Origin of the sequence: Streptomyces caeni, assembly GCF_042678285.1 — a bacterium.
Classification (GTDB): domain Bacteria; phylum Actinomycetota; class Actinomycetes; order Streptomycetales; family Streptomycetaceae; genus Streptomyces; species Streptomyces caeni.
Map to the genome: position 1 here is coordinate 56,909 of NZ_JBHUDX010000098.1, position 56,539 is coordinate 113,447.

A 56,539-nucleotide genomic window follows, 5' to 3' on the forward strand; every position below is an offset into this window, starting at 1 on the left:
CCGGCTTGTCAGCAATACTGTGCGAAGGTTTAGGGTTCGGCTGCCCGCCGCCCGACACCCTTGAGCGGGTACCGGACCAGAAAGCGACTGCGCGGTGTGCGACACGGCCGGGAGGGGCTCAGGCACACGACGCTTTGGGGGGCTTGGACCTATGGACCCGAACAACCCGGGACCCGTGGAGCACGGTCATGAAGGTGACGGCGGCACGCCGCGCCCGCGCCCGCCACGGGATCCCCTGACACCGGACTTCGGCCCGTCGGCACCGGCGCTCGCCCGTACCGTCCGGCTCGTGTCGGGCGACCTCCTGCTCACCGTCAACCCCGTCGACGGCAGCGAGGTGGAGCCGTGCCCGCCGGGGCAGCGGACCGAACGCCCCGTGAAGCGGACCGCCGCCGAGCGGGCCGAACGCGCCCGCGCCGTCCGGCCGCCCGTCCCGGCCGGTCCGGCACAGCCGCGGCTGCCGCTGCTGGAGCGCCAGGAGGAGCGCGAACGGCTCGTGCGCCTCCTCGCACGAGGCCGGTCCGTCCGTCTCACCGGCCCCTCCGGCTCCGGCCGCACGGCCCTCCTGGACGTCGTCGCCGAGGACTGCTCGGACCTCGCGCCCGACGGCGTCATCCGTCTCTCCGGCTACCGGCGCACCACGGGCGAACTGCTGTACGACCTCTTCGCCGCCGTCTACGACGCGCCCGGGTACCGCCCCGAACGGGACGAACTGCTGCAGCTCGCACGGGAGATCGGCGCCGTCGTCGTCCTCGACGACCTGGAGTCCGGCGGCAGCGCACTCGATGAACTGCTCGACGCGACGCCGGAGTGCGCGTTCCTGCTCTCCGCCACTCCCGAGGTGCCCGCGCCCTCCGCGGGCTCCCATGTCGAGGAGGTCTTCCTCGGCGGGCTCGACCGATCGGCCGGGCTGGACATCCTGGAGCGCTCCGTCGGCCGCGACCTCACCGAGGAGGAGGCCAACTGGGCGGGCGACCTCTGGTTCGAGTCCGAGGGACTGCCGCTGCGCTTCGTGCAGGCCGGGGCGCTGCTGCGGCAGCGCGACCGGCAGCGTGCTGACGCGGACACCTTCGACGAGTTCGGCGTCTTCCGGGAAGCGCCGGTGGACGCCCCCTTCGACACCGGGGACGGGCAGGACGTCCCGCTGCCGTCGCTCGCGGAGGCCGCCGCCGCCGCGCCGCTGCTCGCCTCCCGGCTGAGCGCGCCGGCGCGCGAGACGCTCAAGTTCGCGGTCGCGCTGGGCGGCGAGGTGCCCGACCAGACGCATCTGCCGGCCCTCGCGGACGACACCCACGCGGACGCGGCGCTTGGCGAACTCGTCGGCTGCGCGCTGGTCACCCCGGTCGGCTCCCGCTACCGGCTCGCGACCGGGGTGCAGGCCCAGCTGGAGGCCGCCGGGTACGCGACCGGCGCCGAGGAGTACGCCGTCAAGGCCGCCCGGCACTACGCATGGTGGGCCGGGCATCCCTCGGTCACCCCGGAACGGGTGTCGGCGGAGGCCGACGCCGTGCTGGCCGCGCTCACCGCCGCCGCGGCGCTGCCGCCCCCGCCCGCCGAGGACGAGGACGAGGGCGAGGACGAGGACGCGGGGAGCGTCGCCGTACGACTGGCCCGGCAGGCCGTGCCCGCGTTCGCCGCGGGACTGCACTGGGGCGCCTGGGAGCGGGCGCTGCGCTCCGGCGCCGAGGCGTCCAGGCTCGCCGGAGAGGTCGGGGAACAGGCCTACTTCCACCACGAGTTGGGCATTCTCGCGCTCTGCGGCGGGCAGTTGGAGCGGGCCCGCACCGAACTGGAGGCATCCATCGGGCTGCGCGGCGCCCTGGCCGACAAGCGCGGCACGGTCGCCGGGCGGCGCGCCCTCGCCCTGGTGGCGGACCGCTCCGGTGTGACGCCGCCCGGCGGGTACACCGCGGCGGGCGGGGAGGCACCGGACGCGCGCCCCGAGGAGCGCCCGAAGCCGGACGGCATGCCGCTCGCCGCTGTGGCAGGGGACACGGCGACGCTGGTCACCCACCAGGCCGCGGCCGACCCGGCGCCCGGCGCCGGCGGAGTCCGGACCCTGGTCAAGGGCACCCGGCGCAACCTGGTGGCCGCGGGCGCCGGAGCGGCCCTCGCGGTCGTGCTCGGCACCGTTGTGACGCTCGGCATGACCTCCGACGGCGACACCCAAACCCCCTCCGACAGCGTCCGCGTGGGCCCCTCGGCGAGCCAGGGCACGAACGACGACGGCCTCGGCGCGGACAAGGCCGACGACGGCGCCGGAGGCGGCTCGGACGCGACGACCTCCCCGACGCCCACGAACCCCGGACCGGACGGGACCTACGGCACCCTGGACGACCCCACGCCGCGCGTCACCCTCCGCCCGTCGGGCAACCCGACGGGCACCAGGGGGACGACCCCGTCGACGTCGCCGTCCGAGCCGCCGTCGAAGCCGCCCACGCCGAAGCCGTCGGCCTCGCTGCCCGACTCGCCGAGTCCGAGTGCGTCGCCGAGCGGGTCGTCCACACCCACGCCGTCGGACACGCCGACGGACACGCCGCCGACCTCCAACTCGGTCAGTGCCCCGGCGCCCGGGTCGCCGACCACCTTGAGCGGTTCGGCGAGCGCGCCGGCGAGCAGCGGGTCGGAACCGGTGCTCTGACGCGGTTGCGCGCGGCGGAGACGGNNGCACGGCCGGGGCCCGGCCCCGGCCGTGCCTCCGGCCGCCGACCGTCAGAACAGGCGCAGCTTGTCGTCCTCGATGCCCCTGAGCGCGTCGTAGTCCAGGACCGCGCAGCCGATCCCGCGGTCCGTGGCCAGGACGCGGGCCTGCGGCTTGATCTCCTGGGCGGCGAAGATGCCGCGCACCGGGGCGAGGTGCGGGTCGCGGTTCAGGAGTTCCAGGTACCGCGTGAGCTGCTCCACGCCGTCGATCTCGCCACGCCGTTTGATCTCCACGGCCACGGTCCGGCCCTCGGCGTCCCGGCACAGGATGTCCACCGGGCCGATCGCCGTCATGTACTCGCGGCGGATGAGGGTGTAGCCCTCGCCGAGCGTATCGATGCGATCGGCGAGCAGTTCCTGCAGATGCGCCTCCACGCCGTCCTTGATCAGGCCGGGGTCCACGCCCAGCTCGTGCGTGGAGTCATGGAGGATCTCCTCCATCGTGATGATCAGTTTCTCGCCTGCTTTGTTGATGACGGTCCAGACGCCCTCCTCGTCCTGCGCACCCTCCTTCAGGGTGCAGGGCGGCGACATCCAGTTGAGGGGCTTGTAGGCCCGGTCGTCCGCGTGGACCGAGACGCTGCCGTCCGCCTTCACCAGGATCAGACGGGGAGCGGAAGGAAGGTGGGCGGTGAGACGGCCCGCGTAGTCGACGGAGCACCGGGCGATGACGAGACGCATGGTCGGCAACGCTACTGGACGCCCCCGGGCCCGCGCGATTCGCCCCTGTGAGCCGACCGCTCCGGGCTCCGTCCGCGGATGCCGCCACGCCTGCTCTGTTGTCCAGAGTTGCCCCCGTTTGTCGTTGGCTTGTTGTGTGCCTCAAGGGAGTTGGCGGTGTGGGCATTCTCCTGGTGCCGCCACCGGCCGTTGCCTACCGTAGTGAACGGGAGGTTGTGCGGTGTGTACGCAGCGTGTCCGATTCCGCGGAACTCCCTTCCCTGTCCGTCAACCCCGGTTGTCCTGGGGTGCGAGAGGAGAACCCATGTCGCTCGACGTCTCACCGGCCCTACTTGAACAGGCCGAGCGAGGCGAGGTCGACGAAGCCGAATTCGTCGACTGCGTCCGGACCTCCCTGCCCTATGCATGGGAGATGATCAGCTCCCTGGTGGCCCAGCTGAAGGTGGACGGCGGTGACTTCGCCGACAACCAGACGCCCCCGCCGGACGAGCGGGCACGTGGCCAACTGCTGCGTGCGCTCGCGAGTGACGCCATACGCGGCGCCCTGCAGCGGCACTTCGGAGTGCGCCTGGCCTTCCAGAACTGCCACCGAGTGGCGGTGTTCCCGCTGGACCCCGCGGTGGGCGACACACTGGCCCGCTTCACCTCGGTCCGCAGCCAGATCCTCAACCAGTCGCCGGAACTGCGCGACTGCTGACGCACACCGAGCCGCACTGCTTGCCGCTCCGTACGGGGGGAGGTGCAACTGTACGGAGCGGCAGGCTCCCGGCGGACTCAGCGGAGGCGGGGAAGGACCTCCGCACCCAGTCTCCGTACGTTGTCCTCCGTCGCCGCGAGGTCGCCGGAGCCCTCGACGAGCAGCGCGAAACGCGCGATGCCGGTCCGCTCCGAGGCCGCCATGAGCCGGTCGGCGCACAGGCGCGGGGTGCCCACCGGGTGCAGCCCGCACAGCAACTCCGTGTACGCCAGGGGATCCCGCATCGTGCGGGCCCTGCCGTCGACCGTCATATGCGCGTCGAGCCCCTGTTTCAGCCAGCCTGGCATCGCCTTGGTCAGCGCCTCGACCGCGTCGCCGTGGCGGTCGGCGATCTGGCAGACGCCGGCCGAGACATGACCGGCGCCGGCCACCACGTCGCCGTCGACGCCCGCCGCGCGCGCGTACGTCCGCCACTGCGCCACCATGTCCGCCTTCTCCTGGTCCCCGACATGCATGCCGAGCAGCATCGGCAGGCCCCGCTCGGCCGCCATCCGTACGGTCGCCGGTGAGGTGCAGGCGACGAGGACCTCGGGGCCCTCGCTGTCGGTGAGCGACTCCGCGGGCCGTGGGACGACCGGGACCTCGCGGAAGTTGAATCGTTCCCCCGTGGCCGCGACGGAGGGGTCGCGCAGCCAGCGCACCAGCAGATCGAGTGATTCCGGGAACCCCGTCTCGTACGCCCGCAGTCCGGAGCCGAAGACCTCCAGGTCCACCCACGGCCCGCCGCGCCCCACCCCGAGCGACAGCCGCCCGCCCGAGGCGATGTGCAGCAGCGCGGCCTGCTCGCCGAGTGCCACCGGGTGGACGGTGGGCAGGACGCTGACCGCCGTGCCGACCCGGATCCGGCGGGTGCGGCCCAGCAGCAGCGCCGCCAGGGTGATTGCCGACGGGCACGTCCCGTACGGCACGAAGTGGTGCTCGGCCAGCCACACCGTGTCCAGGCCCGCTTCCTCGGCGACCTCGGCCGACCGCACCGCGCGGTGCAGCGCCTCTCCCTGGCCCTGTCCCGGGAACTGGGCGGCCAGTACAAAACTTCCTACGCGCATCGCACTTCCTGCTTTCCTGGCTCCGACGCGGAGCTCCCCCACCCGGCATAACCGTCTGACATGTGCCCAAGTAACGGCTTGACGGAGAGATTTGCGGATTGTCTGGAGAATGAGCCGGTGGGATGGGGGTTTGTCAGGGTTGGGGTGTACGCGTACCCTCCTGCGCGGCGCGTACGCTGGAGACGACTCCTGCTTTCCCTACAGCCCGTGAGGTGTTCCGTGTCCCCGCGTCGCAACCGACCCAAGGGCTCCGGCTCCGGCCGGAGCGCGGACGACGGCAACTCCCGTTACGGCGGTTGGCAGTCGACCGAGAGCTGGCGGGGCGAGGAGTGGAGCGTGCGCCATGTCGCGGGCGCCGGCGCCGTGGGCAAGACCTACCGGTGCCCCGGCTGCGACCAGGTGATCCCGTCCGGCGTCCCGCATGTGGTGGCCTGGCCCGAGCACGCGGGCGTGGAGGACCGCAGGCACTGGCACAAGGCGTGCTGGAACGCGAAGGACCGCCGCACCAAGCGGGTGCAGCGGTCCCGTAACGCGCCGAGGTACTGAGGCGGCTACACGTCGCGCTTCTCCAGCAGCAGGCAGGCGCCGCCGAAGGCGACGGCCGTCACGCCGAGGACGATCCACAGCGGGTCCCAGCCGGAGGGGCCGGACCTGCTCAGAGAGTTGGCGTAGAAGACGCTGAGCTGGTTCGGGATCGAGTACTCGAACAGGGCCTGGCGCAGGTCCGCGAGCGACTCCGAGAACATGAACAGCGCGATCACCAGCGGCGCGAGCACCGTTCCGATCATGATGGTGATGGCGCCTGCCGAGTGCCGGACCATCGAGCCGACGACGAGCGAGAGCAGCCCGAGCAGGGCGATGTAGAGGGAGACGCCGACGGTGCCCTTCAGCCAGTCGGCGCCGGAGGGGTCCTTGGCGCCGTGACCCTCCAGCAGCGCCACATCCGCGAGGGCGACGAGGGAGGCGGCCACCAGCGTGACCGTGAAGGCGACGAGGAAGAACACGATCGCCTTCGCCGTGAGCACCCGCACACGGCTCGGGCACGCGGTCATCGTGGTGCGGATCATGCCGGTGCCGTACTCCGAGGCGGTGGTCAGCACGCCGAGCGTGATGACGCACATGCTGCCGAGGAGCAGCCCGAAGAATCCGAGAGAGAGGGGGTTCTCGCCCTGGAAGTCCGCCGACGAGCCGGAGACCAGCGCGGCGGTGGCGAGGCCGATGCCGATCACCAGCACGGCGAACACCCCGAGCGTCCACATCGTGGAGCGCACCGACCTGATCTTCGTCCACTCGGAGGCGACGGCGTGCCCGAGGTGGGTGCGCACCACCGGGATCGGCGAGGTGTAGGTGGGGTGGGCGGCACCGGGCGCCGTCTGCCAGACGGGCGCGGCCTGAGGCATCGGCGGCTGGGGCGTGCTCATCGGGCGTCCTCGGACTTGGTCGTGTCGACGGGGGAGGCGGGGGCGGGGGCGGGCTGTGCGGGCGGCTGCTGGGGCGCGGGAGCGGCGGCCGGAGCGGCAGGGGCCACGGGCACGCCCGGGGAGGCCGGCTGCGCGTACGGGTTCGGCCCTCCGGCACCCGGCGCGGCGGGTGCGCCGTACGGACCTGCGGGCGGCTGCCCCGGCTGCCCGGGCATCGCGAAGGGCTGCCCGCCCTGCTGGGGCGGTGGCGGGGCGTACCAGCCCGGCTGGCCCTGGCCCGGTACCGGCATCGGAGGCTGGAAGCCGGGCGGCAGCGGCTGCATCAGCCCTTCCTTCTGGTCGATGGTCGAGCGGTAGTCGACCGCGCCCTGGGTCATCCGCATGTACGCCTCCTCCAGCGACGCCTGGTGCGGGGACAGCTCCCACAGGCGTACGCCGGTGTCGTGCGCGATGTCGCTGATGCGCGGCAGCGGCAGCCCGGTGATGCGCAGCGCGCCGTCCTGCTCGGGCAGGACGTGCCCGCCCGCCTCGGTGAGCGCGGAGGTCAGCTTCTCCCGTTGCTGCGGCTCGGTGTCGGGGGTGCGGACGCGTGCGAAGTCCGCCGAGTTGGCGGAGATGAAGTCCTTGACGCTCATGTCGGCGAGCAGCTGCCCCCGCCCGATCACGATCAGGTGGTCGGCGGTGAGCGCCATCTCGCTCATCAGATGGGAGGAGACGAAGACCGTACGGCCCTCCGCGGCGAGGGACTTCATCAGGTTGCGCACCCAGAGGATGCCCTCGGGGTCGAGCCCGTTGACCGGCTCGTCGAAGAGCAGCACCTGGGGGTCGCCGAGGAGCGCGGCGGCGATGCCGAGTCGCTGGCCCATGCCGAGGGAGAACCCCTTGGACCGCTTCCGGGCCACGTCCTGGAGGCCCACGACGCCGAGCACCTCGTCGACGCGGCGCGCCGGGATGCCGGAGAGCTGGGCGAGGCACAGCAGATGGTTGCGGGCGGCCCGGCCGCCGTGCACGGCCTTGGCGTCGAGCAGGGCGCCCACCTGGCGGGGGGCGTTCGGCAGCTTCCGGTACGGGTAGCCGCCGATCGTCACGTGCCCCGCGGTGGGGTTGTCCAGGCCGAGGATCATCCGCATGGTCGTCGACTTGCCCGAGCCGTTCGGCCCGAGGAAACCGGTGACGGCGCCCGGCCGCACCTGGAAGGAAAGGTTGTACACGGCCGTCTTGTCGCCATAGCGCTTCGTCAGGCCGACTGCCTCGATCATGCTCCGCACCCATCGAAAGGTTCAGGACGTCGGGGCGCATGCTGCCCCCGTAAGGGTTAGGAGGATATCCGGGCGCTGACGGTTCCGGCCAAGAGAATGCAGAGCCCGGGATTCAGGCGTCCCGTCGCTTCAGCACGGCGTATCCGCCGGCCACGGCCGCGATCACCCACAGCACCATGATGCCCAGGCCGCCCCAGGGACCGTACGGGGTGTCGTCGCCGGGCCTCGGCACGACCTGCATGATCCTGCTGCCCGCCTGGTCGGGCAGGAACCGGCCGATCTCCTTCGTCGCGGAGACGTTTCCCAGGACGCTGGAGATCAGGAAGAAGAACGGCATCAGGATGCCGAGCGACAGCAGCGGCGAGCGCAGCATCGCGGCGACCCCCATCGAGAACACCGCGATCAGCGTCATGTACAGCCCGCCGCCGATGACCGCGCGCAACACACCGGGGTCGCCGATCGCCGCCCGGTGCGGGCCGAGCATCGCCTGCCCGAGGAAGAAGGCGCCGAAGGCGGTGACCATGCCGACGACCAGGGCGAGCGCGGCCGCCACCGCGATCTTGCAGAACAGGAACGTGCCACGCTGGGGGACCGCGGCCAGCGAGGTGCGGATCATTCCGGAGCTGTACTCGCCCGACACGACGAGCACCCCGAACACGATCATCGCCAGCTGCCCCAGTCCCATCCCGGCGAAGCTGATGAAGGTCGGGTCGAGGGAGAGCCGGGCCCTGAGGCTCATCCGGTCGAACTCGCTCCTGGTCAGGGCGGAGATCAGCATGCCCAGTGCGACGGTGACGACCAGGGCGACCGAGAGCGTCCACGCCGTGGACGCGACCGACCGGATCTTGGTCCACTCCGACCTGATGACCTCCGGCGCCGCCATGGTTCAGGCTCCCTTCCGCCGGCCGCCACCCCACTCCTGGCGCGCCGCCCGCCGCGTCCAGGTGCCCAGGGGAGTGCCGCTGTGCGCGTGGTACTCGACCGACTCGGCCGTGAGCCGCATGAACGCCTCCTCCAGGGAGGCATGCCGGGTACTCAGCTCGTGCAGCACGACCTGGTGCCGGGCGGCCAGCTCGCCGATCAGCTCGGCCTTGCCGCCGTCCGCCTCCAGCACCCCGCCGCCCGACTCGACGACCGTGACGCCCGCCCCGTGGAGCAGGTCGAGCAGCCGCTCGCGCTGGGGGGAGCGGATGCGGACGTAGGATCGCGCGTTCCGCTCGATGAAGTCGGCCATGGAGGTGTCGGCGAGCAGCCGGCCCTGGCCGATGACCACGAGATGGTCGGCGGTGAGCGCCATCTCGCTCATGAGATGGCTCGACACGAACACGGTCCGCCCCTGCGCCGCGAGCGATTTCATCAGCGTGCGGATCCAGTGGATGCCCTCCGGATCGAGGCCGTTGGCCGGCTCGTCGAACATCAGGATCCGCGGCTCGCCGAGCAGTGCGCCCGCGATCCCCAGACGCTGGGCCATGCCGAGCGAGAAGCCCTTGGCCTTTTTGCGGGCGACGGCGGTCAGGCCCACGGTGTCGAGGACCTCGTGGACACGGGCGGAGGGGATGCCGTTGCTCTGCGCGAGACAGAGCAGATGGTGGAAGGCGCTGCGGCCGCCGTGCACGGCCTTGGCGTCGAGGAGCGCGCCGATGGAGGTGAGCGGGTTCCGCAGCCGGTCGTAGTGCCTGCCGTCGATGCGGACGTCGCCGGAGGTCGGGTGGTCGAGCCCGAGCACCAACCGCATGGTGGTGGACTTCCCGGCACCGTTCGGGCCGAGGAAGCCCGTGACGACACCCGGCTCCACGGTGAAGGTGAGGTTGTTGACCGCAAGCGTCTCGCCGTACCGCTTCGTCAGCCCCTCCAGCTCGATCATGCGGCCACGCTAAGACCGGGGACCGCGGCCTGCCACCTGACGACGAGGGCCCGCACCCCCGAAAGGGTGCGGGCCCAGGACTTCGTCAACCGGTCGGGCGGTCAGGCACTCACCGGGACTGCTGCGCCGGAACCCCGCGGGAGATCGGCTCGTCGTCGGTCGACGGCGTGCCGGCCGCGGCCACCGCCGCGCCCGTGAGCGTCGCGAGCATCTCGCGGACGTTGGTGAGCTGGGCGTTGATGGAGTCGCGACGGTTCGTCAGCGCCGCCAGCTCGCGCTCGGATTCCGAGCGGATGCGGTCGGCCTTGGCGTTCGCGTCGGCCACGATGTCCTCGGCCTGGCGCTGGGCCGTCTCCACCGTCTGGCGGGCGCGGCGCTCGGCGTCCGTGCGGAGCTTCTCGGCCTCCAGGCGCAGCTGCTCGGCACGGTGCTCGATCTCGGCGAGGCGCTTCTCGGCCTTGGCCTGACGGGAGGCCAGGTCGCGCTCGGACTGCTCACGCCGCTTGGCGAGGTTCGTCTCGAAGTCGGCGGCGGCCTGCGCGGCCTTGGCGCGGGTCTCCTCGAAGAGAGCGTCGGCCTCCTCCCGCTTGGACTGCGCGTCCTTCTGCGCCTCGGCACGCAGCTGGGAGGCGTCGCTCTTGGCCTTCTCGACGATGCGGACGCCCTCGTCCTCGGCCTTGGCCTTGCGGTCCGCTGCGAACGACTCCGCGTCGTTGCGCACCTGCTGGGCCGCCGACTCGGCGAGCTCGCGGTGCTGCTCGGCGGCGCGGCGGGCCTCCTCGCGCAGGTCCTTGGCCTCCTCCTCGGCGAGGCGGAGGATCTTCTCGACGCGCGCGCCGAGACCCGCGTACGACGGCTCCGCGTCGCTGACGGCGGCCTGGGCGTTCTGCGTCTCGAGGTGGAGTTCCTCGATGCGCTTTTCCAGGGCGGTGATGCGGGCGAGAGCACTGTCACGGTCGGAGACGAGCTTGGAGATCCGTTCGTCCACCTGAGCGCGGTCGTACCCACGCCGCACAAGCTCGAAGCCGTAGGGGGAAGTGTCGCTCATGGGGTTCCTGTCGAATGAGACCGGTGAGGTGATAGAGGGAATCCTAGGGGCCAATGCGGCGTGTCATCGAGCGGATACGTGTTTGATCTGGAGAATGACACTCCTTTTGGGTGGCTGACGGCCCCAGGTCTTGCCACAGGACGTGCGAATCGTCCCGGCAAGCACAGAATCGGCGGTTATGGCTACCCTTCTGATCCCTTGCCACCCGAACGGGTCGCACCCGCGGCGGCGCCCGCCTTGACGCCCCCGTCCTTGCCGACGGACGGGGCCTCAAAGGACTCCAACGCCTCCAGCACGTCCTGGACACGGGAGATCTCCGCGTTGATGTCCTCGCGCCGGCGCACCAGGATTTCCAGCTCCCGCCTGCCCTCCTCGACCGCCTTGCGGGCCTCGCGGATCGCCTCGGCCTTGATCTGCTCGGCCTCGGAGACGAGCGTGGCCTTCTTCTGCTCGGCCTCCTTCAGCAGCCCCTCCGCCTTCTTGACGGCGGCGATACGGACCTTGCCCGCCTCGGAGTTCGCCTCCGAGACGATCTCCTTCGCCTGCGCCTTGGCCTTCGCCAGCTGTTCCTCGGCGGCCTTGACCAGCGCGTCGCACCGCTCGCCCGCCGACTTCATCGCCTCGGCCGACTCGCGCCGCGCCCGCTCGTGCAGTTCCTCGATCTCCGCCGTGAGGCGGTCGCGCAGCTCCTCGGCGCGCTCCCGGATCGCGGTGGCGTCCCGGCGTGCGCCGATGAGCAGCTCGTCCGCGTCCGTACGGGCACGCTCCACCCGCGAGTTGCCCTCGACCGTCGCCTCGGCGACCAGCCGGTCGGCCTCCTTGCGGGCCGCGCCCACCATCGTGTCGGCCTGCGCCTCGGCGTCCGCCGTCGTCTTGCGTGCGGTCTGCTGCGCCTCCGAGAGCAGCTTGTCGGCCTCGGACGCGGTCTCCGTGATGAGCGTGTCGACCTGCTCGGCCGCCTCCGAGCGCCGCCTGTTGGCGTCCTTGCGTGCCTCGTCCAGGGTGCGCTCGGCCTCCTCGCGCGCGGCCGCGGCGACCCGCTCGGCCTCCGCCTCGGCCTCGGCCCTGATCCGCCGCGACTCGGCGCGGATCCGCTCGGCGTGCTGCCGCGCGGCCCCGACCGTCTCGGCGGCCTCGGCGCGCAGCCGCTCCGCCTCGGCGGCGGTCTCCGCCGTGAGCCGTTCGGCCTCCGACCGCGCCTCCGCGATGAGGGTGTCCGCCTGCGTGGCCGCGTCCGACCGGATCCGGTTGGCGTCCTCGCGGGCCTCCGCGCGCGTGCGCGCCGCGTCCTGGTCGGCGGAGGCGATGGCGTCCGACGCCTCCGTCCGCATGCGCTGGGCGTGCTCGGTGGCGTCCGAACGGAGCCGCTCGGCCTCGGAGATCGCCTCCGAGACCGTCCGCTCCGCGAGCGACTTGGCGGCCTCCGCCTCCTCGGCGGCCTCCCGCCGGACGCGGCCGGCGTCCTCGGCGGCCCGCTCACGCTCCGCGTAGGCGTCGGCGCGGACCCGGTCGGCCTCCTCCTGCGCCTCCGTACGCTTGCGCTCCGCCGCGTGCTCGGCGGCGGAGCGCAGGCCGGCGATCTCCTCCTGCGCCTGCTCGTGCAACCCCACCACGGAGTCCCGCACCTGCTGGGCGTGCTGCTCGGCCGCCGACACCATCTCGGTCGCGCGCCGGTCGGCCTCCTCGACCAGCCGTACGGCCTCGGCCTGGGCCTCCTCGACCCGGGCGCGCGCCACCGCGAGCAGCTCCTCGCTCTGCTCGCGGGCCCGCTCACGCTCCTGGTCGGCCTCCTGACGCGCGGCGCCGAGGAGTTCCTCGGCCTCGCGGCGGCGCCGGGCGGCCTCCTCCTGGGCTGCGGCGAGCGTCTCCGTGGCCTCGGTGCCCAGCCGCTCGGCCGCCGCCTGTGCCTCGGCCCGTACCCGGTCGGCGGTGTCCTGAGCCTCCGACTTGAGCCGCTCGGCCTCGGCCGCCGCCTCCGACCGCAGACGCACGGCGATGGCCTCGCCCTCCGCGCGGGAGGCGGACGCGTCGGAGGCGGCCTCGGTGCGCAGCCGTTCGGCCTCGGCCTCGGCCTGCGCCTGGAGCGTACGGATGCGCTCGGCGGCCTCGGTGCGCAGCCGGTCGGTCTCCTCCACGGCCTCGCGGCGGATCCGCTCGGCCTGCGCGCGGGCGTCGTCCAGCGCCTGCTCGGCGGAGGCGAGCCGCTGCTCGGCCTCGGACTGCAGCCGGGTCAGCTCCTCGCCGGCCTCCGCGCGGCGGGCCTCGACGGCCCGCTCGGTCTCCTCGCGCAGGGCGCGGGCGGCCCGCTCGGCCTCCTCCTTGATCGCCTCGGACTGCTCGGCGGCCTCGGCGCGCAGCCGCTCGGCCTCCTTGCGGGCGCGCTCCAGGGCGTCCTCGGCCTGGCGGCGCAGCATCGAGGCGCGCTCGATGGCCTCGGTGCGCACCTTCTCGCTGTCGGAGGTGGCCGCCTGGCGCAGCTCGTCGGCGTCGGCCTTCGCCTTGGCGAGCAGTTCCTCGGCGGTCTCGGCCGCCTCCTCGATCTGCTGGACGGCCTCACGCCGGGCCTCGGAGCGGATCCGCTCGCCCTCGGCGACCGCCTCGGAGCGCAACTGCTCGGCCTCGCCGCGCAGCCGGCGCGCCTCCTCCTGCAGCTCGACCGTCTTGGCGCGGTACTCCTTGGTGTCGTCCTTCGCCGCGCCCTTGAGCTGCTCGGCGATGTCGTGCGCCTCGGCACGCAGCCGGTCCGCCTCGGCCTCGGCCTCCTTGCGGATCCGCTCGGCCTCCTCGGCGGCGGCCTTCGTGGTCGTCTTGGCGTCCTGAGACGCCTTGTTGAGGACGTCCTCGGCCGTGCGGGCCGTCTTGGCCAGCTGGGAGGCGGTCTCCTCGGCCGTGATGCTGCGGGCCTTCTCCGCGGCCTCCGCGACGATCTTCTCGGCCTCGGTGCGCGCGTCGGCGACCACCTGCTCGGCCTCGGCCTTGGTGGCCTCCGCGTCCTTGGTGGCCTCGCTGACCAGCCGGGCGACCTGCTCCTTGGCGGTGCGGGTGCGCTGCTCGTTGGCCGACTCGGCGTTTGCGAGCGCCTTGGCGGCGGCCTCCTTCGCCTCGGCGACGACCTTGTCCGCCTCCGCACGCGCCTCGCGCAGCGCGGCATCCGCCTCGGCCATCCGCTGCTCGGCCGCCCGGCTCAGCTCGGTCGCCTGCCGGCGGGCGGCGTCCGACTCGGTCGCGGAGCTGGAGCGCAGCTGCTCGGCGTGGTCGGTGGCCTCCTGGGCCTGGATGGACGCGGCGTTCAGCAGCCGCTCGGCGTCCGTCCGGGCCCGGCGCAGGAGCTGCTCGGCCTCCGCGCGGGCGGCCTCCGCCTCGCTCTGCAGCCGCTGCCTGGCCTCCGCGGTGAGCCGCTCGGCCTCCGCGCGGGCGGCGACGAGCGCCTGCTCGGCCTCGGCGCGCGACTCCTCGACGAGACGGCGGGCCTGGGCCTCGGAGCGGGCGCGCAGCTGCTCGGCCCACGCCACGTTCTCGTTGACGTGCGACTCGACGGTCTGCCGGCGCTCCGCCAGCTCCTGGTCGAGCTGCTGGCGGCGGGCGACCGCCTCCGCGTGCAGCTCCGCCTGGAGGCGGGCGGCCTGCTCCGCGTGCTCCTGCAGGATGCGCTGCGTCTGCGCGCGGGCCTGGCTCAGCTCGCGCTCGGCGTCCGCGCGCAGCTGGTCCGCCTGCATCTGCGCCGTGCGGAGCATCTGCTCGGCCTGGTAGCCGATGTCGGCCCCGTCGTACGCGGGGCGGGACATGAGCGTGCGGCGCGCCTCGTGCAGCTTGGCGCGCAGTACCTCGACCTGGTAGCCGAGGTCCTCGGCGTGCTGGATCGCCTTTTCCCGCTCGGTCTTCAGCCGCTCCATCTCGGCCTCGAACCGAGAGAGGTGGTCGACGTCAGCCGCCGGCTCTCGCTCCTGGCGTTCGTAGCCCCGCACTGCGCGGTCCCATCCGTCCCCTGGTCGCAAGCTTCTCCGAACGAGCTCCGTCCATCCGCCGAACGGGGCCCCCGGGGAATGGTGTCAGATCAACGACGGAGCATGGGCTGTTGCCCCGACGCTCGTCCCCCGAAACCCGGACCCCGGACACAGGTCCCACCGGTCAGGCGGGACCCGGTCGCCCTGGTGGAGCGGCGACCGCCCCAACCCTACCGGCCCCTATGTACGGGAGTCAGTGCTCAGGTGACTCAACAGCCGCCGAAGTGACCAGTTCCGTCAGAACTCCGTGGCAGTCCTTCGGGTGCAGGAAGGTGATCCGCGACCCCATGGAGCCGCGCCGTGGCTCCTTGTACAGGACCCGGACGCCCTTGTCCTTGACGGCCGCGGCGTCCGCGTCCACGTCGGCCGTGCCGAAGGCGATGTGGTGGACGCCCTCGCCGTTCTTGGCGAGCCACTTCGCGACGGTGGAGTCCTCGCGGATGGGCTCGAGCAGCTGGAGGTAGGAGGCGCCGCCGTCGTCCGTGTTGTTGATCTTGAGCATGGCCTCGCGCACGCCCTGCTCCTCGTTGACCTCGGTGTGGAAGACGGAGAAGCCGTAGGTGGAGGTGTAGAACTCAACGGTCTTCTCGAGATCGAAACAGGCGATCCCGATGTGGTCGATTCGCGTCAGCATGAACTCAGTGCAGCGTCCCACGCCTGGTTACGCAACGTGCGCGCGATCACACCGACAGCCCGATGACGGGGTGGACCGCGCATCAGTACATTCGAGGTAAACCCTCGTTCACTCCTCAGCTGTGCAAGCTGGAAGGGGATCGCACCTCATGTCTGCAACGAACAGCACGACATCCGTCATCGTCGCGGGTGCCCGCACTCCGATGGGGCGGCTGCTCGGCTCGCTGAAATCCTTCTCCGGAGCCGACCTCGGCGGCTTCGCGATCAAGGCCGCCCTCGACCGTGCGGGAATCGGTGGCGACCAGGTGCAGTACGTCATCATGGGCCAGGTGCTGCAGGCCGGGGCGGGGCAGATCCCGGCGCGGCAGGCCGCCGTCAAGGCGGGCATCCCGATGAGCGTTCCGGCCCTGACCGTCAACAAGGTCTGCCTGTCCGGCCTCGACGCCATCGCGCTGGCCGACCAGCTGATCCGCGCGGGTGAATTCGACGTGATCGTCGCGGGTGGCCAGGAGTCCATGACCAACGCCCCCCACCTGCTGCCGAAGTCCCGCGAGGGCTTCAAGTACGGTGCGGTCCAGATGATCGACGCGATGGCGTACGACGGTCTGACCGACTCCTTCGAGGGCATCGCGATGGGCGAGTCCACCGAGAAGCACAACACACGCCTCGGCATCGGCCGCCAGGAGCAGGACGAGATCGCGGCCCTGTCCCACCAGCGCGCCGCCGCGGCGCAGAAGAACGGCGTCTTCGAGGCGGAGATCACTCCGGTCGAGGTTCCCCAGCGCAAGGGCGAGCCGGTCGTCTTCAGCCAGGACGAGGGCATCCGCGGCGAGACGACGGTGGAGTCGCTGGGCAAGCTGCGTCCTGCGTTCAGCAAGGACGGCACGATCACCGCCGGTACCTCCTCGCAGATCTCGGACGGCGCGGCGGCCGTGGTCGTGATGAGCAAGGCCAAGGCGGAGGAACTGGGCCTGGACTGGATCGCGGAGATCGGCGCCCACGGCAATGTGGCCGGTCCGGACAACTCCCTGCAGTCGCAGCCGTCGAACGCGATCCTGCACGCCCTGAAGAAGGAGGGCCTGGAGGTCTCGGACCTCGACCTGATCGAGATCAACGAGGCGTTCGCGGCGGTTGCCGTGCAGTCAATGAAGGACCTGGGCGTTTCCGCCGAAAAGGTGAACGTCAACGGCGGTGCGATCGCCCTTGGGCACCCGATCGGCATGTCCGGCGCCCGGCTCGTGCTCCACCTGGCTCTGGAGCTCAAGCGGCGCGGCGGCGGTGTCGGCGCGGCCGCGCTGTGCGGCGGCGGCGGTCAGGGCGACGCACTGATCGTGCGGGTACCCAAGGCCTGAGCATTTCTGTACGTTTCTACTCGAACGGAGCTGTGATGCAGGACGTCTCCTCGCTGGTTGCCCAGGCCAGGGAAGGCAGGCCACGTGCCGTGGCCCGGCTGATCTCCTTGGTCGAGGGGGCGTCCCCGCAGCTCAGGGAGGTCATGGCGGCGCTCGCGCCGCTGACCGGCGGAGCCTATGTGGTGGGCCTGACCGGCTCACCGGGCGTAGGCAAGTCGACGTCCACGTCGGCCCTCGTCACGGCCTACCGCAAGCAGGGCAAGCGGGTCGGCGTCCTGGCCGTCGACCCGTCCTCGCCCTTCTCCGGCGGCGCGCTGCTCGGCGACCGCGTGCGCATGTCGGAGCACGCGTCGGACCCCGGCGTGTACATCCGCTCGATGGCGACGCGCGGGCACCTGGGCGGCCTCGCCTGGGCCGCACCGCAGGCGATCCGGGTGCTGGACGCCGCGGGCTGCGACGTGATCCTGGTGGAGACGGTGGGCGTCGGCCAGTCGGAGGTCGAGATCGCCTCCCAGGCGGACACCTCGGTCGTCCTGCTGGCCCCCGGGATGGGCGACGGCATCCAGGCGGCGAAGGCGGGCATCCTGGAGATCGGCGACGTGTACGTCGTCAACAAGGCCGACCGCGACGGCGCGGACGCGACCGCGCGCGAGCTCAACCACATGCTGGGCCTGGGGGAGTCCCGCGCCCCGGGCGACTGGCGCCCGCCGATCGTGAAGACGGTCGCGGCGCGCGGCGAGGGCGTCGACGAGGTCGTCGAGGCGCTGGAGAAGCACCGGGCGTGGATGGAGGAGCGCGGGGTGCTGGCGGAGCGCCGGCTGGCCCGTGCCGCCCGCGAGGTCGAGACGATCGCGGTGACGGCCCTGCGGGAGAGGATCGGCGACCTGCACGGCGACCGCCGGCTGGGCGCGCTGGCGGAGCGGATCGTGGCGGGACGGCTGGATCCGTACCGGGCGGCCGACGAACTCGTGGCGGGGCTGACGCAGGGTTGACGTACAGGCCGGTCAGGCTGACGGGAAAACCTGTGGTCGGCGCCCGCCCGGCGTCGGTAGCCTGACCCGCATGTTCCTCCTCTTGGCATAGCGGCCGCCCAGGTCCGCGATCGACGAGCAGCGTCCGGCTGCGGTCATCGCGGAACTCAGGCGTCCCTTCCCTGCCTCTCCTTCGAGGAACTTCAGCGTGCCCACGCCTTCTTCGGTGCGGCCCTCGTACGCCGCCGTTCTCCGTGTCCCGTACGCCCGCCGTACGTTTGTCGCCGCCCTCGTCGGCCGCTTGTCGTACGGGACCCGTCTCCCTGTCCGTGATGCTGTCCGTGACCCGGGCGACCGGGTCCTACGCCGTCGCGGGGACGGCCCTGGCCCTGTTCGGGGCCGCCAGCGTGTTCCTGTCGCCCGCCAGGGCGGCGCTCGTCGACCGGTGCGGGGCGCGCAGGGCGCTCGTTCCCATGGCATGCCTCCACGCGGCGCTCCTCGCCCTGCTGGCCGCCGTCAGCTGGCGTCCCGGGGCACCGTCCGCCGCCGTGGCCGGGGTCGCCGTCGCGGCGGGCGCCTGCACGCCCCCTCTGGGGCCCACGATGCGTGCCGTGTGGAGCGAACTCCTCCAGGACGGCGAGCGGTTGCAGCGGGCCTACAGCCTGGACGCGGTTGCCGAGGAGATCCTCTTCGTCTCCGGGCCGTTGATCGTGGGCGCCGTGGTCCAGGTGGCGCCACCCGCCGCGGGGGTGGCGCTGAGCGCGCTCCTCATCGGGGCGGGCACCGCCGCCTTCGCCGCCTCCCCGGCCGTCGCCCGCGCGCGGCCGGCGTCCGCCCGGTACCGCCGTGCGGTGAGGTCGCGCGGCGGTCTGACCATCGCCCAGCCCGTGGCCGTGGCCGTGGCCGTGGCCGTGGCCGCCGGGGCCGGGCTGTCGCTCGGTGCCGTCGACCTGCTGGTCGTGGCCTTCGCCGACCTGGGGCGGCACGGCGACGTCGTGGTGGCCTGGGTCCTCGCGGCTCTGTCGGCGGGCAGCGCGGTGGGCGGACTGGTGAACGGCGCCGTCAGCTGGCGAACCCCCGCACGGATCCGGCTGCCCCTGCTGGCAGCCGCCCTGGGGCTCACCCTGGCCGCCGCGGGCCTCGCGTCCGGACCCGGCGTCCTCATCGCGGTCATGGCCTGCGCGGGCCTGTTCGTCGCCCCGATCCTGACGACGGCGTACCTGATCGCGGACAAGTCCGCTCCGCCGGGCTTTCGCACCCAGGCCGGCGCCTGGGTCAACACGGCCGTCAACGCGGGCAGTTCGGCTGGCTCGGCGACGGCGGGGACGCTGCTCGCGCATCTGCCGCTGGGGGTGTGCTTCGCGGTGTCGGGAGGCGCGGCGCTCACTGCGGGCCTGGTGTCGCTGAGGGGCGTACCCGGCGCCTGGCGGGACCGGCGGGCGGCACGGGTGGGCGAGGTGACTCGCCCGATCGAGGCCGGGTGCCCGGAGCCGGAGCCCGACGGGCGCCGGTGAGCCGGCCCCGTCCGCACCGCGGTCCCGGCGCAGGGCCCCGGGACCGCACCGGACCTTGAGAAGCGGGGCGGACGAGGACGGGCCGCGGTACCTGCGGCCTGCATCACCGGCCCGGGGGCGCGTCGCACCCCCGGGCCGACGGCCGTACGGAGCGGTCAGTTCCCCGCGGGCGCCCGAGGAACGCGGCCCACGCGGAGGGGGAGACCGCCGCGGAGGGCGGGGCGCGCCGATGTCCCGCGCCCCGCGCTGCGGGGACGCTACGGCTTGCCCCGCTGCCCCCGCAGATGCTCCGCGATCGGGCGCAGCGACTTGTGCAGCTGCTCCAGGTCGTCCGGGGACAACAGGTCGATGAAGTGGCGCCGCACGGACCCCACGTGGTGGGGCGCGACCTTCTTCATCGTCTCCATGCCGTGTTCCGTCAGGACCGCGTACAGGCCCCGGCGGTCGGACTCGCAGTTCTCGCGGCGTACCAGGTCCGCGTTCTCCATGCGCGTGATCTGGTGCGACAGCCGGCTCTTGGACTGGAGCGTGGCGGCCGCGAGGTCGCTCATGCGCATCCGTACGCCCTCCGACTCCGAGAGGTTCACCAGGATCTCGTAGTCGTTCATTGTCAGGCCGAACGGCTGCAGGTCCCTTTCGAGCTGGTACGTCAACAGCCTGTTGACCTCCAGGTGGGTGCGCCAGGCGCACTGCTCCGCATCGGTCAGCCAGCGCGTGGCCGTCTCGGTCTCCATGAATGAAGTCTACCTAAAAGGTTGAATGGCGAACTAGTACGGGTGGTGTGACTGCGCGCACGCGTTCGACGTCACACTCCGCAGACTACCGCTCACAGACCGAAGCGACGCTGGAGGTCCCCCAGCTGTCCGGGAAGGCGCGGTGTGCCCGGTGTTCCCGGATGCGATCCCTGGTGGCCCGGCGCCCCACCGCCCGGCACGCCCGGCTCCTGCGGCACCGCTCCCGTGGCCTGCTCCGCCATGAGCGCCTCCGAGGACTGGAGCAGTACCGTGCCCGCCCCGACGAACTCGAACTGGTGCTCCTCCCCGGAGGCCCCTCCGAGGCCCGTCATCGCACGCAGGCCGCCCCATACGCCGGTCAGGTACGCATGGTCGTAGTGGTGGCACGGGGAGGGGCAGTCGGCCCAGCCGACCAGGGCCTGCGGGTCCACCCGGATCGGGGGTTCCATGAACACCACCGGACCGTTGGACGCGGCCACGAACTTGCCGGTTCCGATCAGCGTCAGAAAGCCGGGAATGATCGACTGCTTGAGCGAGAGACTTGGCTGAAAAGCGAGAAGGTTGCCCGAGCGAATGGTCAGGTTGCCGTCGTCCAGGTCATAGGAATTCACATCGAAGGCCCGGTCGGCGAGGAGCATCTTGCCCGAGCCCTCCGCCACCACCCAGTCGCTCGCGTGCAGTGGCGAATGGAAGGAGGCGCGGACGAGGTGGTCGAGACGGCCGTGCCCGATGCCGTTGAACTCGATCGAGCCGTAGTAGGCGATCATCTTGCCCTTCTGCAGGAACCACTGGCTCCCCTTCAGCTCCACGCAGAAGGTGTACGCGTTCACGTTGTCGTCGGCCGGCAGGGTCATCGGGTCGTGGATGACAGGACCGGCGCCCGGGTAGGTGGTCACAGCTTCTCCTCCGACGCCTGGACGTACACCACACCACTGCCGCTCAGCTCCAGCTGGAACGCCTCGCCGGAGCCCCGGCCCACCATCTCGCGCCAGCCGAGCGCCGTGGACAACTTGTTGCGGACGTCGCCGTGGTGCGCGACGTACGCCTGCGGGTCCACGTGGACCGGGCGCTGCGGGGTGATCGGCACATCGAAGACACCGCCGTGCGCCATGACGGCGACCGCGCCGTGCCCCTTGAGGGTGGTCGTGAACAGCCCCTGGCCGGTGACCTGGCCGCGCACCATGCCCATGACGCCGCCCTGCGAGCCCATGAACATCGTTCCCTGCTGCAAGGTGCCCTCGAAGGCGAGCAGGCGGTCCGCCTCCACGTACAGCGTGTCGCCGGTGAGGCCGATCACCTGGATGTGGTGGCCGCCGTGCCCGAACAGCACCGTGCCGTTGCCCTCGACCGTCATCAGGGGCGTCGCCTCGCCCGCGACACGGCGGCCGATCATCGACATGATCCCGCCCTGGCCGCCCTGGACGTTGGGGGTGAAGGAGACCTCGCCCTTGTAGGCGAGCATCGCGCCCCGCTGGCTGTACAGCCGCTGTCCGGGCAGCACCGTCGCCTCGATCATCTTCGAGTTCACTTCGCGGAAGCCCATGTCAGAGATCCCCCGCGATCGTGTTGCGCTCGCTGGGCTGGACGTAGACCAGTCCGTCCCCCTCGAAGCGGATCTGGAACGCCTCGCCGCCGCCCTCGCCGAGCAACGTGCGGAACGTCACACCGGACTGGAACGACTGGCGCAGGTTGCCCTGGTGCGCGATGTACGCGCCCGGGTCGACGGTCAGCGGGTACTGCGCGCTCACCCGCAGTACCACCGCGGGGCCGTCCGACATGATCGCCGCCTGTCCGTGGCCCTCGACCGTCGTGGTGAACAGGCCGTTGCCCTGCGAGGCGCCGCGCAGGCCGGTGAACGTCGTGCCCGTGCGCAGGCCGGCGTCCGTCACGAGCAGGTTGCTCGACTCGACGTACAGCTTGTCCCCCCGGAGGTTCACGAGGTTGATCTCGGAGGCCCGGTCGGCGAACCAGCAGGTTCCCTGACCTTTCACCTCCATCACGGTCATCTGCTCGCCGGTGAGCCGCCGGGTCACCATTCCCCGGATCCCCTCGCCGCCGCCGCTGAGTTTCTTGAAGGCCATCTGCCCGTCGTACGCGACCATGGAGCCGTTCTTCGCCTTCACGGCGTCCCCGGTCATGTCGACGGCCAGCACCTTGCTGCCTTGGAGTCGGAACATCGCCACGGGGTGACGGTAACCGCCGGGCGGGCGGAGCGGACAGATCCCGGGCGGATCCCCGCCCCGGCGGGACCCGGAGGGCTGTCGGGGCGGTCCCCGCGGGGCACGCCGCGCCGCACCCCCCTGCCCGGTCCGGCGGGCGCCGGGTGTCACAATGGGCGGGCTCTTGTGCCTGTGTTCACAAGGCGTCGACGATCCCCCACCGAAGGTGACCCGTGGACATAAAGACCGCCACCGCCCTCCGCCGCCTCCGTCTGGTCTCGGCCCCCGAGGCCGTCTCCTTCCTGCTGCTGCTCGTCTGCTCGGTGCTCAAGCGCACGACGGACTTCGACGCGGTCCCCGTCATGGGCTCGATCCACGGAGTCCTGTTCATCCTGTATGTGATCTTCTGGGCGGACGCCTGGAACCGCGCCAAGTGGTCCGTGCGGACCGGGCTGGTCTACTTCGTCCTCTCCGTGCTGCCGACGGGCGGCTTCTTCGCCGAGCGCAGGCTGCGCCGTGAGGCCGAGGACGCCGTCATCGCCGCCCGCGCCCGCAAGGAAGGGATCGTGAACGCGTGATCGTCGCGTTTTCGGTGACACCGCTGGGCGTCGGCGAGGACGTGGGGGAGTACGTCGCCGACGCCGTCCGGGTCGTACGGGAGTCGGGCCTGCCGCACCGTACCGACGCGATGTTCACCTCGGTCGAGGGCGAGTGGGACGAGGTGATGGCCGTCGTGAAGCGGGCCGTGGCGGCGGTCGAGGCGCGCGCGCCTCGGGTCTCGCTCGTCCTGAAGGCGGACATCCGCCCCGGTGTGACGGACGGCCTCACCTCGAAGGTGGCGACGGTGGAGCGGTACCTGTCGGAGTGACACCCGTCCGGCGGCGGAGCGCCGCGGCACCCGGCCCCGGTCCTCAGGGCCGGGGTTTTCTCATGCCCAGGTGCTGTCCGGTCCTCCTGTGTTCCGGTCTTCCTGTGTTCCGGTCCTCGCGTGCCAGGTGTTTGAGCGACCGCTCAACTCTCCTGTAGGGTCGGGGCACTTGCTTGAGCGATTGCTCAAACAGGGCCGTTGAGATGGGGGATTCGCAATGGGGCTCTACATAGAGGCGCACATACGCGGCGACCTCGACGAACTGTGGGCACGGACCCAGGACCCCGCGCAGCACCGGCGCTGGGACCTCCGCTTCACCGAGATCGACCTCCTTCCGCGCTCGGAGGGGCAACCGCAGCGGTTCCGGTACGCCACGCGCGTTCTGCCCTTCCTGACGGTCTCCGGCACCGGGGTGTCGGCCGGGGAGAGAGCACGGCCGGACGGGACACGCACCTCCGCGCTGCGCTTCTCCTCGCCGCACCCGCTGTCCCTGCTCGCCGAGGGGAGCGGCTACTGGCGCTACGTCCCCGACGGCGACGGCGTCCGCTTCCTCACCGGATACGACTACCGGCCGCGCTGGGGCCGTGCGGGCGCCCTCGCGGACCGGTTCTTCTTCCGCCCGCTGATGGGCTGGGCGACCGCCTGGTCCTTCGACCGGCTGCGGCTGTGGCTGGAGCGGGGGATCACACCCGAGCGGGCACGGCGGAACTGGCTGGCCGAGCTGGCGGTGCGGGCGCTCGTCCTCGCCGTCGGCTGCACGGGCCTCGGCATGGTGGACTCCGCCGTCCGGGTGTTCGGCCCCCTGACGCCGGCCCTCGCCTACCTGTGCCCGCTGCTGCTGACCGTCGCCGTCTCGCTGGCCCTGTTCGCCGCGCCCTCGCCGCACACCCCGGCCGCGCGGCGCTGTCTGCGCACCCCGCCCACACGCGTGTGTGCGCCGCGACTCCTCGCCACCCTGGAGGGGCAGTCATGACCTCGATCTTCCGGCGGGCGATGGGCGCCGACTTCGAGCGGCTGCACCCGCAGCTACGGCGACGGTTCTCCGTGGGCCTGGCGAGCGGCGAGGCATGCACCGGGCGCGGGGTGATGGACCGCATCTGGCACGGCGGACGCTGGGTGAAACCGTTCCTGGCGCTCGGCGGCACCCGCCACATCCTCGTCCCCGAGGAGGGACGCGACGTTCCCTTCACCATCGAGAACGTGCCGTACACCGACACCTGCGGCCGGGAGACCGTGACCTTCGTGCGCACCTTCCATCTGCCCGGCCGCGCACGCCGCTTCGACGCCCAGATGGTGCTGAGCCCGAAGGGCGACCGGGTCCTGGACTACCTGGGCACACATCAGCACCTCGCGAGCGACCTGCACTTTCGGGCGGAGCGGGACGGGGCGCTGCTGATCCGTTCCGGCGAACACCGCTTCCGGGAGGGGCCGGTGGACGTGCGGGTGCCCGGCCTGATCGGCGGGGAGGCGGAGGTGAGGGAGTCGTTCGACGAGTCCACGGGGCGCTTCCGGATCCGGGTGCGGGTGGTGAACCGGTACGCCGGGCCGCTGTTCGGCTACGAGGGATCCTTCACCGCGTCGTACGCCGACGTCGGCGCGTGCGGGGTGCGTCCCGGGCTGCGGCCGGTGCGGGAGGAGGCCAGGGCGTGAGCGGGGCGACCAAGGTGAAGCTGCTGGAGGGGGCGTTGCGTACGCTCACCGAGCAGGGGATCGCCGGAGCCTCGGCCCGTACGATCGCGGCGGCCGCCGGGGTCAACCAGGCGCTGGTCTTCTACCACTTCGGCTCGGTGGACGAACTGCTGGCGGCGGCGTGCCGGTACGGGACGGAGCAGCGGGTGGAGCGCTACCGGGACCGGCTCGACCGGATCGGCTCGCTCGCCGAACTCCTCGCGTTCGGGCGGCAGATGCACGAGGAGGAGAAGGCGGCGGGGCAGGTGGCGGTCCTCGGGCAGCTGCTGGCCGGCGCCCAGACCCATCCCCGTCTGGCGTCGGCGACGGCAGCGGGTCTCGACCTGTGGATCGCTGAGATCGAGCAGGTGCTGGTGCGGGTGCTGGCGCCGACGCCGCTGGCCGGGTTCGCCGACGCGGGAGGGCTCGCACGCGCGGTGTCGGCGTCCTTCGTCGGGATCGAGCTCTACGAGGGGGTCGACGCGCGGGGGGCGCGCTCGGCGCTGGGCGCCCTGGACCAGCTCGCGTCCCTGGTGGCGGCGCTGGACGACCTGGGCCCGGTGGCCGGGCGGGCGGTCCGGCACGCGCTGCGGCGGGCGTCGCGCCCCTAGGAACCGCGGCTTCGCCCCGGCTGCGGCGCCGCGCGCGGCGCGCACGTGGTGCCGTGGTCCCCGGCCGCGGAGGCGCGGCGCACGGTGGCGGGGGAGGACCGGAGCGCGGGACGGGCCGACCGAAACGCGAGACAGGGCTGACCACCATGTGACCGGCCGGTAAGGTCGATTCCGTGCCGAAGCCCCTCAGCCTGTCCTTCGACCCCATCGCCCGCGCCGACGAGCACTGGAAGCAGCGGTGGGGAAGCGTGCCGTCCATGGCCGCGATCACCTCGATCATGCGGGCCCAGCAGATCCTGCTCGCCGAGCTGGACGCGGTCGTGAAACCGTACGGGCTGACCTTCGCGCGGTACGAGGCGCTGGTGCTGCTCACCTTCTCCAAGGCGGGCGAGCTGCCGATGTCCAAGATCGGTGAGCGGCTCATGGTGCACCCCACGTCCGTCACGAACACGGTCGACCGGCTCGTGCGGTCGGGCCTCGTCGCCAAGCGGCCCAACCCCAACGACGGCCGCGGCACCCTCGCCTCCATCACCGACAAGGGCCGCGAGGTCTGCGACGCGGCCACCCGGGACCTGATGGCGATGGACTTCGGGCTCGGCGTGTACGACGCGGAGGAGTGCGCCGAGATCTTCGCGATGCTGCGCCCGCTGCGTGTCGCCGCGGGTGACTTCGAGCCGGAGTAGGCGCGGCACGCGCCGCGCCGGGGTGCCCGAAGATCCCCCCAAAACGGCGGTTACGCTCGTAGCCATGAAAAAGAGCGTGCTGACCCGCTACCGCGTGATGGCCTACGTCACCGGTGTGCTGCTGGTCCTGCTGACCCTCGGTGTGATCGCCAAGTACGTGCTGGACGTGAACGGCGCCGCGGACTTCACCCGCGTCGTCGGTATCGCGCACGGCTGGCTCTACGTCGTCTACCTGGTCTTCGCCTTCGACCTCGGCTCCAAGGCGAAGTGGCCGGTCGGCAAGCAGCTGTGGGTGCTGCTGGCGGGGACGATTCCCACGGCGGCCTTCTTCGTGGAGCGCAAGGTCAGCCACGAGCTGGAGGCCAGGATCGCGGACGGTTCGCCCGCGGTCGCCGAGGCCTGAGGCCGGCCCGGACCGCCGTACGGTGACGCGTACGGCGGTCTGCCGTCGACATTTACTTGGACGTCCTAGTAAATTCGAGGGTATGGACGCTGAAGCCATCGAGGAGGGCCGCCGACGCTGGCAGGCCCGATATGACGCCTCCCGCAAGCGCGAGGCAGACTTCACCACGCTCTCGGGCGACCCCGTGGAGCCGGTGTACGGACCGCGGCCCGGGGATGCCTACGAGGGCTTCGAACGGATCGGCTGGCCGGGTGAGTACCCGTTCACCCGCGGTCTGTATCCGACCGGCTACCGAGGGCGGACATGGACGATCCGCCAGTTCGCCGGCTTCGGCAACGCCGAGCAGACGAACGAGCGCTACAAGATGATCCTGGAGGCCGGAGGCGGTGGTCTGAGCGTCGCCTTCGACATGCCGACCCTCATGGGCCGCGACTCCGACGACCCGCGCTCCCTCGGCGAGGTCGGGCACTGCGGTGTCGCGATCGACTCGGCGGCGGACATGGAGGTGCTGTTCAAGGACATCCCGCTGGGTGACGTCACGACCTCCATGACGATCAGCGGTCCGGCCGTCCCCGTCTTCTGCATGTACCTGGTCGCCGCCGAGCGGCAGGGCGTCGATCCGGCCGTGCTGAACGGCACGCTGCAGACCGACATCTTCAAGGAGTACATCGCCCAGAAGGAGTGGCTCTTCCAGCCCGAGCCGCACCTGCGGCTGATAGGCGACCTGATGGAGCACTGCGCGGCCCGCATCCCCGCCTACAAGCCGCTGTCCGTCTCCGGCTACCACATCCGGGAGGCGGGCGCGACGGCCGCCCAGGAGCTGGCGTACACCCTGGCGGACGGGTTCGGGTACGTGGAGCTGGGGCTCAGCCGCGGCCTCGACGTGGACGTCTTCGCCCCCGGCCTGTCCTTCTTCTTCGACGCGCACGTCGATTTCTTCGAGGAGATCGCCAAGTTCCGGGCGGCGCGCCGCATCTGGGCGCGCTGGATGCGCGACGTGTACGGGGCCAGGAGCGAGAAGGCCCAGTGGCTGCGCTTCCACACACAGACGGCCGGTGTCTCACTGACCGCGCAGCAGCCCTACAACAACGTGGTGCGCACGGCGGTGGAGGCGCTGGCGGCGGTGCTGGGCGGGACGAACTCCCTGCACACCAACGCGCTGGACGAGACGCTGGCACTGCCCAGCGAGCAGGCGGCGGAGATCGCGCTGCGGACCCAGCAGGTGCTCATGGAGGAGACCGGGGTCGCCAACGTCGCGGACCCGCTGGGCGGTTCGTGGTACGTGGAGCAGCTCACGGACCGGATCGAGGCGGACGCGGAGAAGATCTTCGACCAGATCAAGGAGCGCGGCCTGCGGGCGCATCCCGACGGTCGGCACCCGATCGGGCCGATCACCTCCGGGATCCTGCGGGGCATCGAGGACGGCTGGTTCACGGGCGAGATCGCCGAGTCCGCGTTCCGCTACCAGCAGGCGCTGGAGAAGGGCGACAAGAAGGTGGTGGGCGTGAACGTCCACACCGGGTCGGTCACCGGGGACCTGGAGATCCTGCGGGTCAGCCACGAGGTGGAGCGGGAACAGGTGCGGGTGCTGGGCGAGCGGAAGGCGGCCCGCGACGACGCGGCCGTGCGTTCGGCGCTGGACGCGATGCTCGTCGCCGCGCGCGACGGATCGAACATGATCGGGCCGATGCTGGAGGCCGTCAGGGCCGAGGCGACGCTCGGGGAGATCTGCGGGGCGCTGCGGGACGAGTGGGGCGGCTACATCGAGCCCGCGCAGTTCTGACGGCCGGACGGCGGGCGGTCGCGGCGGGGGGCGCGGGCGGTCGCCGGAGGCCGCCGCGGGGACGAAGGGGCCGGCGGGAACCCCGTCCGGCCGGCCCGTTCCGTGGTGGTGCCGTGCGCGCTCCGGTGCGCCTCGGAACTGCTGCACGAAGTAGGGCCCCGCGGTCGTCCAGCCGTTGCCGCGGGCGCCGTTCGCCGAGGGCCTGGCCGGCGCACAGGGCCAGCAGGGATGCGGCGACGGCGGTGACGGCGCGGTGCCGTCGGGTGCGGCGGGGTCTCACGTGGGTCGATCCTCCCGGAAGCGAGTGGTCCGGGACGCACTGCCGGCGGGGTGGTGCCAGGATGAACCTGCGACGGACACATCACGCGGATCCGTACGGATCTATGCGAGTAGATGCCTGTCATCGTGACGGTGACATGTCACTCAAGCGGGGGTCCGGCACCGGTGCCGTCAGGCGCCGGCCGACGCCAGCCCGCCCAGCAGCACCGCGGTGAACCGCCGGGCCCAGTCCTCGTCGACGGGTTCGGCGCTCACCAGCGTGCGGTGGACCACCGCGCCCGCCACCATGTCGAAGATCAGGCCGACGGTGCGGTCCGCGTCCTCCGGGCCGGTCTCGGCGGGCAGTTCGCCGCGCGTCGTCGCGCGTGCCCGGCCCTCCAGGACCAGACGCTTTTGCCGGTCGACGATCGAGGCGCGGATGCGTTCGCGCAGCGCCTCGTCCCGGGTCGACTCCGCCACGACCGCCATCAGCCCGCTCCTGGCCTCCGGGCGGTCGAGGATGGCCGCGAACTGCAGCACCACGCCCTCGATGTCCGCGGCCAGGCTGCCCCGGTCGGGCAGTTCCAGTTCGTCGAAGAGGGCCGCCACCGCGTCCACCACGAGTTCGCTCTTGCCCGCCCAGCGGCGGTAGAGCGTCGTCTTGGCGACGCGCGCCCGCGTCGCCACGTCCTGCAGGGTGAGCTTCGACCAGCCCAGCTCGACCAGCGCCTCCCGCGTCGCCGCCAGGATCGCTGCGTCCGCGGCGGCGCTGCGCGGGCGCCCCGTGCGGGGGGCGGGAGTACTGCCATGCATGTCAGTGACCATAACCGGCCGCGCCGGTGGCCGTATCCGTGCGTCGTGTGAAGTCGTGAGGGAGATCACCGGGGTACGGGTCGCGGCGACCCCCGCGGGGCATTACGCTACGACTCGTAGCGAAAGTGTGGGCGCCGCCCGGGACGGCGCGTGCGCCGGCGACGACCACGGGCGCAGGGTGGGGACCCGGCGTGGAAGGCGACCCGGGGGCGCGGCTTTCACAGCGCTTTTCACAGTGGCGTACGGAAGGGGGGAGGATGTACTCATGCAGCCACGGAACATGTCCATGAGCGGAGTCGTCGACCTCGCCGCGGTGAAGGCAGCCCAGGAGGCGAAGGCGAAGGCGGAGCAGGCGCGCGCCGACGCGGCCCGGCGGGGCGGGGGAGGGGCGGTCTCCCCGGCCGACCTCGTCATCGACGTCGACGAGGCGGGATTCGAGCGCGATGTCCTCCAGCGGTCCACAGAGGTGCCGGTCGTCATCGACTTCTGGGCCGAGTGGTGCCAGCCCTGCAGGCAGCTGAGCCCCGTCCTGGAGCGGCTGGCCCGTGAGTACAACGGCCGGTTCGTGCTCGCCAAGATCGACGTCGACGCCAACCAGATGCTGATGCAGCAGTTCGGGGTCCAGGGGATCCCGGCGGTCTTCGCCGTCGTCGCCGGGCAGGCGCTGCCCCTCTTCCAGGGCGCCGCCCCCGAGCAGCAGATCCGCGGGACCCTCGACCAGCTCGTCGAGGTCGCCGAGCAGCGCTTCGGGCTGACCGGTGTGGCGGTCGACCCCGACGCCGAGCCGGGCGCCGCACCGGCGGCCCCGCGGGTCCCGGCGGGGCCCCACGACGCGGCCCTCGAGGCCGCCGTGCAGGCCCTGGACGCGGGCGACTTGGGCGGTGCCGTCCAGGCGTACAAGAACGTGCTGAGCGACGACCCGGGCAACACGGAGGCCAAGCTGGGCCTCGCCCAGGCCGAGTTGCTGCAGCGGGCGCGCGGCGTGGACCCGCAGCGGGTGCGCAAGGACGCCGCTGACAGGCCCGGTGACGTACAGGCGCAGATCGCCGCGGCGGACCTGGATCTGGTGGGCGGGCACGTGGAGGACGCGTTCGGGCGGCTCATCGAGACCGTGCAGCGCACGGCCGGGGAGGACCGGGACGCCGCACGGCTGCGGCTGCTGGAACTCTTCGAGGTCGTGGGCGCCGACGATCCGCGGGTGACCGCGGCGCGCCGGGCGCTCGCGCGGGCCCTGTTCTGACCAGTCGCTAAACGCCCGGGCTTGTGATGCCCGCGTGAAAGATTCGCCCGCAAGGGCTCACAGCGGCCGCGCTTTACCAAATCTTGGTAATCGCGGCCGCTGTTACTTGGAGTAAGTCGAGGGCTTCCACCCGGCGGGTTCTGTCCGGGCTTCAACCGTTTTGCCATCTCCTTTTGCGCCACGAAGAGTTGCCGGGCGAGACCGATGGGGCGCCCATCGGTCATCCGGCCGTTACTAGCGAGTAACGAACCCCCTTGCGGGGGCGGCGAGAATGCACCACGATCGGCCACGCTCGGTCCAACGCCGTACCCGACAGCCAGCCGGGGCAACGGATGTTCGTGGGTCCCCACCGAGCAGGAGCCGGCGGCAGTGGCGCCGGGTCCTGGACAGGGGGGTCTCCGCTGCGGCGGAGCCTGTCCGGCAGGTTGTGCGTGATGCGTGTCAGGCGCGACCAGTGGTTGTCGCTCGGGGGTGATCGCCGGTGATTGGGGCGCGGTTCGCGCCTCCGAGCGCGGGCGCTCTCCTTCCCGAGGACGTAGCACTTCTCCCATCCCTGCCCGGCCGAGCCGCCGACCGGTAGCGAGCCGGGGCCAGGCGATGTACGTCCGAGAAGGAGGAAATATGGAGTCCCAGGTGCGTGGCGGGACCAGATGGAAGCGGTTCGCTGTGGTCATGGTGCCCAGCGTCGCCGCGACGGCAGCGATAGGTGTCGCCCTCGCGCAGGGCGCGCTCGCCGCCTCGTTCAGCGTGTCGGGGCAGTCGTTCAAGGTGACGGCCGACCGGCTCGACGGCACGGGCTTCTCGCAGTACGGGGCCCTCGACGCTGGGTACACCCTCGACGGTCAGAAGACGGTCCACCCTGTCGCGGTGTCGGCCTTCAAGTCCGCGACCATCAAGGGCATGTGCCAGTCCGTTGTCACCCCGAACATCCCGCTGCTCGGCTCCGTCAGCCTGAAGCTGACGGCGGGCACGGGCGACACGCCGGTGGAGGCCGACAACCTCTACATCGACGTCGCCGACCTCGGGGCCGACGCCACGTTCAAGAACATCGACATCGGCGTGGCCGCCAAGGACGCCAGCAAGGGTCCCGGCATGAAGGGCGGCGGCGAGCAGGCCAACCCCTACGGGTTCGCCCAGCAGGCCGACTCGGCGACCCTGACCGACGTGAAGCAGACGGCGTGGGCGACCACCGCCGGCACCTTCAAGCTCAGCGGTCTCCACATGTCGCTGTCCACCGGTGTCAAGGAGTGCTACTAGGCACTCCCGGGGCGGGCGAGCAGCCCTGCGGCCGGCTCGTCCGCCCCACCCCTTCTCCGCACGCACCACCAGTACGTCCCCACAGCAACACCGTTCCAGGGAGCTGTTTTCCATGAGCGCCGAGTCGCCCGGACAGAACGAGCACTACCTGACAGTCTTCCGGCGGAACTTCCGTGACTGGAGGGGCACCCGCCCCTTCTGGGCCGGTCTCTTCGTTCTGCTGAGCGGCTTCCCGATCATGTACTTCCCGTATGCGCACCTGCAACTCGGGCATCTCACGCTGGCCATGGCCACCACCGCGGGGGCGGGGTCTCTCATCATCGGCGTGCTGCTGGTCGTGCTGGGCATCAGCCTCTGGTTCCAGCGGCACGTACGGACCTTCGCGGGAGTCGCCTCGATCCTCCTGGGGCTGGTGTCCCTTCCGGTCTCCAACTTCGGCGGCTTCGTGATCGGCTTCCTGCTCGCCCTGATCGGCGGCGCGATGGCGGTCGCCTGGGCGCCGGGCGACCCCGAGGCGGCGTCGGCGAAGCAGGCGGCCGCAGGGCAGGACGACGCCCCCGAGGGCGTATCGACGGAACCCGGGGACGCGGTGGACGCGCCGAACGATCTGTCAGGAACGAGCCCGGCCAACGGGGCGAACGGGAGGCACAGTGCCGGCTGACGAGGTGGCCCACGGGGCTGACGCGGACGCGTCCCGGGAGAGAACCGGGCCACGCCACGCGGCTCCCAGGAAGCCGCTGTTCACCAGGTTCCATGTGCCGGCCGGCAAGGCGATCGCGCTGGCGGCGATGCCGACGGCGGTCCTCATGGGCATGGGGTTCACACCCACGCTCGCCCGGGCCGACGACACCACGTCGTCGAAGAGCCTGACGGCGGACGAGTACCAGAAGTGCGTCGAGGCGCTCGACGGTTCCACGGCCACGCCCACGCCGTCCGCCTCGGCGAGCACGTCCAAGTCCACCGGTACGGCGACACCGTCGCCCTCGACGGACACGGCCCAGGCCAAGACCTCTTCGTCGGATTCAGGTTCCGGCGACAAGGCCGTGCCCGCGCCGTCCGCGTCCGCGTCCTCGTCCTCGTCCTCGTCCTCCACGGGTTCCTCGGGAACGTCGTCGAGCGGCGGTACCTCCACGCCGAGCCCGTCGGCCTCCGCGAGCGGCGGCAATCTGCTGACCGACCTCGGCAACGCGATCAAGGACGTCTTCACGCCCGGCGGCAGCTCGTCGCCCAGCGCGTCGGCCACGCCGTCGCCGTCTCCCTCGGCGTCCGCGACCAAGGACACGACGGACATCTCCTCCACCGTCACGGACACGACCAAGAAGGTCACCGACACGGTCAAGAGCACCGTGAAGGACGCGACGGACACCGCGACGAAGACCGTGACCGACGCCACCACCGCGGCGAGCGACACCGTCAAGGCGGCCGTGTCCGCGAGCCCGTCGCCGGGTTCCACCACGTCCACGGCCAACTGCCCCACGGCCAACACCGATCAGGGCGGCGTCGAGAACACCGTGGCGCTGCCCGACGCCCCCTGGCATCTGCAGGCCAGCTCGCTGCTGCTCAAGGGCGCCGACTACCAGGGCATCGTCAAGGTGCGTACTGCCAACGGCACCGTCAAGAAGGTCCTGAAGTACGTGGTGTCCGACGGCACCGACATCGGGGACCTGCACCAGCTCGTCGACGGCCAGAAGGGCGAGACGTACCACGTCCAGGCCGCCAAGGGCTCGACGTCCACCATTCGCGACGGCGACACCGTGATGTACACGGAGAGCATCTCCGGCAACCTGTTCGGTCTGATCCCGGTGACGTTCAGTCCGGACAATCCGCCGCCACTGAACATCCCCCTGATCTACTTCACGAAGGTGAACGTCACCCAGGCCGGCCAGTTCGGCGGAACCCTGCATGTGCCGGGCATGCACGTGTTCACCACCGGCGGGAGCAGCTGAACACCCGCAAGACCTCTCCGGGAGCCGCACACACGAGGGGCGCCCCCTGCACGCAGGGGGCGCCCCTCGTCGTCGTGCCGCGTCAGTTGCGCTCGCCCTCGCCCAGGTGGTGGACGCGGACCATGTTGGTGGTGCCGGGAACGCCGGGCGGCGAGCCCGCGGTGATGATCACGATGTCGCCGTCGTTGAACCGCTTGAGCCTGACCAGCTCCTGGTCGACCAGTTCGACCATCTCGTCGGTGCCCCCGACGAACGGCACGATGTACGGCTCCACGCCCCAGCTCAGCGTGAGCTGGTTGCGGGTGGACTCGTCCGTGGTGAACGCCAGGACGGGCTGACACGCCCGGTAGCGGCACAGCCGGCGGGCGGTGTCGCCGGACTGGGTGAAGGCCACCAGGCCCTTGCCGCCCAGGAAGTCCGCGATCTCACAGGCGGCACGGGCCACCGAACCGCCCTGCGTCCGCGGCTTCTTGCCCGGCACGAGCGGCTGCAGGCCCTTGGAGAGCAGCTCCTCCTCGGCCGCGACCACGATCTTCGACATCGTCTTGACCGTCTCGATCGGGAACGCGCCCACGCTGGACTCGGCCGACAGCATGACCGCGTCGGCGCCGTCGAGGATCGCGTTGGCCACATCGGACGCCTCGGCGCGCGTCGGACGGGAGTTGGTGATCATCGACTCCATCATCTGGGTCGCCACGATCACCGGCTTGGCGTTGCGGCGGCACAGCTCGATCAGCCGCTTCTGCACCATCGGGACCTTCTCGAGCGGGTACTCGACGGCCAGGTCGCCCCGGGCGACCATGACGCCGTCGAACGCCATCACGACGTCCTCCATGTTCTCCACCGCCTGTGGCTTCTCCACCTTGGCGATGACCGGGACGCGGCGGCCCTCCTCGTCCATGACGTGATGGACGTCCTTGACGTCGTTGGCGTCCCGCACGAAGGACAGCGCGACCATGTCGCAGCCCATGCGCAGCGCGAAGCGCAGGTCCTCCACGTCCTTCTCGGACAGCGCCGGCACGTTCACCGCGGCGCCGGGCAGGTTGATGCCCTTGTGGTCGGAGACGACGCCGCCCTCGATGACGATCGTCCTGACCCGGGGACCCTCGACGTCCACGACCTTCAGCTCGACGTTGCCGTCGTTGATGAGGATCTGGTCGCCCTTGGAGACATCGCCCGGCAGGCCCTTGTACGTCGTGCCGCAGATCGACTTGTCGCCCGGCACGTCCTCGACGGTGATGGTGAACTCGTCACCGCGTACCAACTCGACCGGGCCCTCCGCGAAGGTCTCCAGACGGATCTTGGGACCCTGGAGGTCGGCGAGGACGCCGACGGCCCTGCCGGCCTCGGCGGCCGCCGCCCGGACACGGTCGTACCGCCCCTGGTGCTCTGCGTGCGTGCCGTGGCTGAAGTTGAAGCGGGCCACGTTCATGCCTGCCTCGATCAGCGCGACGAGCATGTCATGGGAGTCGACCGCGGGGCCGAGAGTGCAGACGATTTTCGAACGGCGCATGGGGCGATCCTATCGGTTTGTTTCGCTGCGGAATATTCCGGCGGGCGGAAGACACGGAGGGGCGGGCCCGCGCTCAGGCGTCGCCCCCTCCCACCAGGGCGTAGGTCTGCGTGGCGATCTCCATCTCCTCGTCGGTCGGCACCACGGCGATCGCCACCCGCGCGTCCGGCGGCGAGATCAGCCGCGCCTCGGTGCTGTGGACCGCGTTCAGGCCGCCGTCGACCACGAGACCCAGCTCCTCCAGGCCCGCGACGGCGGCCGCCCGCACAGGCGCCGCGTTCTCGCCCACACCGGCCGTGAAGGCGATCGCGTCCACCCGGCCGAGTACCGCGTAGTAGGCGCCGATGTACTTCTTCAGCCGGTGGATGTAGATGTCGAAGGCGAGCCGCGCCTGCCGGTCGCCCTCGTCGATCCGGCGGCAGATCTCCCGCATGTCGTTGTCGCCGCACAGGCCGATCAGGCCGCTTCTCGTGTTGAGCAGCGCGTCGATCTCGTCGACGGTCATCCCGCCCACGCGCACCAGGTGGAAGATGACCGCGGGGTCCAGGTCGCCCGAGCGCGTCCCCATCACGAGTCCCTCCAGCGGGGTGAGTCCCATGGAGGTGTCCACGCACCGGCCGCCCCGTACCGCCGAAGCGGAGGCGCCGTTGCCGAGGTGCAGCACGATCAGGTTGACCTCGTCGGGCGCTCTGCCCAGCAGCTTCGCGGTGGCCCGGGACACATACGCGTGGGAGGTCCCGTGGAACCCGTAACGCCGGACCCGGTGCCGGTCCGCGGTCCGCACGTCGATGGCGTACCGGGCGGCGGACTCCGGCATGGTCGTGTGGAACGCGGTGTCGAAGACGGCGACCTGCGGCAGGTCCGGGCGCAGCGCCATGGCCGTGCGGATCCCGGTGAGGTTGGCCGGGTTGTGCAGCGGCGCGACCGGGATCAGCCGCTCGATCTCGGCGAGCACCCTCTCGTCGATGACGGTGGGCCGGGTGAAGTGCTTGCCGCCGTGCACCACACGGTGGCCGATCGCGGCCAGCTCCGGCGAGTCCAGGCCCAGCCCGTCCTTGGCCAGCTCCTCCGCGACGGCCTTGAGGGCGGCGTCGTGGTCGGCGACCGGCCCGCTCAGCTCGCGGGCCGCGCCCGTGGCGAGCACCGTGTGCCGCAGACGTGAGGTCTGCTCGCCGATGCGTTCGACGATGCCCACGGCCAGCCGGCTGCTGTCGCGCATGTCCAGCAGCTGGTACTTCACCGACGACGAGCCGGAGTTGAGGACGAGGACGCGGGAGGGGCTCACTGGGCGGCTGCCTTCTCGTGGGAGGTCTGGGCCTGGATCGCCGTGATGGCGACGGTGTTGACGATGTCCTGGACGAGGGCGCCCCGGGACAGGTCGTTGACGGGCTTGCGCAGGCCCTGCAGGACCGGGCCGACGGCGATCGCCCCGGCCGAGCGCTGCACGGCCTTGTAGGTGTTGTTGCCGGTGTTGAGGTCCGGGAAGATCAGTACGGTCGCCTGCCCGGCCACGTCCGAGTCCGGCAGCTTGGTCGCAGCGACGGTGGGTTCGACGGCGGCGTCGTACTGGATCGGTCCCTCGATCATGAGATCGCCGCGGCGCAGCCGTACCAGCTCGGTGGCCTCGCGCACCTTGTCGACGTCGGCGCCCGTGCCGGAGGTGCCGGTGGAGTACGACAGCATGGCGATCCGCGGTTCCACGCCGAACTGCCGGGCGGTGGCGGCCGACTGGATGGCGATGTCGGCCAGCTGCTCGGCGTCGGGGTCGGGGTTGACCGCGCAGTCGCCGTAGACGAGCACCTTGTCGGCGAGGCACATGAAGAAGACCGAGCTGACGATCTTCGCGTCCGGCCTGGCCCTCCCGTCACCCGCCACCGCCCCGTCCGACGCTCCCCCAGAGCTGGACGCCTGGGGGGACCTCCGTCGCGCGGCCCCCTTCGTTCCTATGATCTCGAAGGCGGGCCGGATGGTGGCGGCCGTCGAGTGCACGGCTCCGGACACCATGCCGTCGGCGAAACCCTCCTCGACCATGAGGGTGCCGAAGTAGGTGGCGTCACCGACCACGTCGTACGCCAGCTCGGCCGTGACGCCCTTGTGGGCGCGCAGCCGGGCGTACTTCTCGGCGAAGGCGTCGCGCAGTTCGGAGGTGGCCGGATCGATCAACTGCGAGCCGCCGAGGTCGATGCCGAGGTCGGCGGCCTTCTTGCGTATCTGCTCGACGGGCCCGAGGAGGGTCAGGTCGCAGACCCCGCGGCGCAGCAGCACCTCGGCGGCGTGCAGCACGCGCTCCTCGGTGCCCTCGGGGAGCACGACCCGGCGCTTGTCGGCGCGGGCCTGTTCGAGCAGCTGGTGCTCGAACATCATCGGCGTGACCCGGTCACTGCTCGGCGCGGACACCCGCTTGAGCAGATCGGTCGTGTCGACGTACCGCTCGAAGAGCCCGAGCGCCCGCTCCGCCTTGCGCGGCGTGCCCGCGGTCATCCTGCCCTCCAGGGAGAAGAGCTGTTCGGCGGTGGGGAAGCTGTTGGCGGGCACCGAGATCACCGGGGTGCCGGGGGCGAGGCGGGCGGCGAGGGTGAGGATCCCGTCGCCGGGCACCTCGTCCAGGGTCAGCAGGACGCCGGCGATCGGCGGGGTGCCGGCGCTGTGCGCGGCGAGCGAGCCGATGACGAGATCGGCGCGGTCACCCGGCGTCACCACCAGGCAGCCCGGGGTCAGCGCGTGCAGGAGGGTGGGCAGCATGGCGCCGCCGAAGACGAAGTCGAGGGCGTCGCGCGCCATCCCCGCGTCGTCACCGAGGACGACCTTGGCGCCGAGGGCCTGCGTGATCTGGGCGACCGTGGGCGCCGAGAGGGCGGGGTCGTCGGGCAGCACGTAACAGGGCACCGGGAGCCGGAAGTCGAGCCGCTCGGCGATCGCGTCCCGGTCCTGGGCGGCGACCCGGTTGACGACCATGGCGAGCACGTCGCAGCCGAGCCCGTCGTAGGCGCGGTAGGCGTTGCGGGTCTCGGCGCGCACGGCCTCGGAGCTCTGTTTCCTCCCGCCGACGACAGGGATGACGGACGCCCCGAACTCGTTGGCGAGCCGGGCGTTGAGGGACAGCTCGTCCGGGACCTGGGTGTCGGCGAAGTCGGTGCCCATGACCAGGACGACGTCGTAGTCCCGGGTCACGGCGTGGAAGCGGTCGACGAGGGCCGACACCAGTTCGTCCGTCCCGTGCTCGGAGAGGAGCGTGGACGCCTGGTCGTAGGTCAGGCCGTGCACGGTCGCGGGATCCTGGGAGAGCCGGTAGCGGGCACGGAGCAGGTCGAAGATACGGTCGGTTCCGTCATGGACGAGGGGGCGGAAGACGCCCACCCGGTCGACCTGGCGGGTCAACAGCTCCATCACTCCCAGCTCGACGACCTGACGGCCGTCGCCCCGGTCGATCCCGGTCACGTACACGCTGCGCGTCACGCGGTGCTCTCCGTTCGTCTCTCGGTGGAGGGCCGCCGACGGGAAAACGGGCAGCCCCTGAGGTGCGTATGCCCTGTTCACGGCCTGAGGGTGAGACTCGGGCGCCGCAGACCGACTCCGGGTGCGATGGAGAGATCTGACACCCGAGGAGATCATCCGCGAGGGTGAGCCAGAACCCTCTTGACAATACCTCTCGGGCTGGATAGGGCGCCCGCCAGGACGCGCTCTGCGGGGACGGATCGGGGCGGATGGTGTGCAAGCGGCACCGGGCTGTGAGCCGTGAAACAATCGGACTGGCTCACCGGTATCAACAGCGGGCAGGAGACACGGCACGATGCGCATCGGAGTACTCACCGCAGGCGGCGACTGCCCGGGCCTGAACGCAGTGATCCGGTCGGTCGTGCACCGGGCGGTCGTGCAGTACGGCGACGAGGTGATCGGCTTCGAGGACGGCTACCGCGGTCTGCTCGACGGCCACTACCGCACCCTCGACCTGGACGCCGTCAGCGGCATCCTGGCTCGCGGCGGCACCATCCTCGGCTCCTCCCGCCTGGAGCGCGACCGCCTGCGCGAGGCGTGCGAGAGCGGAGCCGACATCATCCGCTCCTTCGGCATCGACGCGCTGATCCCGATCGGCGGCGAGGGCACGCTGACCGCGGCGCGGATGCTGTCGGACGCGGGCCTGCCCGTCGTCGGCGTCCCGAAGACGATCGACAACGACATTTCCTCCACCGACCGCACCTTCGGCTTCGACACCGCCGTCATGGTCGCCACCGAGGCGATGGACCGCCTGAAGACGACCGCCGAGTCGCACCAGCGGGTCATGGTGGTCGAGGTCATGGGCCGGCACGCGGGCTGGATCGCGCTGGAGTCCGGAATGGCGGCCGGCGCCCACGGCATCTGCCTGCCGGAGCGCCCCTTCGACCCGGCCGACCTGGTCAAGATGGTCGAGGAGCGCTTCGCCCGCGGCAAGAAGTTCGCGGTCGTCTGCGTCGCCGAGGGCGCGCACCCCGCCGAGGGCACCATGGACTACGGCAAGGGCGAGATCGACCAGTACGGCCATGAGCGCTTCAGGGGCATCGGTACGGCGCTGGCGTTCGAGCTGGAGAGGCGGCTCGGCAAGGAGGCCAGGCCGGTCATCCTCGGCCACGTCCAGCGCGGCGGCACGCCGACGGCGTACGACAGGGTGCTCGCGACCCGCTTCGGCTGGCACGCGATCGAGGCGGCACACCGCGGGGAGTTCGGCAGGATGACCGCGCTGCGCGGCACCGAGGTGCTGATGGTGCCGCTGGCGGAGGCGGTGAGCGAGCTCAAGACGGTACCGAAGGACCGCATGGACGAGGCCGAGTCGGTCTTCTAGGGGGTGTTTCGAAAGTCCTGTGCGGTGTCCGCGGTGTCCGGTGCGTGCTCTCGGCGTGCCGGACGAAAGCCCTCGTACTGGACGTACCTGGGGTTTCGGCCGGTGCGGCGAGTGGGGGTGCGCTCTGCTCGAAGAGCCTGGGGGAGCGTGCCGGGCGCCGTGGGTGCTGTGCGGGACTTTCGAAACACCCCCCAAGGCGCCGCTCCCGCCTCCGGCGGAGCGTCCCTCGTGGCACGCGTCGCTCAGTGGGCGTTCCTCACGAGACGTACCTCAGGTGGCGTTCGTCAGTAGGCGTTCCTTTCGAGGGTCGACCAGAAGTTCTCGATGATGCGGTCGAGGTAGTCCCGGACGGCCTCGCTGGAGCCGGGCCCGGTGGTCACGGTGCCCCAGCTGAGCGTGGTGACCGTCCGTCCCTGGTACTCGGTGTGCATTTTCTCCAGGACGTCCTCGAGGAGCGACCGCTCCAGCGGCAGCATCCTGCCGACGGGGCGGACGTACGCGTGCCAGCGGGTGGTGACCGCGCTGCGCAGCAACTCGGCGAGCTTGACGTCCCGGCCGGTCACGGTGACGAAGTCGGGCAGGGACAGGCCGAGCACCTCGGCAAGGGTGGTGGACTGGCGGTCGTTGCCGCGCCATGTGCCGGTCTCCTCCATCCCGACATAGGTGAGCAGTTCGAGTCCCACGGCGCGGGCGACGTCCTCCGGTGTGAGCCCGCGTGCGAGGCGATGCTCCCGGAGGGTGCGCGGCCTGCCGCTGAGTTCGCCGGGGGAACACCACAACACGCCTGCGAGCGCGGTGAGTTCCGGTGCGCTGGGAGCGACGATCGCCTGCTCCCAGGCCATCACGAGGTCGGGGGTCACGTAGGGCAGCCCGTACGAGGAGCGCATGCCGTACGCGACCTGGTCGGGCCCCATGCCGAGCGCTGTCCGCAGTCTGCGGGCGGCCGGGGCGTTGAACGGGGGGGTGGGCTTTTGGGCCTGCGGTCGGTGCACGCGCACAAGCTATGGGCGGGTCACGGCCGTGACTACGTTCTGTTCGGCCACACTCACGGATTGTGGGAATGTGCGGTTTGGGCCGGGACGCGGTGGTCGTGGGAGCGGTGCCGGCCGCCCTCCGGGCCGTCCCGGAGGACGGCGGCAGCCGAGTCTCCGGATCGACGACCGGGCATGTCCGGGGAGTGTGCCCGGCTATGGGATCAAATGCCCGCATGTGCCGTACGTCGTCGGCAGGTCCGGACAGCCGGCGCCGACACCGCAGGGCCGACGCGGCGCCGGAAGGCCGTGGCGCGATTGACGTGCTCCCTGGCCTGAAATCCGGGGATTCCGGCCTGGTTCGTGTGACCCTTGCGGGTCTTCCCGCTCCACCGCGCTGTGCGGGCACGTGTGCCCGTCTTGCCGGCGCTCCACAGGCGTTTGGCGTCTGCGCCCGTCCGGCGGCCTGAGAGCAGTGGTCCAGCCGGGTCGATGCGTGTGCACCACCGCGTCCGGTCATCGCGAAGGCGAAGCGCCCCCGTCCGGCCCCCGCACCCACCGGTACACCAACTCGGGCCGCCCCACTTGCCCGTAGAGCGGGTTCCGCGCGGCCCGTCCCGCCTCGACCAGGTGTTCCAGATAGCGGCGGGCCGTGATCCGGGAGATCCCCACCGCCTCGGCGACCCCGGTTGCCGTGAGCCCCTCCGCCGAGTCCCGCACCGCGCGGGTCACCCGCTCCAGCGTGGGCGCGCTCAGGCCCTTGGGCAGCGCCGCGGGGCCCGGCGCCCGCAACGCCGCGAGCGCCCGGTCCACCTCGTCCTGGCCACTCGCCTCGCCCGCCGCCGTGCGGAACTCCGCGTACCGCACCAGCCGGTCCCGCAACGTCGCGAACGTGAACGGCTTGAGCACGTACTGCACCACACCCAGCGAGACGCCCTCCCGGACCACCGCCAGATCCCGCGCCGACGTCACCGCGATGACGTCCGCGTGATATCCGGCCGCCCGCAGCGACCGCGCCAGCTGCAGGCCGTGCACGTCCGGCAGATGCAGGTCCAGCAGGAGCAGGTCGACCGGGGAGCGGTCCAGCATCCGCCGCGCCTCCGCACCCGTGTGCGCCTTGCCGACCGCCGTGAAGCCCTGGACACGGCCGACGTACATCAGGTGCGCGTCCGCGGCGACCGGGTCGTCCTCCACCACGAGGACGCGGACGGGGCCGTTCATACGTCACCTCCGGACAGGGCCGCCCCGGCCCCCGGCGAGGCCGACTCCACCGCGGGCAACGGCACCCGTGCCTCGAACCGTGCCCCGCCCCCGGCCGCCTCCGACACCGTCAGCGTGCCACGGTGGCGGTGCACCGTCTGCCGGACCAGGGCGAGACCCAGACCGCGGCCGCCGGGGCCGGCTGCCGCCTTCGTCGACCAGCCGCGCTCGAACACCGCCTCCGCGTGCGCCGGGTCCACTCCGTCGCCCGTGTCGGACACCCGCAGGACCAGGTCCGCCCCTTCCGTGTACGCCGTCACGGTCACCCGGGCGCCCACCGGACCCCGCGCCGCGTCCACCGCGTTGTCGATCAGGTTGCCGAGGATCGTCACCAGGTCCCGGTCCGGGAGCGAGGCGGGCAGCAGACCGTCGTCGATGCGGCTCTCCGGCGACACCACCAGCTCCACCCCCTGCTCGTGCGCCTGCGCCGCCTTGCCGAGCAGCAGGGCCGCCAGCACCGGCTCGTTGACCGCCGCGACCACCTGGTCCGTCAGGGCCTGCGCCAGCTCCAGTTCGGCCGTGGCGAAGCCGGCGGCCTCCTCCGCTCGGCCCAGTTCGATCAGCGAGACCACGGTGTGCAGCCGGTTCGCCGCCTCGTGCGCCTGCGAGCGCAGCGCCTGGGTGAAGCCGCGCTCCGAGTCCAACTCGCCCATCACCGACTGTAGTTCGGTCACGTCCCGGAGAGTGACCACGGTGCCTTGGCGCTCGCCGCCGGAGACGGGGGAGGTGTTGACCACCAGGACGCGGGTCGCCGTGAGGTGCACCTCGTCCACCCGGGGCTCGGAGGCCAGCAGCGCGCCCGTCAGCGGTGCCGGCAGTCCCAGGTCCGCCACCGAGCGGCCCACCACCTCGCCGGTCACGCCCAGCAGTTCCCTGCCACCGTCGTTGATCAGCGCCACCCGGTAGTGGCCGTCGAGCATGAGCAGGCCCTCGCGCACGGCGTGCAGCGCGGCCTGGTGGTAGTCGTGCATACGGCTGAGTTCCGTCGCGTTCATGCCGTGCGTGGAGCGGCGCAGCCTGGCGTTGATCACGTAGGTGCCGATGCCGCCCAGGCCCAGCGCGCCGCCCGCGACGCCGGCCATGGCCGTCACCTGGTCCTGGAGCCGGGCCGAGACGGTCCGGACCTTGATGCCCGCGCTCACGAGGCCGACGATCCGGCCGCCGTCCCGGATGGGCGTGACCGCGCGGACGGAGGGCCCCAGCGTGCCGGTGTACGTCTCGGTGAACGACTCGCCCCTGAGCGCCTGGGCGGTGTGGCCGAGGAAGTGCTCGCCGATCCGTTCGGGATGGGGGTGGGTCCAGCGGATGCCCCGCGGATCCATGATCGTGATGAAGTCCACGCCCGTGTGCCGCTGCACCGCGGTGGCGTACGGCTGGAGCGTCCGCGTCGGGTCCGGGGTGCGGATGGCCTCCCGGACCGACGGGGCGTCCGCGACCGAGCGGGCCACCGCCATCGTCTGGCGGACGGCCGCGCCCTCGGCCTGACGGCGGTCGCTGAGATACGAGAAGAGGGCGTACCCGGTGACGAGCACCGCGATCAGCACGGCCTGCATCGCGAAGAGCTGGCCGGCGAGACTGCGGGGTCTCGGGAGACGGGGTGCGCGCATGCGTTCAGTCTGCCTCGGCGTATAAGCGTGAACTAAATGAACGGAAGGGTGACCGCCCTCACAGGGCGGGAGATAGTCACCGCATCCCCCGGACGTGAGCCGCACGCCGGACGATCCGACGACGTCGTCGAGGAGGGCAGCCGTGGCCAGCACATCCCGAACGGCACCTGCCGCGCCCGCAGCCAAGCGGGACCGCACCCACTATCTCTACATCGCGGTCATCGTCGCGGTGGCCTGCGGCATCGCCGTGGGCCTGACCGCGCCCGACGTCGCGGTCGAACTCAAGCCCCTGGGCAAGGGCTTTGTGAGCCTGATCAAAATGATGATCTCGCCGATCATCTTCTGCACGATCGTGCTGGGCATCGGCTCGGTGCGCAAGGCCGCCAAGGTCGGTGCCGTCGGCGGCATAGCGCTCGGCTACTTCCTGGCGATGTCCCTGGTCGCGCTGAGCATCGGCCTGGTCGTCGGGAACGTCCTGCACCCCGGTGAGGGCCTCCACCTGACGAACGCGATCAAACAGGTGGGGCACGACCAGGTGTCGTCTGACGCGCTGCCGCCCGTCGACTTCGTGCTCTCGATCATCCCGACGACCTTCGTCTCCGCCTTCACCGGGGGCCAGGTCCTGCAGACCCTCCTCGTCGCGCTCCTCGCGGGCTTCGCGCTGCAGGTGATGGGCTCGGCGGGCGCGCCGGTGCTGCGCGGCATCGAGCACATCCAGCGCCTTGTGTTCCGTGTCCTCGCCATGGTGATGTGGGCCGCGCCGATCGGTGCCTTCGGCGCGATCGCCGCCGTCGTCGGCTCGGCCGGCCTGGACGCGCTCAAGAGTCTCGCCGTGCTGATGTTCGGCTTCTACGTGACCTGCTTCCTGTTCGTCTTCGTCGTGCTCGGGGTGCTGCTGCGCCTGGTCGCGGGCGTCAACGTCCTGACGCTGCTGAGGTATCTGGGCCGTGAGTTCCTGCTGATCCTGTCCACCTCCTCCTCCGAGTCCGCCCTGCCGCGGCTGATCGCGAAGATGGAGCACCTGGGTGTCAGCAAGCCGGTGGTCGGCATCACCGTCCCGACCGGCTACTCCTTCAACCTGGACGGCACCATGATCTACATGACCATGGCGTCGCTCTACATCGCCGACGCGCTGGGCACCCCGATGTCCGTCGGCGAGCAGATCCCGCTGCTGCTCTTCCTGCTCGTCGCCTCCAAGGGCGCGGCGGGCGTCAGCGGTGCCGGCCTCGCCACGCTGGCCGGCGGCCTGCAGTCGCACAAGCCCGCGCTGGTCGACGGCGTCGGCCTGATCGTCGGCATCGACCGCTTCATGAGCGAGGCGCGTGCCCTGACCAACTTCGCGGGCAACGCGGTGGCCACCGTCCTGGTCGGCACCTGGACGAAGGAGATCGACCAGGAGCGGGTGCGGCAGGTGCTCGCCGGGCAACTGCCCTTCGACGAGACCACCCTGCTGGACGAGGACACCGCTTCGGCCGGGGTGCCGGGGCAGGGCGACGAGAAGGAACTGGCCACGGCCTGACCCCGCGCCCCCCGCGTACTCCCCCTCCCCCGTCCCCGGGCGGCCGGGCCCCTCCCCCGTGGGCCCGGCCGCCCGGTCCCGCCGTCTCCCCGGGTGCGGGGTACTGTGCACCGCGGGCCGGAGGTAGGGGAATGCGGCGCCGGCGGAACGGGCCCGGCTCCGGTGCAACCCGCGCACCCCGCACCCACGTCTCGTAGGACATCGCACACTCCGTCGTGCCGGAGCGACCGGCACGGCACCCGCAGTAGGAGGCACGGGGGCTATGACGATCGACTGGGACCGGCGCACCTGTGCGCGCCGCGGGCATGTGACCTACGCGCCGGACGACCCCCGGCTGCGGGTGCGGCTGCACGCCGAGACGGCGCTCGGGGAGGTGTGGCGCTGCCTGCGCTGCGGCGACTTCGTGCTCGGTGAGCCGCACGGCTCAGGACCGGCCGCCGAGGCGCCGCTCGTGCCGCGCGGCAAGGTGCTGCGCGACCTGTTCGTACTGCGCTTCCTGGCGATCGAGCGGGCTGTGCGCGGTGTGTTCATCGTGCTGGTCGCGGTGGCCGTGTGGCGGTTCAGCAACAGCCAGGACGCGGTGCGGCGGCTGTTCGACGAGTACCTGGACGTGTTCCGGCCGGTCTTCCGGCACTTCCACTACGACCTCGATCACTCGCCCGTGGTCGGCACCCTCCAGAAGTCCTTCGGCTACCGGCACTCCACGCTCGTCCTGGTCGCCTCCCTGCTGCTGGCGTATGCGCTGGTCGAGCTGGTCGAGGCCGGCGGGCTGTGGTACGCCAAGCGCTGGGCGGAGTACCTCACGGTCGTCGCCACCGCGGCCTTCCTCCCCCTGGAGGTGTACGAGCTGACCGAGCACGTCAGCCCGGTGAAGATCACCACCCTGGTCCTCAACATCCTCGCCGTCCTCTACATCGCCCTCACCAAGCGGCTGTTCGGGCTGCGCGGCGGGCGGAAGGCGTTCGACGCGGAGCGGCGCAGCGCGTCACTGCTGGAGGTGGAGGAGTCGGCGGGCGTCCTGGTCGCCTCCTGAGCCCTACGGCTCCCGGAGGAACGGCGGGCCGCGGGCACGCCTAGGACGACTCGGCCGCGTACCGCCAGAAGTCGCGCATCAGGGCGGTCGGCCTCGGGTTCTCCATCGCGCGCTGGGTGAGCAGTACCGCGATGGTGCGGGTGGCCGCGACGACGTGTGCGGTGGTGCCGGTGCCGCCGACCCAGCCGTAGCGGCCGGGGACGATGCCGGGGGTGGTGGCGACGACGTCGACGGATCCTCCGTACCCCCAGCCCTGCCCTTCCAGGAACAGGGCGCCGATCTCGCGCTGGGCCGGGGTGAGGTGGTCGGTGGTCATCCGGCGCACCGACTGCTCGGACAGCACCCGGCGGCCGTCGGGCGCCGTTCCGTCGGCCACCAGCATCCTGCCGAACGCCAGCCAGTCGGCGGCGGTGGCGACGAGACCGCCACCGCCGGACGGGAACGCGGGGAGGCTGCTCCAGGCGCCGTCCGGGGTGTCGGTGACCTCCAGCCCGCCGTTGCCGTCGGGGCGGTAGGCGGTGGTGAACCGGTGGCGCTGGGCGGCCGGCACCTCGAAGGCCGTGTCGGTCATGCCGAGGGGTTCGAGGATCCGCTCGGCCAGGACCTCGGGGAACGGACGGCCGGTCGCGCGGGAGATCAGGACGCCCTGGAGGTCGGAGCAGGTGCCGTAGAGCCATGCCTCGCCGGGCTGGTACAGCAGCGGGAGGCGGGCCAGCTCGGCCACCCAGGTGTCGGGGCCGGGGAGATCACGGGGGGCGCGTCCGCCCTTCTGCGCGGTGAACAGCGCCTGGACCTGGGGGAGGGAGAAGTCCGAGGGGAAGCCGTATCCGGCGCGGGAGGTCAGCAGGTCCTGCACGACGATGGGCCGGGCGGCGGGCACCACGTCGCCGAGGGGGCTGGAGGGGGTGCGGACCACGGTCGGCTCGGCCAGCTCGGGCAGCCAGGAGGCGATGGGGGAGCCGAGGGCGAGTGTGCCGTCCTCGACGAGGGTCATGACCGCGGCGGCCACGATGGGCTTGGTGATCGAGGCGATGCGGAAGATGGCGTCCGGGGACATCGGGGCGGTGCCGGCGGTGTCGAGGAAGCCGACCGCCGCGGTCTCGGTGCGGCCGTGGTGGTCGACCAGGCCCACGGCGCCCGGGGCCCATCCCTGGGCGATGTGCTTCTGGAGGAGGTGGTGGAGGGTGGTCATGAGTCCGTCCGTCCTCGGCGAGTGCTGTCGAAGACGAGACTGCCGGGCAGGGGCCGGTTCATCGGTGAGGCACGAGCGTGCGCGGCGGGGATCTGCGGCCGGCCGCCGGTGCCGTCCGCCCCGGTGCGGCCGAAGCCGCCGCAGTCGCCGTTGCCTTGACGCCGGGGTCAAGGAATACGGTCGTGGTCATGCGAATCGGCGAGCTGGCGGCGCGGGCCGGGCGACGGCTGCGTGAGGAACTGTCCGACGTCCTCTGACGCCTGACGCCACCGGACACGAAGAAATCCCCCGAGCAATTGCGCTCGGGGGATCTTCTTGCGTATATTCAATGATTCGCGACTTCAATGAAATTGAGTCGCAGTCAAGTCGGTGAACAGAGTATATCCGGGCAGGAGCGGAATTGTCAAACAGGGGCTCAGACGCAGAGGGCACCACGGGATGTACCGACGATGAATTGCGGCAGGAACAGGAATTCATCGACGGGCTGTACGAGCGCGTCGACGCACTGCGCGGTGACACCGAGACCTCCGTCGCCAACGCGCTGGCGCAGGGGCACACGCCCCTGCAGGCCCGGCTGGAGCGGGACGTCCTCGTCGCCGAACGCTCGGGGCTGCTGGCGGCACTGAACGCGGTGGACGGTTCGCTCTGCTTCGGCCGTATCGACCTCGCCTCCGGGCACAGCCACCACATCGGCCGCATCGGACTGCGCGCCGACGACACGGACCGCACCCCGATCCTGATCGACTGGCGCGCCGAGGTCGCCCGCCCCTTCTACCTGGCCACCGGCCACACCCCGATGGGGCTCAGGAGGCGCAGGCACATCTCCACCGACGGGCGCCGGGTCACGGCCCTGCACGACGAGATCCTCGACCTGGGCGACCGCGAACGCACCGGCCACGAGGACCCGTCCGGTGACGCCGTGCTGCTCGCCGCGCTGAACTCGGCCCGCACCGGCCGGATGAGCGACATCGTGCGGACCATCCAGGCCGACCAGGACCGCATCATCCGCGCGCCCCACCGGGGAGTGCTGGTGGTGGAGGGCGGCCCGGGCACCGGGAAGACGGCGGTCGCGCTGCACCGCGCGGCCTACCTCCTGTATGAACACCGGGAGCTGCTGGCCCGCCGCGCCGTACTGATCGTCGGCCCGAACCCGGCGTTCCTCGGCTACATCGGCGAGGTGCTGCCCTCGCTCGGCGAGACGGGGGTGCTGCTGGCCACCGTCGGTGAACTGTTCCCCGGCGTGCGGGCCACCGCGGCCGACACACCCGAGGCGGCCGCCGTGAAGGGCCGCGCCGGGATGGCGGACGTGCTCGCCCGTGCCGTGCGCGACCGGCAGGCCCTGCCCGACCCCGTGATCGCCATCGAGCACGACCGGGACGTCCTGCTGCTCGACGACGGCCTGGTGAACGTCGCCCGCGAGCGCACCCGCGCGGCGAAGCTGCCGCACAACGAGGCCCGCGAGCACTTCGAGGGCCACATCCTCAACACGCTGACGGACATGGTCGCGGAGCGGATCGGAACCGACCCGTACGACGGCTCGAACCTCCTCGACGCGAGCGACCTGACCCAGATCCGCGACGAGCTGGCCGAGAACCCCGGCGTCTGGTCGGCGATCGACCTGTTGTGGCCGCGGCTGACCCCGCAGCGGCTGGTGGCGGACTTCCTCGCCCACCCGGAGGGCTATGTGTCCGACGAGGACGCGGCCGCCATCCGCCGCCCGGTCACTCGCGCCTGGACCACGGCCGACGTGCCGCTGCTCGACGAGGCGGCGGAACTGCTCGGGGAGGACGACCGGGCGGCACGCGCCCACGCCGCACGCGAGCGCGAGGCGCGGGTGTCGTACGCGCAGGGCGTGCTGGACGTGTCGTACGCCTCCCGCACCTACGAGTTCGAGGACAAGGAGGACGGCGATCCCGACGCCTCCGAGGTGCTGTCCGCGCACGACATCATCGACGCGGAGCGGTTCGCCGAGCGGCAGGAGGAGGCGGACCACCGCAGCACCGCCGAGCGCGCCGCGGCCGACCGCACCTGGGCGTTCGGGCACATCATCGTCGACGAGGCACAGGAGTTGTCGCCCATGGCGTGGCGGCTGCTGATGCGGCGCAGCCCGACCCGCTCGATGACCCTGGTGGGGGACCCGGCGCAGACGGCCGAGGCCGGCGGCGTCGGCTCGTGGTCCGAGATCCTTCAGCCGTATGTCGGGGACCGCTGGGAGCACACCCGCCTCGGCGTCAACTACCGCACCCCGTCCGAGATCATGGACGTGGCCGCGGCCGTGGTCCGCGCGGTGGACCCCGGTTTCGACCCCCCGCGTTCCGTGCGGTCCACGGGTGTGCGGCCCTGGGGGCGTGCCACCGGCGACCTGCCCGGCGCGGTGGCCGAGGCGGTCCGGGAGATGGCCCCCGCCGAGGGACGGCTCGCGGTGATCGCCCCGCGCGCTCTGCACCGCTCCCTGGCCGCGCGGCTGGAGGGGGTGACGGCGGGCGCGGAGCCGGACCTGGCCCGGAGCGTCGTCCTGCTCGACCCGCGCCAGTCCAAGGGCCTGGAGTTCGACTCCGTTCTGGTGGTGGAGCCCGGGCGCTACGGGACGAGCGACCTCTACGTGGCACTGACGCGGGCCACCCAGCGGCTGGGCGTGGTGTACGCCGGAAAACCGCCGAAGGCCCTGGCGGAGGCGCTGACGCCGTCCTGAGGTGCGCGGACATCACCGAGCCGTAACGTTCGCCCCGTGGTCACCGCCTGTGCACGGCCGGTGCGGTATGCGTGTCGGTATGGAAGCCCAACCGTACGCGACCGCGCCGGCCGGCAGCGCGACGCTCGCCTCGCTGCCGGTGCAGCCGCTGCTGACCTCGGAGTTCGACGTCGACCCCGGCGGCGTCTACGCGCGGCTGCGGCGCAGGTACGGTCCGGTGGCCCCGGTCGCGCTGATGGGAGTTCCCGTGTGGCTGGTGCTCGACTACCGCGAGGTGGTGGAGGTCCTGCGGAACGACGACCAGTGGCGGCGGGACGTCCGGTACTGGCGGGCACGGGCGGAGGGGCTGCTGCCGGCGGACTGGCCGCTGCTGGCGGGCTACGAGGTCCGCCAGACCATGTTCATGGACGGCGACGAGCACCAGGCCGCCCGCCGGACCCACCACTCGGCGCTGCGCCCCTTCCAGGACGGCCACACGCCCCAGGGGTGGGAGCTGCGGGCGGCGGTCGCCCGGTACGCGGACGAGCTGATCGCCCTGCTGGGCGCCGAATCGGGGACCGCGGGGTTCGCGGACCTGGGGGCGCAGTACACCAGGCCGCTGCTGCTGATGGTGACGACCCGGCTGTTCGGATGCCCCGGGGAACTGGGCGATGAGCTTGTCATGGATCTGTGGCGGATGCTGGACGGCGGGCCGGGCGCCGGGGCGGCCACCGCGCGTGCGGCGGCGGCCATGACCCGGCTGGCCGCGCACCGCAGGGCGCGGCCCGGCGACGACCTGACCTCGTACATGCTGCTCGCCGACCCCGGCCTGTCCGACGAGCGGTTGGGCCGGGAGCTGTTCATGAACGCGGTGTACCTGAACGACATCACCGGCAACATGGTGCTCAACACCCTGCTGGAGGTGTTGTGGGGCAACGCCACGGTCCGGCGCAGCCTGTCGGCCGGGCAGCTCGGTGAGGCCGTGAACCGGGCGGCGCTGATCAATCCGCCGGTGGCCAACATGTGCTTCCGGTTCGCGGCGCGGGACGTGCGGCTGGGCGACTTCTGGATCCGGGCGGGCGACGCCGTCTCGCCGTCGGCCGCGGCCGCCCACCGGGACCTGATGGCGCTCGACTCCTCCCACCTCGTCGAGTCGACGATCAGCACGCGGGCGCATCTGGGCTGGGGCGCGGGGCAGCACCAGTGCCCGAGCGCGGCACGCGAACTGGGGGGCATGATCGTGTCGACGGCGGTGGGCCGTGTCTTCGAGCACTTCGCCCGGGCGGAACCGACCCTGCCGCCGGACCAGTTGCCGTGGCGGGCGGGACCGGTGGTGCGCGGGCTGCGGCTGCTGCCGGTGCGGTACGAACTGAAGGCGAAGCCACCCGGCCCCTGGGGCGAGGGCGCCCCGCAGCCGCCGGACGCCTCACACGGCACCGGCCGCCCGGTCAGGGGGCTGCTCGCGGCCCTGCGCAGGCTGATGCCCGGCGGCCGGTGAGGCGTGCGGGCCGGTGACGCGCCGCGCCGGTGCGGGGGACGCCCCGCGGATCACCGGGTGCCGCCGTCCGTGCCGAGACGCTGGGGCTGGGCCTCGTCCACCTGCGGCAGCGCGTCGATCACACTGCGCAGATGCCTTCGGACGGCGCCCTCGGCGGCTTCGGGGTCCCCTTCGCAGAGCGCCTCGATGATCTCCAGGTGCTGCGGCAGGGACACGGTGGGCCGACCCGGGTGCATGGCCAGCCGGAACTGATGGCGGACGTTCTGGCCGCGGAGGCGCTCCAGCACGGTGCGGGCGGTGTTCTGGCCGCTGATGGTGAGGATCAGCGTGTGGAGCCGCCTGTTGAGGTCGGAGTACCCGAGCACGTCCCCGCCCGCCACCGCCTCCCGCATCCTGTCGCCGATCTCCCGGAGGACGCGGCGGTCGTCCTCGGTGGCCTGCTCGGCGGCCTTCGCCGCGCACAGTCCTTCCAGGGCCATGCGGACCTCGGTGATCTCGACGGCTTCCGGGAGGGACACGGCGCGGACGCGCGCACCGCGGTTCTGGATGCGCTCGACCAGGCCCTCGCTGGCCAGTTGCACCAGCGCGTTGCGGACTCCGGCGCGGCTGGCGCCGAACTGCTCCGACAGTTCCGACTCCACCAGCCGCTGGTTGGGCGCGAACTCACCACCGGTGATGGCGTCGCGGATCGCGTCGACGACCGGTGCCGGCCGGTCGGCGGTGCCTGTGCTCACTGCTGCCACTGCTCACACCTCACCGGGCGGCCAGGGTGCCGCCGTCCGGCACGACCTGCTCACTGACCCTGCTCCCGGGACGTCCCGGGCGACGGCCGTGGTCGGCGCCGGCGGGGTCATCGGATGGCTCTCCATGTCATGGCGAGGACCCTAGGGAGCGCCGCAAGGATCGTCAACAATTTCTTCAGCAACGATGTTGCGCACTTATTGCGACAATCTTGCGGGCAACCTATGCTCCGGCAGGCGGCCTGCCTCGCGGGTGGGGTGGGCGCACTCCCGCCTTCGGTCCGCACGGGCCGCGAGGGCGGCCGGGTCTCGCTGCAGGGAGGGCGGGGGAAGACGCCCATAACAACTTCGGTCTCGGCGTTGACCTGTCCTGGGGGCGCCCGTACGTTCACGCAACGAATAAAAGTTCATTCCGCGCACACTGTGAAGAGGTAACGCCCATGCGTCGACTGCTAGCCGGGATTGCCGCCTCCGTGGTGTTGGCTTCCGCCACCACGGGCTGTGGCTCCTCCACCACGGACGACACCGCGAAGAGCGGCGACAGGACCAGCGTCAAGGTCGGGGTCATCCCGATCATCGACGTGGCACCGATCTATCTCGGCAAGGAGAAGGGCTTCTTCAGCAAGCAGGGAATCGACCTGACCCTGGAGAGCGGTCAGGGCGGCGCCGCCATCGTGCCGGGCGTGGTCAGCGGGCAGTTCCAGTTCGGCTTCAGCAATGTGACGTCGCTGATGCTGGCGCAGAGCAAGGGCGTGCCGCTCAAGGGCGTGGCCAATGGCGTCAACTCCACCGACAAGCAGGGCGCCGACTTCGGCGCCCTCGTCGTCAAGAAGGACAGCCCGATCAAGTCGGCCAAGGACCTCGCCGGCAAGAAGGTCTCGGTCAACACCCTGAAGAACATCGGTGACACGACCACCCGGGAGTCGGTCCGCAAGGCCGGCGGCGACCCGGGCTCCGTCAAGTTCGTCGAGCTGGCCTTCCCCCAGATGCCCGCAGCCCTGGAGGCCGGCCAGATCGACGCGGCCTGGGTCGTCGAACCCACGCTCTCCCTGATCAAGAGCAAGGGCGGCCGGGTCATCGCCTCCCCCTTCGTCGACACCTCACCGGTCCTCACGGTGGCGCTCTACTTCACCTCCACGAAGCTCGCACAGCAGAACCCCGGCCTGGTCAAGAGGTTCCAGACCGCGATGAACGAGTCCCTGAAGTACGCCGACACCCATCCCGACGAGGTCCGGCAGATCCTCACCACCTACACGAAGATCGACGCGGCGACGGCGAAGTCGCTGATCCTTCCCACCTGGCCGCAGAAGCCCAACCGCGCCTCGCTGGCCATCCTGGCCAAGCTCGCCGAGAAGGACGGGCTCTTCGACACCGCTCCCGACCTGGACAGGCTGCTGCCGTGACGTTGGACCGTGACACCGCCAGCGGAGTCGGCCTCGCGGCCGCCTCCGCGCCGGCGGCGGCAGAACCCACCCGCCCCGGGAAGCCGCGGGGCGCCCATGCGGTGCTCGGCCTGGCGGGCCTGGCCGGCCTGCTGGTCCTGGTGGAGGCGATGCCGAGGCTGGGAGCGGTCTCCTCGGACTACCTGCCGCCGACGAGCCGGATCGCCCGGGCCCTGGTCGACGAACTGGCGGACGGCGCCTTCTGGACGGCGCTCGGCGACACCCTCCTGAGCTGGGCCGTCGGCCTGCTGATCGCCGTGGTCGGCGGCGTCGTCGCGGGGTTCCTCATCGCGACGGTGCCGTTCCTGCGCGCCGCCACGGCATCCACCATCGAGTTCCTCCGGCCGATCCCCTCGGTCGCGCTGATCCCGCTCGCCGTGCTCCTGTACGGCACCGACATCCGCTCGGCGCTGCTCCTCGTGGTCTACGCCTCGTTCTGGCAGGTCCTCGTCCAGGTGCTCTACGGGGCGGGGGACGTCGACCCGGTCGCCGAGGAGACGGCCCGCAGCTACGGGCTGGGCACCTGGGCACGGCTGCGGTACGTCCTGTGGCCGACCTCCCTGCCCTACGTGATGACCGGTGTGCGACTGGCGGCGGCGGTCGCCCTGGTACTCGCCATCAGCGCCGAACTCATCATCGGCGCCCCCGGCCTGGGCGCCCGTATCGCCATCGCGCAGGCGTCCAACGCCGTGCCCGCCATGTACGCGCTGGTCGCCGTGACCGGCCTGCTCGGGGTCCTGATCAATCTGGCGGTCCGGGCGGTCGAACGGCACACGCTCGCCTGGCACCAGTCGGTCCGCGGGGAGGAGGCGGTATGAGCCGGATCATCCGTCAACTGCTGCTGATCGTGGCGCTGCCCGCCGTGCTGGTGGCCGTGTGGTGGTACAGCACCGAGGACAGCCAGAGCTTCTACGTGCCGCCGCTGCGTACCATCCTGACCACCTTCGGCACGCTGTGGACGGGCGAACGGCTGGCGACCGACGTGCTGCCCAGCGTGCTGCGGCTGGCCGGCGGATACCTCTCGGCCGTCGTCGTCGGTGTGGCGCTGGGCGTGGTCATCGGCTCCTACCGGCGCGTGCGCGCCGTGCTCGAACCCGTCCTGGAGTTCCTGAGGGCCGTCCCGCCACCGGTCCTGGTACCGGTGATCATGCTCTTCGCCGGCATAGGCAACGGCATGAAGGTCGTCGTCATCCTCTCCGGCTGCGTCTGGCCGATCCTGCTCAACACGGTGGAAGGCGTGCGAGCGGTGGACGGCGTCCTGTCGGAGAGCGCCCGCTCGTACGGCATCACCGGAGCCGCCCGACTGCGCCACCTGGTCCTGCCGTCGGCGGGACCGCAGATCTTCGCCGGTCTGAGGCAGGCCCTGTCGATCGGCATCATCCTGATGGTGATCAGCGAGATGTTCGCGGCCAGCAACGGCCTCGGGTTCGACGTGGTGCAGTTCCAGCGCAGTTTCGCGATCCCGGAGATGTGGAGCGGCATCCTCCTGCTGGGCCTGCTCGGCTTCCTGCTGTCCGTGCTGTTCCAGCTGGTCGAAAGCCGGGCCCTGGCCTGGTACCGCGGCCTGCGCCGCAGCCGGCGCTCCTCGTGACACACAACGCTTGCCGGAAAGGAATCCCGCAGATGCTCGACGTTCGAGGCCTGAAGAAGGTGTACGAGGGACGGGAGCGGCGCATCGAAGCGGTCCGCGACCTGACGTTCTCGCTTGACTCCGGCGACCTCGTCTGCCTCGTCGGCCCGTCCGGCTGCGGTAAGACGACCCTGCTCAAGTGTATCGCCGGCCTGCTGGCACCCACATCGGGCGAGGTGCTCCTGCACGGACGGCCCGTCACCGGGCCACCGCCGGGCATGGCCGTGGTCTTCCAGGAGTACGGCCGAAGCCTGTTCCCCTGGATGAGCGTGCGCGACAACGTGGAACTGCCGCTCAAGCAGAAGAAGCTGCCGAAGGACCGCCGCCGTGCACTCGTCGCCCGCGCGCTGGAGGCGGTGGGGCTCGCGGACGCCCACGACGCCTACCCGTGGCAGCTGTCCGGCGGCATGCAGCAACGGGTGGCGATAGCCCGGGCGGTGGCCTACGAGCCCGAGGTCCTGCTCATGGACGAGCCGTTCGCCGCAGTCGACGCGCAGACCCGCGCCGACCTGGAGGACCTGATCCGTGACCTGTGGCACAAGCTCGGTGTGACGATCCTGTTCATCACCCACGACATCGACGAGGCCGTCTACCTGGGCCAGCGGGTCGTGGTCCTGTCGTCGTCGCCGACGGTCGTGCAGGAGCAACTGGACATCGACCTGCCCGACGAGCGTGATCAGCTGCACACCCGGGCCGACCCCCGTTTCACCGAGCTGCGCACCCATGTGTGGGAGCAGATCCAGGCCGCGAAACGAGGTGCGGCCGCAGCGTCGGCGGGACCGTCGCCGCGGCAGGCAGCCCAGGACGCGGAAGTGGGCGCGGAGGCGGGTTGAGGCCGCACCCGGCCTTTTTCGCAGGCCGGACGAACGCCCGGCAGGCAGAAGCCCCACCATCCCGGATGCGCCGCTCGGCTCAGGCCGGGCGGAGCCAGACGGTGGCGAGTGGGGGCAGGGTGAGGCGGATGCTTGCCG

48 protein-coding genes and 1 pseudogene are annotated in these 56,539 nt (G+C 71.6%); 27 read left to right on the forward strand and 22 right to left on the reverse strand.

Going from position 1 to position 56,539, the window contains the following annotated elements; translation table 11 throughout:
• Positions 1–151: 151 nt before the first annotated feature.
• Entirely contained in the window at positions 152–2,641 is a 2,490-nt protein-coding gene (locus ACFSL4_RS31535) for an ATP-binding protein (protein WP_381090485.1), read from the forward strand.
• Positions 2,642–2,712: 71 nt separating this feature from the next.
• On the opposite strand, the gene nucS is transcribed toward ACFSL4_RS31535, so the two are convergent.
• Positions 2,713–3,384 (reverse strand): endonuclease NucS, encoded by a 672-nt coding sequence (gene nucS / locus ACFSL4_RS31540; RefSeq protein ID WP_381090488.1) that lies wholly within the window; start codon positions 3,382–3,384, stop codon positions 2,713–2,715.
• A gap of 304 nt (positions 3,385–3,688) precedes the next feature.
• Here nucS and ACFSL4_RS31545 point away from each other — a divergent pair, with 304 nt between their 5' ends.
• Positions 3,689–4,081: an SCO5389 family protein gene (locus tag ACFSL4_RS31545; protein WP_381090491.1), complete on the forward strand. Its 393-nt coding sequence runs from the start codon at positions 3,689–3,691 to the stop codon at positions 4,079–4,081.
• Between the two features lie 77 nt (positions 4,082–4,158).
• Here the strand turns inward: ACFSL4_RS31545 and ACFSL4_RS31550 are convergent, their stop codons facing one another.
• Entirely contained in the window at positions 4,159–5,187 is a 1,029-nt protein-coding gene (locus ACFSL4_RS31550) for an LLM class flavin-dependent oxidoreductase (RefSeq protein WP_381090493.1), read from the reverse strand.
• 219 nt (positions 5,188–5,406) lie between these two features.
• Between ACFSL4_RS31550 and ACFSL4_RS31555 the strand changes: the two genes are divergently transcribed.
• The gene (locus ACFSL4_RS31555; protein WP_381090496.1) at positions 5,407–5,733 is read left to right on the forward strand and encodes an ATP/GTP-binding protein; all 327 of its coding nucleotides are present in this window, start codon (positions 5,407–5,409) and stop codon (positions 5,731–5,733) included.
• Positions 5,734–5,738: 5 nt separating this feature from the next.
• Here ACFSL4_RS31555 and ACFSL4_RS31560 read toward each other — a convergent pair whose 3' ends face one another.
• The 7 genes from ACFSL4_RS31560 to mce all read right to left on the reverse strand — a co-directional run bounded on the left by ACFSL4_RS31560 (position 5,739) and on the right by mce (position 15,417).
• Positions 5,739–6,608: an ABC transporter permease gene (locus tag ACFSL4_RS31560; RefSeq protein WP_381090499.1), complete on the reverse strand. Its 870-nt coding sequence runs from the start codon at positions 6,606–6,608 to the stop codon at positions 5,739–5,741.
• Positions 6,605–7,867, reverse strand: coding sequence for an ABC transporter ATP-binding protein (locus ACFSL4_RS31565; protein WP_381090501.1), 1,263 nt, complete (start codon positions 7,865–7,867; stop codon positions 6,605–6,607). The genes ACFSL4_RS31560 and ACFSL4_RS31565 overlap by 4 nt, the downstream gene beginning before the upstream one ends.
• Before the next feature lie 112 nt (positions 7,868–7,979).
• Positions 7,980–8,750 (reverse strand): ABC transporter permease, encoded by a 771-nt coding sequence (locus tag ACFSL4_RS31570; protein WP_381090504.1) that lies wholly within the window; start codon positions 8,748–8,750, stop codon positions 7,980–7,982.
• Between the two features lie 3 nt (positions 8,751–8,753).
• Positions 8,754–9,731 (reverse strand): ATP-binding cassette domain-containing protein, encoded by a 978-nt coding sequence (locus ACFSL4_RS31575; protein ID WP_381090507.1) that lies wholly within the window; start codon positions 9,729–9,731, stop codon positions 8,754–8,756.
• Positions 9,732–9,840: 109 nt separating this feature from the next.
• Positions 9,841–10,779 (reverse strand): coiled-coil domain-containing protein, encoded by a 939-nt coding sequence (locus ACFSL4_RS31580; RefSeq protein ID WP_381090510.1) that lies wholly within the window; start codon positions 10,777–10,779, stop codon positions 9,841–9,843.
• Positions 10,780–10,961: 182 nt separating this feature from the next.
• Positions 10,962–14,744, reverse strand: a complete 3,783-nt coding sequence (gene scy / locus ACFSL4_RS31585) for a polarized growth protein Scy (protein ID WP_381090513.1) — start codon at positions 14,742–14,744, stop codon at positions 10,962–10,964.
• 232 nt (positions 14,745–14,976) lie between these two features.
• The gene (mce, locus tag ACFSL4_RS31590; protein ID WP_381090516.1) at positions 14,977–15,417 is read right to left on the reverse strand and encodes a methylmalonyl-CoA epimerase; all 441 of its coding nucleotides are present in this window, start codon (positions 15,415–15,417) and stop codon (positions 14,977–14,979) included.
• Between the two features lie 148 nt (positions 15,418–15,565).
• On the opposite strand from mce, the gene ACFSL4_RS31595 reads away from it, so the two are divergent.
• The 3 genes and pseudogenes from ACFSL4_RS31595 to ACFSL4_RS31605 all read left to right on the forward strand — a co-directional run bounded on the left by ACFSL4_RS31595 (position 15,566) and on the right by ACFSL4_RS31605 (position 19,253).
• Positions 15,566–16,768, forward strand: a complete 1,203-nt coding sequence (locus ACFSL4_RS31595) for an acetyl-CoA C-acetyltransferase (protein ID WP_381090519.1) — start codon at positions 15,566–15,568, stop codon at positions 16,766–16,768.
• Between the two features lie 35 nt (positions 16,769–16,803).
• On the forward strand, positions 16,804–17,760 hold the full coding sequence (gene meaB, locus ACFSL4_RS31600) for a methylmalonyl Co-A mutase-associated GTPase MeaB (protein ID WP_381090522.1): 957 nt from the start codon (positions 16,804–16,806) through the stop codon (positions 17,758–17,760).
• 187 nt (positions 17,761–17,947) lie between these two features.
• Positions 17,948–19,253, forward strand: a pseudogene (locus ACFSL4_RS31605) (MFS transporter).
• Positions 19,254–19,510: 257 nt separating this feature from the next.
• On the opposite strand, the gene ACFSL4_RS31610 reads toward ACFSL4_RS31605, so the two are convergent.
• The 4 genes from ACFSL4_RS31610 to ACFSL4_RS31625 all read right to left on the reverse strand — a co-directional run bounded on the left by ACFSL4_RS31610 (position 19,511) and on the right by ACFSL4_RS31625 (position 22,164).
• Positions 19,511–19,987, reverse strand: a complete 477-nt coding sequence (locus ACFSL4_RS31610) for a MarR family winged helix-turn-helix transcriptional regulator (RefSeq protein WP_381090524.1) — start codon at positions 19,985–19,987, stop codon at positions 19,511–19,513.
• Between the two features lie 92 nt (positions 19,988–20,079).
• Positions 20,080–20,883: an AIM24 family protein gene (locus ACFSL4_RS31615; RefSeq protein WP_381090527.1), complete on the reverse strand. Its 804-nt coding sequence runs from the start codon at positions 20,881–20,883 to the stop codon at positions 20,080–20,082.
• Positions 20,880–21,530 (reverse strand): AIM24 family protein, encoded by a 651-nt coding sequence (locus ACFSL4_RS31620; RefSeq protein ID WP_381090530.1) that lies wholly within the window; start codon positions 21,528–21,530, stop codon positions 20,880–20,882. The genes ACFSL4_RS31615 and ACFSL4_RS31620 overlap by 4 nt, the downstream gene beginning before the upstream one ends.
• A gap of 1 nt (position 21,531) precedes the next feature.
• Positions 21,532–22,164: an AIM24 family protein gene (locus tag ACFSL4_RS31625; protein ID WP_381090639.1), complete on the reverse strand. Its 633-nt coding sequence runs from the start codon at positions 22,162–22,164 to the stop codon at positions 21,532–21,534.
• Positions 22,165–22,379: 215 nt separating this feature from the next.
• On the opposite strand from ACFSL4_RS31625, the gene ACFSL4_RS31630 reads away from it, so the two are divergent.
• From ACFSL4_RS31630 to ACFSL4_RS31665, 8 genes are all read left to right on the forward strand, one after another.
• Entirely contained in the window at positions 22,380–22,724 is a 345-nt protein-coding gene (locus ACFSL4_RS31630; protein WP_381090533.1) for a DUF3817 domain-containing protein, read from the forward strand.
• Positions 22,721–23,014 carry an MTH1187 family thiamine-binding protein gene (locus ACFSL4_RS31635; RefSeq protein WP_381090536.1) on the forward strand — a complete coding sequence of 98 codons (294 nt, stop codon included), beginning with the start codon at positions 22,721–22,723 and terminating at the stop codon, positions 23,012–23,014. Before ACFSL4_RS31630 ends, ACFSL4_RS31635 begins: the two co-directional genes overlap by 4 nt.
• A gap of 217 nt (positions 23,015–23,231) precedes the next feature.
• A complete protein-coding gene (locus ACFSL4_RS31640; RefSeq protein WP_381090539.1) occupies positions 23,232–23,987 on the forward strand; it encodes a hypothetical protein in 756 nt (251 codons plus the stop codon).
• On the forward strand, positions 23,984–24,664 hold the full coding sequence (locus ACFSL4_RS31645; RefSeq protein WP_381090542.1) for a DUF4166 domain-containing protein: 681 nt from the start codon (positions 23,984–23,986) through the stop codon (positions 24,662–24,664). The genes ACFSL4_RS31640 and ACFSL4_RS31645 overlap by 4 nt, the downstream gene beginning before the upstream one ends.
• Positions 24,661–25,293, forward strand: a complete 633-nt coding sequence (locus tag ACFSL4_RS31650; RefSeq protein WP_381090545.1) for a TetR family transcriptional regulator — start codon at positions 24,661–24,663, stop codon at positions 25,291–25,293. The genes ACFSL4_RS31645 and ACFSL4_RS31650 overlap by 4 nt, the downstream gene beginning before the upstream one ends.
• A 173-nt stretch (positions 25,294–25,466) precedes the next feature.
• Positions 25,467–25,976: a MarR family winged helix-turn-helix transcriptional regulator gene (locus ACFSL4_RS31655; protein ID WP_381090548.1), complete on the forward strand. Its 510-nt coding sequence runs from the start codon at positions 25,467–25,469 to the stop codon at positions 25,974–25,976.
• Positions 25,977–26,040: 64 nt separating this feature from the next.
• A complete protein-coding gene (locus ACFSL4_RS31660; protein ID WP_381090551.1) occupies positions 26,041–26,379 on the forward strand; it encodes a DUF3817 domain-containing protein in 339 nt (112 codons plus the stop codon).
• Between the two features lie 82 nt (positions 26,380–26,461).
• Complete coding sequence (locus ACFSL4_RS31665; protein WP_381090554.1) at positions 26,462–28,162, forward strand: acyl-CoA mutase large subunit family protein; 1,701 nt, start codon at positions 26,462–26,464, stop codon at positions 28,160–28,162.
• Positions 28,163–28,612: 450 nt separating this feature from the next.
• Here the strand turns inward: ACFSL4_RS31665 and ACFSL4_RS31670 are convergent, their stop codons facing one another.
• Positions 28,613–29,233 carry a TetR/AcrR family transcriptional regulator gene (locus tag ACFSL4_RS31670; RefSeq protein WP_381090557.1) on the reverse strand — a complete coding sequence of 207 codons (621 nt, stop codon included), beginning with the start codon at positions 29,231–29,233 and terminating at the stop codon, positions 28,613–28,615.
• Positions 29,234–29,498: 265 nt separating this feature from the next.
• On the opposite strand from ACFSL4_RS31670, the gene ACFSL4_RS31675 reads away from it, so the two are divergent.
• The 4 genes from ACFSL4_RS31675 (at position 29,499) to ACFSL4_RS31690 (ending at position 33,676) form a co-directional block, all read left to right on the forward strand.
• The gene (locus ACFSL4_RS31675) at positions 29,499–30,473 is read left to right on the forward strand and encodes a tetratricopeptide repeat protein (RefSeq protein WP_381090560.1); all 975 of its coding nucleotides are present in this window, start codon (positions 29,499–29,501) and stop codon (positions 30,471–30,473) included.
• Positions 30,474–31,094: 621 nt separating this feature from the next.
• Positions 31,095–31,730 carry a DUF6230 family protein gene (locus tag ACFSL4_RS31680; RefSeq protein WP_381090563.1) on the forward strand — a complete coding sequence of 212 codons (636 nt, stop codon included), beginning with the start codon at positions 31,095–31,097 and terminating at the stop codon, positions 31,728–31,730.
• 112 nt (positions 31,731–31,842) lie between these two features.
• Positions 31,843–32,391, forward strand: coding sequence for a DUF6114 domain-containing protein (locus ACFSL4_RS31685; RefSeq protein ID WP_381090566.1), 549 nt, complete (start codon positions 31,843–31,845; stop codon positions 32,389–32,391).
• The gene (locus ACFSL4_RS31690; RefSeq protein WP_381090568.1) at positions 32,381–33,676 is read left to right on the forward strand and encodes a hypothetical protein; all 1,296 of its coding nucleotides are present in this window, start codon (positions 32,381–32,383) and stop codon (positions 33,674–33,676) included. Before ACFSL4_RS31685 ends, ACFSL4_RS31690 begins: the two co-directional genes overlap by 11 nt.
• 82 nt (positions 33,677–33,758) lie before the next feature.
• Here ACFSL4_RS31690 and pyk read toward each other — a convergent pair whose 3' ends face one another.
• From pyk to pta, 3 genes are all read right to left on the reverse strand, one after another.
• Positions 33,759–35,189, reverse strand: a complete 1,431-nt coding sequence (gene pyk, locus ACFSL4_RS31695) for a pyruvate kinase (protein WP_381090571.1) — start codon at positions 35,187–35,189, stop codon at positions 33,759–33,761.
• A 73-nt stretch (positions 35,190–35,262) separates the two neighbouring features.
• On the reverse strand, positions 35,263–36,474 hold the full coding sequence (locus tag ACFSL4_RS31700; RefSeq protein WP_381090574.1) for an acetate kinase: 1,212 nt from the start codon (positions 36,472–36,474) through the stop codon (positions 35,263–35,265).
• Entirely contained in the window at positions 36,471–38,645 is a 2,175-nt protein-coding gene (pta, locus tag ACFSL4_RS31705) for a phosphate acetyltransferase (RefSeq protein WP_381090577.1), read from the reverse strand. The genes ACFSL4_RS31700 and pta overlap by 4 nt, the downstream gene beginning before the upstream one ends.
• A gap of 334 nt (positions 38,646–38,979) precedes the next feature.
• Between pta and ACFSL4_RS31710 the strand changes: the two genes are divergently transcribed.
• Positions 38,980–40,005, forward strand: a complete 1,026-nt coding sequence (locus ACFSL4_RS31710; protein ID WP_381090580.1) for an ATP-dependent 6-phosphofructokinase — start codon at positions 38,980–38,982, stop codon at positions 40,003–40,005.
• Between the two features lie 284 nt (positions 40,006–40,289).
• On the opposite strand, the gene ACFSL4_RS31715 is transcribed toward ACFSL4_RS31710, so the two are convergent.
• The 3 genes from ACFSL4_RS31715 to ACFSL4_RS31725 all read right to left on the reverse strand — a co-directional run bounded on the left by ACFSL4_RS31715 (position 40,290) and on the right by ACFSL4_RS31725 (position 43,843).
• A complete protein-coding gene (locus ACFSL4_RS31715; protein ID WP_381090583.1) occupies positions 40,290–40,997 on the reverse strand; it encodes a helix-turn-helix domain-containing protein in 708 nt (235 codons plus the stop codon).
• A gap of 495 nt (positions 40,998–41,492) precedes the next feature.
• Positions 41,493–42,197, reverse strand: coding sequence for a response regulator (locus ACFSL4_RS31720; RefSeq protein ID WP_381090586.1), 705 nt, complete (start codon positions 42,195–42,197; stop codon positions 41,493–41,495).
• Positions 42,194–43,843 (reverse strand): sensor histidine kinase, encoded by a 1,650-nt coding sequence (locus ACFSL4_RS31725; RefSeq protein ID WP_381090589.1) that lies wholly within the window; start codon positions 43,841–43,843, stop codon positions 42,194–42,196. Before ACFSL4_RS31725 ends, ACFSL4_RS31720 begins: the two co-directional genes overlap by 4 nt.
• Before the next feature lie 142 nt (positions 43,844–43,985).
• Here ACFSL4_RS31725 and ACFSL4_RS31730 point away from each other — a divergent pair, with 142 nt between their 5' ends.
• Both ACFSL4_RS31730 and ACFSL4_RS31735 read left to right on the forward strand, forming a co-directional pair.
• Entirely contained in the window at positions 43,986–45,362 is a 1,377-nt protein-coding gene (locus ACFSL4_RS31730) for a cation:dicarboxylate symporter family transporter (protein ID WP_381090592.1), read from the forward strand.
• A 262-nt stretch (positions 45,363–45,624) separates the two neighbouring features.
• A complete protein-coding gene (locus ACFSL4_RS31735; protein ID WP_381090594.1) occupies positions 45,625–46,395 on the forward strand; it encodes a DUF2127 domain-containing protein in 771 nt (256 codons plus the stop codon).
• 40 nt (positions 46,396–46,435) lie between these two features.
• On the opposite strand, the gene ACFSL4_RS31740 is transcribed toward ACFSL4_RS31735, so the two are convergent.
• Positions 46,436–47,587, reverse strand: coding sequence for a serine hydrolase domain-containing protein (locus ACFSL4_RS31740; protein ID WP_381090597.1), 1,152 nt, complete (start codon positions 47,585–47,587; stop codon positions 46,436–46,438).
• 454 nt (positions 47,588–48,041) lie between these two features.
• Between ACFSL4_RS31740 and ACFSL4_RS31745 the strand changes: the two genes are divergently transcribed.
• Entirely contained in the window at positions 48,042–50,279 is a 2,238-nt protein-coding gene (locus tag ACFSL4_RS31745; protein ID WP_381090600.1) for a HelD family protein, read from the forward strand.
• 79 nt (positions 50,280–50,358) lie between these two features.
• A complete protein-coding gene (locus ACFSL4_RS31750; RefSeq protein ID WP_381090602.1) occupies positions 50,359–51,756 on the forward strand; it encodes a cytochrome P450 family protein in 1,398 nt (465 codons plus the stop codon).
• 50 nt (positions 51,757–51,806) lie between these two features.
• On the opposite strand, the gene ACFSL4_RS31755 is transcribed toward ACFSL4_RS31750, so the two are convergent.
• A complete protein-coding gene (locus ACFSL4_RS31755; protein ID WP_381090605.1) occupies positions 51,807–52,499 on the reverse strand; it encodes a GntR family transcriptional regulator in 693 nt (230 codons plus the stop codon).
• 437 nt (positions 52,500–52,936) lie between these two features.
• Between ACFSL4_RS31755 and ACFSL4_RS31760 the strand changes: the two genes are divergently transcribed.
• From ACFSL4_RS31760 to ACFSL4_RS31775, 4 genes are all read left to right on the forward strand, one after another.
• A complete protein-coding gene (locus ACFSL4_RS31760; RefSeq protein ID WP_381090608.1) occupies positions 52,937–53,899 on the forward strand; it encodes an ABC transporter substrate-binding protein in 963 nt (320 codons plus the stop codon).
• 101 nt (positions 53,900–54,000) lie between these two features.
• Positions 54,001–54,756 (forward strand): ABC transporter permease, encoded by a 756-nt coding sequence (locus tag ACFSL4_RS31765; RefSeq protein ID WP_381090642.1) that lies wholly within the window; start codon positions 54,001–54,003, stop codon positions 54,754–54,756.
• Positions 54,753–55,529: an ABC transporter permease gene (locus ACFSL4_RS31770; RefSeq protein ID WP_381090611.1), complete on the forward strand. Its 777-nt coding sequence runs from the start codon at positions 54,753–54,755 to the stop codon at positions 55,527–55,529. The genes ACFSL4_RS31765 and ACFSL4_RS31770 overlap by 4 nt, the downstream gene beginning before the upstream one ends.
• A 32-nt stretch (positions 55,530–55,561) precedes the next feature.
• Positions 55,562–56,401, forward strand: coding sequence for an ABC transporter ATP-binding protein (locus tag ACFSL4_RS31775; protein ID WP_381090614.1), 840 nt, complete (start codon positions 55,562–55,564; stop codon positions 56,399–56,401).
• Positions 56,402–56,539 lie beyond the last annotated feature (138 nt).

What these genes read in the sequence shown, in the direction of transcription:
- ACFSL4_RS31535 (WP_381090485.1), top strand. Translation starts at nt 152, where the DNA reads ATGGACCCGAACAACCCGGGACCCGTGGAGCACGGTCATGAAGGTGAC.
- nucS (WP_381090488.1), bottom strand. Translation starts at nt 3,384, where the DNA reads ATGCGTCTCGTCATCGCCCGGTGCTCCGTCGACTACGCGGGCCGTCTC.
- ACFSL4_RS31545 (WP_381090491.1), top strand. Translation starts at nt 3,689, where the DNA reads ATGTCGCTCGACGTCTCACCGGCCCTACTTGAACAGGCCGAGCGAGGC.
- ACFSL4_RS31550 (WP_381090493.1), bottom strand. Translation starts at nt 5,187, where the DNA reads ATGCGCGTAGGAAGTTTTGTACTGGCCGCCCAGTTCCCGGGACAGGGC.
- ACFSL4_RS31560 (WP_381090499.1), bottom strand. Translation starts at nt 6,608, where the DNA reads ATGAGCACGCCCCAGCCGCCGATGCCTCAGGCCGCGCCCGTCTGGCAG.
- ACFSL4_RS31565 (WP_381090501.1), bottom strand. Translation starts at nt 7,867, where the DNA reads ATGATCGAGGCAGTCGGCCTGACGAAGCGCTATGGCGACAAGACGGCC.
- ACFSL4_RS31570 (WP_381090504.1), bottom strand. Translation starts at nt 8,750, where the DNA reads ATGGCGGCGCCGGAGGTCATCAGGTCGGAGTGGACCAAGATCCGGTCG.
- ACFSL4_RS31575 (WP_381090507.1), bottom strand. Translation starts at nt 9,731, where the DNA reads ATGATCGAGCTGGAGGGGCTGACGAAGCGGTACGGCGAGACGCTTGCG.
- ACFSL4_RS31580 (WP_381090510.1), bottom strand. Translation starts at nt 10,779, where the DNA reads ATGAGCGACACTTCCCCCTACGGCTTCGAGCTTGTGCGGCGTGGGTAC.
- mce (WP_381090516.1), bottom strand. Translation starts at nt 15,417, where the DNA reads ATGCTGACGCGAATCGACCACATCGGGATCGCCTGTTTCGATCTCGAG.
- ACFSL4_RS31595 (WP_381090519.1), top strand. Translation starts at nt 15,566, where the DNA reads ATGTCTGCAACGAACAGCACGACATCCGTCATCGTCGCGGGTGCCCGC.
- meaB (WP_381090522.1), top strand. Translation starts at nt 16,804, where the DNA reads ATGCAGGACGTCTCCTCGCTGGTTGCCCAGGCCAGGGAAGGCAGGCCA.
- ACFSL4_RS31610 (WP_381090524.1), bottom strand. Translation starts at nt 19,987, where the DNA reads ATGGAGACCGAGACGGCCACGCGCTGGCTGACCGATGCGGAGCAGTGC.
- ACFSL4_RS31620 (WP_381090530.1), bottom strand. Translation starts at nt 21,530, where the DNA reads ATGGGCTTCCGCGAAGTGAACTCGAAGATGATCGAGGCGACGGTGCTG.
- ACFSL4_RS31625 (WP_381090639.1), bottom strand. Translation starts at nt 22,164, where the DNA reads ATGTTCCGACTCCAAGGCAGCAAGGTGCTGGCCGTCGACATGACCGGG.
- ACFSL4_RS31640 (WP_381090539.1), top strand. Translation starts at nt 23,232, where the DNA reads ATGGGGCTCTACATAGAGGCGCACATACGCGGCGACCTCGACGAACTG.
- ACFSL4_RS31645 (WP_381090542.1), top strand. Translation starts at nt 23,984, where the DNA reads ATGACCTCGATCTTCCGGCGGGCGATGGGCGCCGACTTCGAGCGGCTG.
- ACFSL4_RS31660 (WP_381090551.1), top strand. Translation starts at nt 26,041, where the DNA reads ATGAAAAAGAGCGTGCTGACCCGCTACCGCGTGATGGCCTACGTCACC.
- ACFSL4_RS31665 (WP_381090554.1), top strand. Translation starts at nt 26,462, where the DNA reads ATGGACGCTGAAGCCATCGAGGAGGGCCGCCGACGCTGGCAGGCCCGA.
- ACFSL4_RS31670 (WP_381090557.1), bottom strand. Translation starts at nt 29,233, where the DNA reads ATGCATGGCAGTACTCCCGCCCCCCGCACGGGGCGCCCGCGCAGCGCC.
- ACFSL4_RS31675 (WP_381090560.1), top strand. Translation starts at nt 29,499, where the DNA reads ATGCAGCCACGGAACATGTCCATGAGCGGAGTCGTCGACCTCGCCGCG.
- ACFSL4_RS31680 (WP_381090563.1), top strand. Translation starts at nt 31,095, where the DNA reads ATGGAGTCCCAGGTGCGTGGCGGGACCAGATGGAAGCGGTTCGCTGTG.
- ACFSL4_RS31685 (WP_381090566.1), top strand. Translation starts at nt 31,843, where the DNA reads ATGAGCGCCGAGTCGCCCGGACAGAACGAGCACTACCTGACAGTCTTC.
- pyk (WP_381090571.1), bottom strand. Translation starts at nt 35,189, where the DNA reads ATGCGCCGTTCGAAAATCGTCTGCACTCTCGGCCCCGCGGTCGACTCC.
- ACFSL4_RS31710 (WP_381090580.1), top strand. Translation starts at nt 38,980, where the DNA reads ATGCGCATCGGAGTACTCACCGCAGGCGGCGACTGCCCGGGCCTGAAC.
- ACFSL4_RS31720 (WP_381090586.1), bottom strand. Translation starts at nt 42,197, where the DNA reads ATGAACGGCCCCGTCCGCGTCCTCGTGGTGGAGGACGACCCGGTCGCC.
- ACFSL4_RS31725 (WP_381090589.1), bottom strand. Translation starts at nt 43,843, where the DNA reads ATGCGCGCACCCCGTCTCCCGAGACCCCGCAGTCTCGCCGGCCAGCTC.
- ACFSL4_RS31735 (WP_381090594.1), top strand. Translation starts at nt 45,625, where the DNA reads ATGACGATCGACTGGGACCGGCGCACCTGTGCGCGCCGCGGGCATGTG.
- ACFSL4_RS31740 (WP_381090597.1), bottom strand. Translation starts at nt 47,587, where the DNA reads ATGACCACCCTCCACCACCTCCTCCAGAAGCACATCGCCCAGGGATGG.
- ACFSL4_RS31750 (WP_381090602.1), top strand. Translation starts at nt 50,359, where the DNA reads ATGGAAGCCCAACCGTACGCGACCGCGCCGGCCGGCAGCGCGACGCTC.
- ACFSL4_RS31760 (WP_381090608.1), top strand. Translation starts at nt 52,937, where the DNA reads ATGCGTCGACTGCTAGCCGGGATTGCCGCCTCCGTGGTGTTGGCTTCC.
- ACFSL4_RS31770 (WP_381090611.1), top strand. Translation starts at nt 54,753, where the DNA reads ATGAGCCGGATCATCCGTCAACTGCTGCTGATCGTGGCGCTGCCCGCC.
- ACFSL4_RS31775 (WP_381090614.1), top strand. Translation starts at nt 55,562, where the DNA reads ATGCTCGACGTTCGAGGCCTGAAGAAGGTGTACGAGGGACGGGAGCGG.